The 55,737-nt window shown below is 65.1% G+C and carries 52 protein-coding genes and 4 pseudogenes (2 of these 56 cut by a window edge); 34 read left to right on the forward strand and 22 right to left on the reverse strand.

Annotated features, from left to right (window positions below; translation table 11 throughout):
* The 3 genes from ACVWW1_RS22290 to ACVWW1_RS22300 form a co-directional block, all read left to right on the forward strand.
* A protein-coding gene (locus tag ACVWW1_RS22290; RefSeq protein WP_456657441.1) for a cytochrome P450 crosses the window boundary here: on the forward strand, window positions 1–95 show its 3' end. The gene continues 1,177 nt to the left of window position 1, outside the view; the window shows 95 of its 1,272 coding nt (coding positions 1,178–1,272); the start codon falls outside the window, past its left edge; it ends in the stop codon at window positions 93–95.
* A gap of 177 nt (window positions 96–272) precedes the next feature.
* A complete protein-coding gene (locus ACVWW1_RS22295) occupies window positions 273–1,547 on the forward strand; it encodes a cytochrome P450 (RefSeq protein WP_456657442.1) in 1,275 nt (424 codons plus the stop codon).
* Between the two features lie 62 nt (window positions 1,548–1,609).
* Window positions 1,610–3,445, forward strand: coding sequence for a methyltransferase domain-containing protein (locus tag ACVWW1_RS22300; RefSeq protein ID WP_456657443.1), 1,836 nt, complete (start codon window positions 1,610–1,612; stop codon window positions 3,443–3,445).
* Between the two features lie 31 nt (window positions 3,446–3,476).
* On the opposite strand, the gene ACVWW1_RS22305 is transcribed toward ACVWW1_RS22300, so the two are convergent.
* The 5 genes from ACVWW1_RS22305 to ACVWW1_RS22325 all read right to left on the reverse strand — a co-directional run bounded on the left by ACVWW1_RS22305 (window position 3,477) and on the right by ACVWW1_RS22325 (window position 8,919).
* Window positions 3,477–4,148: a 3'-5' exonuclease gene (locus ACVWW1_RS22305; RefSeq protein WP_456657444.1), complete on the reverse strand. Its 672-nt coding sequence runs from the start codon at window positions 4,146–4,148 to the stop codon at window positions 3,477–3,479.
* Window positions 4,149–5,951: a putative nucleotidyltransferase substrate binding domain-containing protein gene (locus ACVWW1_RS22310; protein WP_456657445.1), complete on the reverse strand. Its 1,803-nt coding sequence runs from the start codon at window positions 5,949–5,951 to the stop codon at window positions 4,149–4,151. It abuts the gene before it with no gap.
* 82 nt (window positions 5,952–6,033) lie between these two features.
* Window positions 6,034–7,725 (reverse strand): cation acetate symporter, encoded by a 1,692-nt coding sequence (locus ACVWW1_RS22315; RefSeq protein WP_176529514.1) that lies wholly within the window; start codon window positions 7,723–7,725, stop codon window positions 6,034–6,036.
* A complete protein-coding gene (locus tag ACVWW1_RS22320; protein ID WP_176529513.1) occupies window positions 7,722–8,024 on the reverse strand; it encodes a DUF485 domain-containing protein in 303 nt (100 codons plus the stop codon). The genes ACVWW1_RS22315 and ACVWW1_RS22320 overlap by 4 nt, the downstream gene beginning before the upstream one ends.
* Window positions 8,025–8,409: 385 nt before the next feature.
* Window positions 8,410–8,919, reverse strand: a complete 510-nt coding sequence (locus ACVWW1_RS22325; protein WP_207832288.1) for a MarR family winged helix-turn-helix transcriptional regulator — start codon at window positions 8,917–8,919, stop codon at window positions 8,410–8,412.
* A 105-nt stretch (window positions 8,920–9,024) separates the two neighbouring features.
* Between ACVWW1_RS22325 and ACVWW1_RS22330 the strand changes: the two genes are divergently transcribed.
* The 4 genes from ACVWW1_RS22330 to ACVWW1_RS22345 all read left to right on the forward strand — a co-directional run bounded on the left by ACVWW1_RS22330 (window position 9,025) and on the right by ACVWW1_RS22345 (window position 12,086).
* Window positions 9,025–9,924, forward strand: coding sequence for an alpha/beta fold hydrolase (locus ACVWW1_RS22330; RefSeq protein ID WP_456657446.1), 900 nt, complete (start codon window positions 9,025–9,027; stop codon window positions 9,922–9,924).
* Window positions 9,925–9,989: 65 nt separating this feature from the next.
* On the forward strand, window positions 9,990–10,793 hold the full coding sequence (locus ACVWW1_RS22335) for an isocitrate lyase/PEP mutase family protein (protein ID WP_456657447.1): 804 nt from the start codon (window positions 9,990–9,992) through the stop codon (window positions 10,791–10,793).
* A gap of 142 nt (window positions 10,794–10,935) precedes the next feature.
* Window positions 10,936–11,493, forward strand: coding sequence for a phosphonopyruvate decarboxylase (locus tag ACVWW1_RS22340; RefSeq protein WP_456657448.1), 558 nt, complete (start codon window positions 10,936–10,938; stop codon window positions 11,491–11,493).
* Entirely contained in the window at window positions 11,493–12,086 is a 594-nt protein-coding gene (locus tag ACVWW1_RS22345; RefSeq protein ID WP_456657449.1) for a thiamine pyrophosphate-dependent enzyme, read from the forward strand. Before ACVWW1_RS22340 ends, ACVWW1_RS22345 begins: the two co-directional genes overlap by 1 nt.
* 13 nt (window positions 12,087–12,099) lie before the next feature.
* On the opposite strand, the gene ACVWW1_RS22350 is transcribed toward ACVWW1_RS22345, so the two are convergent.
* A complete protein-coding gene (locus ACVWW1_RS22350) occupies window positions 12,100–13,023 on the reverse strand; it encodes a LysR family transcriptional regulator (protein WP_092116489.1) in 924 nt (307 codons plus the stop codon).
* 152 nt (window positions 13,024–13,175) lie between these two features.
* Here ACVWW1_RS22350 and ACVWW1_RS22355 point away from each other — a divergent pair, with 152 nt between their 5' ends.
* From ACVWW1_RS22355 to hisC, 4 genes and pseudogenes are all read left to right on the forward strand, one after another.
* Window positions 13,176–14,345, forward strand: coding sequence for an acyl-CoA dehydrogenase family protein (locus ACVWW1_RS22355; protein WP_456657450.1), 1,170 nt, complete (start codon window positions 13,176–13,178; stop codon window positions 14,343–14,345).
* An 11-nt stretch (window positions 14,346–14,356) separates the two neighbouring features.
* Complete coding sequence (locus tag ACVWW1_RS22360; RefSeq protein WP_456657451.1) at window positions 14,357–15,457, forward strand: CaiB/BaiF CoA transferase family protein; 1,101 nt, start codon at window positions 14,357–14,359, stop codon at window positions 15,455–15,457.
* Window positions 15,458–15,484: 27 nt separating this feature from the next.
* On the forward strand, window positions 15,485–16,339 hold the full coding sequence (locus tag ACVWW1_RS22365) for an FAS1-like dehydratase domain-containing protein (RefSeq protein ID WP_456657452.1): 855 nt from the start codon (window positions 15,485–15,487) through the stop codon (window positions 16,337–16,339).
* Between the two features lie 103 nt (window positions 16,340–16,442).
* Window positions 16,443–17,497 (forward strand): annotated as a pseudogene (hisC, locus tag ACVWW1_RS22370) (histidinol-phosphate transaminase).
* A 29-nt stretch (window positions 17,498–17,526) separates the two neighbouring features.
* On the opposite strand, the gene ACVWW1_RS22375 reads toward hisC, so the two are convergent.
* Genes ACVWW1_RS22375 through ACVWW1_RS22390 form a run of 4 tightly spaced genes read right to left on the reverse strand, consistent with a single transcriptional unit; the run spans window position 17,527 to window position 20,543 of the window.
* A complete protein-coding gene (locus ACVWW1_RS22375; protein WP_456657453.1) occupies window positions 17,527–17,820 on the reverse strand; it encodes a putative quinol monooxygenase in 294 nt (97 codons plus the stop codon).
* A gap of 36 nt (window positions 17,821–17,856) precedes the next feature.
* Window positions 17,857–19,230: an epoxide hydrolase family protein gene (locus ACVWW1_RS22380; protein WP_456657454.1), complete on the reverse strand. Its 1,374-nt coding sequence runs from the start codon at window positions 19,228–19,230 to the stop codon at window positions 17,857–17,859.
* Window positions 19,227–19,877 (reverse strand): isochorismatase family cysteine hydrolase, encoded by a 651-nt coding sequence (locus tag ACVWW1_RS22385; protein WP_456657455.1) that lies wholly within the window; start codon window positions 19,875–19,877, stop codon window positions 19,227–19,229. Before ACVWW1_RS22385 ends, ACVWW1_RS22380 begins: the two co-directional genes overlap by 4 nt.
* Window positions 19,878–19,934: 57 nt before the next feature.
* A complete protein-coding gene (locus ACVWW1_RS22390; RefSeq protein ID WP_456657456.1) occupies window positions 19,935–20,543 on the reverse strand; it encodes a VOC family protein in 609 nt (202 codons plus the stop codon).
* 122 nt (window positions 20,544–20,665) lie between these two features.
* Here ACVWW1_RS22390 and ACVWW1_RS22395 point away from each other — a divergent pair, with 122 nt between their 5' ends.
* From ACVWW1_RS22395 to mdlC, 4 genes are all read left to right on the forward strand, one after another.
* Window positions 20,666–21,163 carry a winged helix-turn-helix transcriptional regulator gene (locus tag ACVWW1_RS22395; RefSeq protein WP_456660650.1) on the forward strand — a complete coding sequence of 166 codons (498 nt, stop codon included), beginning with the start codon at window positions 20,666–20,668 and terminating at the stop codon, window positions 21,161–21,163.
* 116 nt (window positions 21,164–21,279) lie between these two features.
* Window positions 21,280–21,663 carry a tautomerase family protein gene (locus ACVWW1_RS22400; RefSeq protein ID WP_456657457.1) on the forward strand — a complete coding sequence of 128 codons (384 nt, stop codon included), beginning with the start codon at window positions 21,280–21,282 and terminating at the stop codon, window positions 21,661–21,663.
* 133 nt (window positions 21,664–21,796) lie between these two features.
* Window positions 21,797–22,684 carry a BJP family subclass B3 metallo-beta-lactamase gene (blaBJP, locus tag ACVWW1_RS22405; RefSeq protein ID WP_456657458.1) on the forward strand — a complete coding sequence of 296 codons (888 nt, stop codon included), beginning with the start codon at window positions 21,797–21,799 and terminating at the stop codon, window positions 22,682–22,684.
* A gap of 280 nt (window positions 22,685–22,964) precedes the next feature.
* Window positions 22,965–24,593 (forward strand): benzoylformate decarboxylase, encoded by a 1,629-nt coding sequence (mdlC, locus tag ACVWW1_RS22410; protein WP_456657459.1) that lies wholly within the window; start codon window positions 22,965–22,967, stop codon window positions 24,591–24,593.
* 209 nt (window positions 24,594–24,802) lie between these two features.
* On the opposite strand, the gene ACVWW1_RS22415 is transcribed toward mdlC, so the two are convergent.
* Entirely contained in the window at window positions 24,803–26,338 is a 1,536-nt protein-coding gene (locus tag ACVWW1_RS22415; RefSeq protein ID WP_456657460.1) for a 4-hydroxyphenylacetate 3-hydroxylase family protein, read from the reverse strand.
* Between the two features lie 81 nt (window positions 26,339–26,419).
* On the opposite strand from ACVWW1_RS22415, the gene ACVWW1_RS22420 reads away from it, so the two are divergent.
* Entirely contained in the window at window positions 26,420–27,043 is a 624-nt protein-coding gene (locus tag ACVWW1_RS22420) for a TetR/AcrR family transcriptional regulator (RefSeq protein WP_456657461.1), read from the forward strand.
* 152 nt (window positions 27,044–27,195) lie between these two features.
* Here the strand turns inward: ACVWW1_RS22420 and ACVWW1_RS22425 are convergent, their stop codons facing one another.
* Window positions 27,196–27,990, reverse strand: coding sequence for an SDR family oxidoreductase (locus ACVWW1_RS22425; protein WP_456657462.1), 795 nt, complete (start codon window positions 27,988–27,990; stop codon window positions 27,196–27,198).
* Window positions 27,991–28,210: 220 nt separating this feature from the next.
* Window positions 28,211–28,903, reverse strand: coding sequence for a PAQR family membrane homeostasis protein TrhA (gene trhA / locus ACVWW1_RS22430; RefSeq protein WP_456657463.1), 693 nt, complete (start codon window positions 28,901–28,903; stop codon window positions 28,211–28,213).
* A gap of 180 nt (window positions 28,904–29,083) precedes the next feature.
* Between trhA and ACVWW1_RS22435 the strand changes: the two genes are divergently transcribed.
* Window positions 29,084–30,547 (forward strand): YcjX family protein, encoded by a 1,464-nt coding sequence (locus ACVWW1_RS22435; protein ID WP_456657464.1) that lies wholly within the window; start codon window positions 29,084–29,086, stop codon window positions 30,545–30,547.
* Window positions 30,544–31,575 carry a YcjF family protein gene (locus tag ACVWW1_RS22440; RefSeq protein WP_456657465.1) on the forward strand — a complete coding sequence of 344 codons (1,032 nt, stop codon included), beginning with the start codon at window positions 30,544–30,546 and terminating at the stop codon, window positions 31,573–31,575. The genes ACVWW1_RS22435 and ACVWW1_RS22440 overlap by 4 nt, the downstream gene beginning before the upstream one ends.
* 116 nt (window positions 31,576–31,691) lie before the next feature.
* Here the strand turns inward: ACVWW1_RS22440 and ACVWW1_RS22445 are convergent, their stop codons facing one another.
* Entirely contained in the window at window positions 31,692–33,209 is a 1,518-nt protein-coding gene (locus ACVWW1_RS22445) for a glycosyltransferase family 39 protein (RefSeq protein ID WP_456660651.1), read from the reverse strand.
* 217 nt (window positions 33,210–33,426) lie between these two features.
* On the opposite strand from ACVWW1_RS22445, the gene ACVWW1_RS22450 reads away from it, so the two are divergent.
* The 5 genes from ACVWW1_RS22450 (at window position 33,427) to ACVWW1_RS22470 (ending at window position 37,808) form a co-directional block, all read left to right on the forward strand.
* Window positions 33,427–35,172: an adenylate/guanylate cyclase domain-containing protein gene (locus tag ACVWW1_RS22450; RefSeq protein ID WP_456657466.1), complete on the forward strand. Its 1,746-nt coding sequence runs from the start codon at window positions 33,427–33,429 to the stop codon at window positions 35,170–35,172.
* 162 nt (window positions 35,173–35,334) lie between these two features.
* The gene (locus ACVWW1_RS22455) at window positions 35,335–35,562 is read left to right on the forward strand and encodes a hypothetical protein (protein ID WP_176529489.1); all 228 of its coding nucleotides are present in this window, start codon (window positions 35,335–35,337) and stop codon (window positions 35,560–35,562) included.
* Window positions 35,563–35,801: 239 nt separating this feature from the next.
* On the forward strand, window positions 35,802–37,001 hold the full coding sequence (sorA, locus tag ACVWW1_RS22460) for a SorA family sulfite dehydrogenase catalytic subunit (protein ID WP_456657467.1): 1,200 nt from the start codon (window positions 35,802–35,804) through the stop codon (window positions 36,999–37,001).
* Window positions 37,002–37,012: 11 nt separating this feature from the next.
* On the forward strand, window positions 37,013–37,324 hold the full coding sequence (gene sorB, locus ACVWW1_RS22465) for a SorB family sulfite dehydrogenase c-type cytochrome subunit (RefSeq protein WP_456657468.1): 312 nt from the start codon (window positions 37,013–37,015) through the stop codon (window positions 37,322–37,324).
* A 283-nt stretch (window positions 37,325–37,607) separates the two neighbouring features.
* Window positions 37,608–37,808 (forward strand): cold-shock protein, encoded by a 201-nt coding sequence (locus tag ACVWW1_RS22470; protein ID WP_163149424.1) that lies wholly within the window; start codon window positions 37,608–37,610, stop codon window positions 37,806–37,808.
* Between the two features lie 261 nt (window positions 37,809–38,069).
* Here the strand turns inward: ACVWW1_RS22470 and ACVWW1_RS22475 are convergent, their stop codons facing one another.
* Window positions 38,070–38,636, reverse strand: a complete 567-nt coding sequence (locus tag ACVWW1_RS22475) for a hypothetical protein (RefSeq protein WP_456660652.1) — start codon at window positions 38,634–38,636, stop codon at window positions 38,070–38,072.
* Window positions 38,637–38,824: 188 nt separating this feature from the next.
* A complete protein-coding gene (locus tag ACVWW1_RS22480; RefSeq protein ID WP_176529485.1) occupies window positions 38,825–39,289 on the reverse strand; it encodes an Lrp/AsnC ligand binding domain-containing protein in 465 nt (154 codons plus the stop codon).
* A 127-nt stretch (window positions 39,290–39,416) separates the two neighbouring features.
* On the opposite strand from ACVWW1_RS22480, the gene putA reads away from it, so the two are divergent.
* The 3 genes from putA to ACVWW1_RS22495 all read left to right on the forward strand — a co-directional run bounded on the left by putA (window position 39,417) and on the right by ACVWW1_RS22495 (window position 44,192).
* On the forward strand, window positions 39,417–42,428 hold the full coding sequence (putA, locus tag ACVWW1_RS22485; RefSeq protein ID WP_456657469.1) for a bifunctional proline dehydrogenase/L-glutamate gamma-semialdehyde dehydrogenase PutA: 3,012 nt from the start codon (window positions 39,417–39,419) through the stop codon (window positions 42,426–42,428).
* 302 nt (window positions 42,429–42,730) lie between these two features.
* Window positions 42,731–43,936 (forward strand): CaiB/BaiF CoA transferase family protein, encoded by a 1,206-nt coding sequence (locus tag ACVWW1_RS22490; RefSeq protein WP_456657470.1) that lies wholly within the window; start codon window positions 42,731–42,733, stop codon window positions 43,934–43,936.
* Window positions 43,937–43,997: 61 nt separating this feature from the next.
* Entirely contained in the window at window positions 43,998–44,192 is a 195-nt protein-coding gene (locus ACVWW1_RS22495) for a hypothetical protein (RefSeq protein WP_456657471.1), read from the forward strand.
* A gap of 61 nt (window positions 44,193–44,253) precedes the next feature.
* Here ACVWW1_RS22495 and ACVWW1_RS22500 read toward each other — a convergent pair whose 3' ends face one another.
* From ACVWW1_RS22500 to ACVWW1_RS22510, 3 genes and pseudogenes are all read right to left on the reverse strand, one after another.
* Window positions 44,254–44,418: a hypothetical protein gene (locus tag ACVWW1_RS22500; protein WP_456657472.1), complete on the reverse strand. Its 165-nt coding sequence runs from the start codon at window positions 44,416–44,418 to the stop codon at window positions 44,254–44,256.
* Between the two features lie 101 nt (window positions 44,419–44,519).
* A pseudogene (locus tag ACVWW1_RS22505) lies at window positions 44,520–46,068 on the reverse strand (hypothetical protein).
* A gap of 90 nt (window positions 46,069–46,158) precedes the next feature.
* Window positions 46,159–47,232, reverse strand: coding sequence for a hypothetical protein (locus ACVWW1_RS22510; protein ID WP_456657473.1), 1,074 nt, complete (start codon window positions 47,230–47,232; stop codon window positions 46,159–46,161).
* Between the two features lie 204 nt (window positions 47,233–47,436).
* Here ACVWW1_RS22510 and ACVWW1_RS22515 point away from each other — a divergent pair, with 204 nt between their 5' ends.
* From ACVWW1_RS22515 to ACVWW1_RS22535, 5 genes and pseudogenes are all read left to right on the forward strand, one after another.
* Window positions 47,437–47,811 carry a Crp/Fnr family transcriptional regulator gene (locus ACVWW1_RS22515; RefSeq protein WP_456657474.1) on the forward strand — a complete coding sequence of 125 codons (375 nt, stop codon included), beginning with the start codon at window positions 47,437–47,439 and terminating at the stop codon, window positions 47,809–47,811.
* Window positions 47,812–47,955: 144 nt separating this feature from the next.
* Window positions 47,956–48,348 (forward strand): annotated as a pseudogene (locus ACVWW1_RS22520) (MBL fold metallo-hydrolase); the annotation flags it as partial.
* A gap of 13 nt (window positions 48,349–48,361) precedes the next feature.
* The gene (locus ACVWW1_RS22525; protein WP_456660844.1) at window positions 48,362–48,619 is read left to right on the forward strand and encodes a hypothetical protein; all 258 of its coding nucleotides are present in this window, start codon (window positions 48,362–48,364) and stop codon (window positions 48,617–48,619) included.
* A 123-nt stretch (window positions 48,620–48,742) separates the two neighbouring features.
* Complete coding sequence (locus ACVWW1_RS22530) at window positions 48,743–49,816, forward strand: MFS transporter (RefSeq protein ID WP_456657475.1); 1,074 nt, start codon at window positions 48,743–48,745, stop codon at window positions 49,814–49,816.
* A gap of 74 nt (window positions 49,817–49,890) precedes the next feature.
* Complete coding sequence (locus ACVWW1_RS22535) at window positions 49,891–50,505, forward strand: glutathione S-transferase family protein (RefSeq protein WP_456657476.1); 615 nt, start codon at window positions 49,891–49,893, stop codon at window positions 50,503–50,505.
* 205 nt (window positions 50,506–50,710) lie between these two features.
* On the opposite strand, the pseudogene ACVWW1_RS22540 reads toward ACVWW1_RS22535, so the two are convergent.
* The 3 genes and pseudogenes from ACVWW1_RS22540 to ACVWW1_RS22550 all read right to left on the reverse strand — a co-directional run bounded on the left by ACVWW1_RS22540 (window position 50,711) and on the right by ACVWW1_RS22550 (window position 52,735).
* Window positions 50,711–51,209, reverse strand: a pseudogene (locus tag ACVWW1_RS22540) (TPM domain-containing protein).
* Between the two features lie 4 nt (window positions 51,210–51,213).
* A complete protein-coding gene (locus ACVWW1_RS22545) occupies window positions 51,214–52,098 on the reverse strand; it encodes a TPM domain-containing protein (protein WP_456657477.1) in 885 nt (294 codons plus the stop codon).
* Between the two features lie 22 nt (window positions 52,099–52,120).
* Window positions 52,121–52,735 (reverse strand): LemA family protein, encoded by a 615-nt coding sequence (locus ACVWW1_RS22550; RefSeq protein WP_173638325.1) that lies wholly within the window; start codon window positions 52,733–52,735, stop codon window positions 52,121–52,123.
* 159 nt (window positions 52,736–52,894) lie between these two features.
* Between ACVWW1_RS22550 and ACVWW1_RS22555 the strand changes: the two genes are divergently transcribed.
* The 3 genes in view from ACVWW1_RS22555 to ACVWW1_RS22565 are tightly spaced (at most 14 nt apart) and all read left to right on the forward strand, a layout consistent with a single transcriptional unit that may run on beyond the window.
* A complete protein-coding gene (locus tag ACVWW1_RS22555) occupies window positions 52,895–53,752 on the forward strand; it encodes an enoyl-CoA hydratase (RefSeq protein ID WP_456657478.1) in 858 nt (285 codons plus the stop codon).
* Window positions 53,753–53,757: 5 nt separating this feature from the next.
* Window positions 53,758–54,903, forward strand: coding sequence for an acyl-CoA dehydrogenase family protein (locus tag ACVWW1_RS22560; protein WP_456657479.1), 1,146 nt, complete (start codon window positions 53,758–53,760; stop codon window positions 54,901–54,903).
* A gap of 14 nt (window positions 54,904–54,917) precedes the next feature.
* Window positions 54,918–55,737 carry the 5' portion of an acyl-CoA dehydrogenase family protein gene (locus ACVWW1_RS22565; RefSeq protein ID WP_456657480.1) on the forward strand. Its footprint extends 377 nt past the window's final position, so the window shows 820 of its 1,197 coding nt (coding positions 1–820); the start codon lies at window positions 54,918–54,920; the stop codon falls past the right edge of the window.

A 55,737-nucleotide genomic window follows, 5' to 3' on the forward strand; every position in this document is an offset into this window, starting at 1 on the left:
GCTTCGACACGATCGAGGTGGTGGAGGAGCCGCAGCGGGTGTATTCCAGCTTCATCAAGGGCTACGAGACGCTGCCCGTGCGCATTGCCGCCTGACGCGTGACGATTTAACTCCCTCTTCCGCTTGCGGGGGAGGGTTGGGGTCGGGGTGTCGCCGCAAGTGACACTCTTCGCATGGAGAAAGCCCCCACCCGGATCGCATCTTCGATGCGATCCGACCTCCCCCGCAAGCGGGAGAGGTGGAAGTCAGAAAATTCACTGGAGCTAGCTGAGATGAACGTCCAGACCGCCATCCGTGCCGACCGGGCCGAGCTGCTGCGCCAGGCGCGCGAGGAAGCCTATGCGACGCCCCTCAGGGATTTTCACCCCGGCGCGCCAAAACTATTCCAGAACGACACGTTGTGGCCGTGGTTCGAGCGGCTGCGCAAGGAAGAGCCGGTGCACTATTGCACCAATGCGCCGATCGAGCCCTATTGGTCGGTCGTGAAGTACAACGACATCATGCATGTCGACACCAGCCACGGCATCTTCTCCTCCGACTCCACGCTCGGCGGCATCTCGATCCGCGACGTGCCGCCCGGCTATGACTATCCGAGCTTCATCGCGATGGACCAGCCCAAGCACGCCCATCAGCGCAAGACCGTGTCGCCGATGTTCACGCCAACGCATCTCGACGAGCTGGCGAAGCTGATCCGCCAGCGTTCGGCGAGCGTGCTCGACAATCTGCCGCGCAACGAGACCTTCAATTTCGTCGAACGCGTCTCGATCGAACTGACCACCCAGATGCTGGCGACGCTGTTCGACTTCCCCTGGGAAGAGCGACGCAAGCTGACGCGCTGGTCCGACGTCTCGACCGCGCTGCCGAAGAGCGGCATCGTCGATTCGCCGGAACAGCGGCGGCAGGAAATGGACGAGTGCTACGCCTATTTCTCAAAGCTGTGGAATGAGCGCGTCAACGCCCCGCCGAGGAACGACCTGCTGTCGATGATGGCGCACAGCGACGCCACCCGGCACATGGACCCCGACAATCTGATGGGCAACATCATCCTGCTCATCGTCGGCGGCAACGACACCACGCGCAACACCATGAGCGGCTCGGTGCTGGCGCTGCATGAGCATCCCGACCAGTTCAGGAAGCTGAAGGAGAACCCCGCGCTGATCGACACCATGGTGCCGGAGGTGATCCGCTGGCAGACGCCGCTCGCGCATATGCGGCGCACCGCCCTGCAGGACACCGAAATCGGCGGCAAGACGATCAGGAAGGGCGACCGCGTCGTGATGTGGTACGTCTCCGGCAACCGCGACGACGAGGTGATCGACCGCCCCGACGAGTTCATCATCGATCGCCCCCGGCCGCGCATCCATCTGTCGTTCGGCTTCGGCATCCACCGCTGCGTCGGCATGCGGCTTGCCGAGCTGCAGCTCAAGATCGTCTGGCAGGAGATGCTGAAGCGCTTCGACCGCATCGAGGTGGTCGGCGAACCGAAGCGGGTCTATTCCAGCTTCGTGCGCGGCATCGAGAACCTGCCGGTGCGGATCCCGGGCTGAGCCTCGAGCCGTTGCGGCGCGCTGTCCGGCAGCATCTTGCAGTTTGGGCCAGTTGACGGAACATGAACCGAAAAGAACGGCGTGCGGCCGGTAAGCGACGGGACGAGTCCGCCGGAAACGCACCCGCTTTCGGCTCCGCAGGCATCGGCATCGCCGATCTCGCCGCCGAGGCCAGCCGCTTCTACGGCATGCGCCGCTTCAACGAAGCGCAGGAGATCTGCCGGCAAATTCTCGCGCGCGAACCTGGCCATGTGCAGAGCCTAAATCTGCTCGGCCTGATGGCGCAGGCCGTGGGTGATCACCGATCAGCCGTGAAGACGTTCGCGAAGGCGATTGCCTCCGACGCGGTCAACGCCGCCTGCCACTACAACGCCGGCAATTCGTACCAGGCACTGGGCAATCGCGCCAAGGCCGCCGCGCATTTCAGCAAGGCGCTCGCGCTCGGCATGGATGCGAAGGCCGTCGGCTTCATCATGCAGAGCCCAACCGTCACCGCCTATATCGGGCGGATTGCCGGCAAATGGCCGCTGCCGGTCACGAGCGCCGAATTGTTCGGCACTGACAGCGTCGCCCGGCTTGCTCGCGACCTGTTCCTGTGCGCCGCGATGGAAGCGACGACGCTGGCAAGCATGCAACTCGAGATGCTGCTCGGCTATGCACGGGCCGCGCTGCTGCGGCGCGCGAGCGATCAGGACGCAGCAGACGACGAGATCGTCGGCTTTGCCTGCGCGCTCGCCCGGCAATGCTTCATCAACGAATATGCCTACGGACAAAGCCAGGCGGAAGGCGAACTCGCCGGCGCATTGCGCGATCGATTGCTGCAAGACCTCGCATCGGCGGCCGCGATCGCACCGATCACGCTGGCGGTGGTGGCGGCCTATTTTCCGCTTCATGCCCTGCCTGGGACGGACGCGCTGCTGCGGCGGGACTGGCCCAAGGCCGTAGCCGGCCTGTTAAAGGTACAGCTTCGCGAGCCGCGCGAGGAAATGGCAGAGCGCAGCGCCATTGCGACGCTCACCCCGATCAAGAACGACGTATCCGTCGAAGTGATGCGCCAATACGAGGAAAATCCCTACCCGCGCTGGACCATCAACCCGCTGACGGCATTCGCGGCCGATCGAGCGCGGGGACGAACCGTCGCGACCGCAGAACAGCAAGCCAAGCTGGACATCCTGATCGCGGGTTGCGGCACCGGCTCGCACGCGATCCAGATCGCGCAGGTCTATCCGAATGCCCGCGTGCTCGCGGTCGACATCAGCATGGCCAGCCTCGCCTATGCACGCCGCAAGACGCGGGAGCTGGGCTTGCACAACATCGAATATGCGCAGGCGGATATCCTGGAATTGGGCGCGATCGGTCGCACCTTCGACAGCATCGAGTCGGTCGGCGTGCTGCACCATCTGGCCGAGCCTTTTGCCGGCTGGCGCGTACTGGTCTCGCTGCTGCGGCCGGGCGGCACGATGCGCATCGGCCTGTACAGCGATCTGGCCCGCCGCGTCATCGTGGAGGCCCGCGCCCGCATCGCCGCGCGCAATTATCGCACCACCGCCGACGACATCAGACGGTGCCGCCAGGACATTTTTCGCGAAGCCGAACAATGGAAGCCGCTGATCGGCGCCAAGGATTTCTACAGCATGAGCGGCTGCCGCGATCTGCTGTTCAATGTCATGGAACATCGCCTGACGATTCCCGAGATCGCGGCATTCCTGAACGAGCACGGCCTGTCGTTCGGGGGGTTCGAGCCATTTGACGACCCGGCGGTGCTCGACCAATTCCGCAAACAGTTTCCGGGCACGGCCGACGAGACCAACCTGGAGCAGTGGCACCGCTTCGAGGTCGAGCACCCCGAGACGTTCTGGGACATGTACGTCTTCACGGTCGGCAAGAACGTGCGCTGAATCGTTTCGGCTCGACCGGACCAGGGCTCGATCATGCCCCGGTCGGATTGAAAACGGGGCTGGTGCGCTGCCGCGCGATCCGCACACCACGCTGGGCAAGGTCGCGCAACTGGACGAACATCATCGCCGTCATCAATGCGTCGTCGAACGCATCGTGCTGACTGAGCGAAGGAATGCAGAGGTCCTTGAGGATTGCCGAGAACGAGAGATCAATCGACGTGTTCGGTGGCGCGTCGGCGTATTTGCGCTCGTAGTAGAGCCGCGAGACTTCTATCCGCTCGTTCGGCAGTTCGATGCCCACCAGCGGAAGGATGTACTTGTCCAGCATGGCGACGTCGAAGTCGACGTAATAGCCAATCAGGGGACGCGAACCGATGAAGCGCAGAAAACTCGGCAGCACCTTCCACACGATTGGCGCAGCCTCGACGTCGGACTGACGCAAACGGTGGATCTTGATCGCCTCCGTCCTCATCTTGCTGTCGGGGTGCACGACTGCTCCGAAATGCTCGCTGGTCAGGATCCGATTGCCCCGGATCTTGATGGCGGCAATGGTGACAACGTCGTCTGTCCGCACGTTGAGCCCGGTCGTCTCGCAGTCAATGACGACGAGGTCGTCGTCCGGAGGACGATCGAACATGAAGCGGTACGACTGATCGCTCAGGGTCGCCCGATGGAGCAATCGCTTGATCGCACGCGGAAGCATTCAGAATATCGCCAGCTTGAAGTGGTGACGAATAATTTCACGAAACTGTTTCACCACCTGAAGCGCGTCGCGCAGCAGATGGCGTTCCATGCTGGACAAATGCGCCGGTCTCACCAGAGTGCCCGACGTGCCGGCAGACGCGGCCAGCTGTTCGTCGAGCCGAAGCATCAGCATGAATCGGAAGGCCTGCTTCAGGTCGCGTCCAAATTCGGTACGCAATATGCCCAGGTCGCACAGCCGGGATATCCGCCTGTCGGTGGAGGTCTCGTGCAGACCCTGCTCGAGCGCGAGGCTGCGAACGCCGTGGACGATGGGAAAGATGCCGCCTTTCTTGAGGTCGAGCGCGTCCCCGGTGCCCTCCGACGTGATCAGGTTGTTGAACAGGCCGATGGGCGTTGCGAAAGCATCGATCGCGCGCGCGAAATGGGCCAGAAAGGCCTGCTCGCCCCGCACCAGCTCGATCAGCTCCGCTTTGGCGCGGTCCAGCAGCTGCACATCGCCGGCGATCGCTTGCGCGTCATAGATAATGGCCACATTCATGTGCGCAGTCTCGTCGGGCAGCGCGATCCAGCGGCGGAAATCCGCAAGGTAGTCAGCAAGCGGCTTGGACCATGCCGGATTGCTTACCATGACGTTGCCGGGACAGGGCGGAAAACCGAAACCCTGCAGCGCACCGGAGAACGCGCTCCGGAACGATTGAAGAGTCTCGACGTCGACAGGCGCGGACAGGATGAGGCCGTTGTCCTGATCGGTGCGCATGGTCTGCTCGCCGCGCCCCTCGCTGCCCATCACGATCAGGCAGCCGCCACTGCGTATGCCGGCCGGCGCAACCATTTCAAACAATCGGGACAGCAGGCGTCTGTTGAGGTCGGAGACGATCTCGGCGATCACTTCCACCTTGACGCCTTGTCGCCGCAGGACCCGTGTCTGAGCTTCGATCTCGCGTGCCGCGATGGCCAGATCCTGCTGGCTCGAAGCTCGGTCGATCCGGCCGGCGGTAACCTGGGCGCTTCCTGCCAGAAATCCCAGCAGGTCGATCTCCTCCAGAATGCCGACGAACCGTTCGCCGTCCTTCACCGCAAGCCGCCGCTTGTTGTGTTTCGTCATGAGCAGGAGCGCCGAGGACACGAAATCGGTGCGTTGGACCGACACGATGTCGAAGTTCGCGAGCAGACCAATCGGCATCTCGATGGACTCGCGTCGCAGCACCACCGCCTTCGACAGGCTCATGCCCGTGATGATGCCGACCCGCTCACCGTCGCGAACAAACAGGGCATTGCTGTCGATCCGGCGCATCTGGCGACCGGCCATCTCGATCGTATCCTCTGCAACCAGAAACGCCGGAGGGTGCAGGAAAAGCTCGGCTACCTTGGCGTACATCAGCGAACCGAAACGTTTCGCCTCCTCGTCATTGGCGAGTTCGTCCAGCTTCTGCGAGATCTCACGGTAGAAGAACGCGGCAAAGCGCGGGTTCGCCTTGATCAGGTCGAGCGCAACCTTCCTGGGAATGGTGTAACAAAGCGTCTCATCGCGTGCCAGAAACGCATGCCCGATCGTGTCGTGGACGAGTGCGCGGCTGTCGAAAGTGTCCTTGTTGCCGAGCAGGGCCACCAACCCGGATTCGTCGCGCTCCTCGACCGTGCCCTTGATGATGACGTGGAGCGCATCCGCGGGCGCGCCCTTGCCGAGGATCACGTCGCCGGGGCGGAAATATGCCACATCCAGCGAAGCCCGCAGCGTCTCGGCCTCGCCCGGCGTCAAGCGATCGAACGGTGCATTGCTGATGTCGAACGCCTTGGGCATGTCGGTTTTGATGGCCAGTTGAGCGAGGTACCGGCTGGGTCGTGAACCCAGCCGGGACCGAAGGGGCTATCCTGAAGGCCTCTTAGTGCGTCGTGGCAGAGGCCGCGCCGATACCGGTCTGGCTCCTGACGAATTGCGCATCGAAGCCGTCGCGGTCGATCGCCGCCCGCTTGCTGCGATCCAGGATCGAAAACAACCAGATCCCGGCGAAGGCGATCGCCATCGAGAACAGGGCGGGATTATCCAGCTTGATCGGCGCCGAACCCTTGGCGTAGCCCAGGGTCGCCTCCCACACCGCCGGCGATAGAACGACACCGACCACAGCGCTGATGAGACCGAGGAAGCCGCCGATCAGCGCGCCCCGCGTCGTCAGCCCCTTCCAGAAGATCGACATCACCAGCACCGGGAAATTGCAGGACGCGGCGATGGCGAACGCAAGACCGACCATGAATGCGACGTTCTGGTTCTCGAACACGATGCCCAGGAAGATCGCGAGCACGCCCAGCACCAGTGTCGCAATTTTCGAGACCCGGATCTCGTCCTGCTCGTTGGCGGCTCCGCGCTTGATCACCATGCCGTAGAGGTCGTGACTGATGGATGATGCACCGGCCAGCGCCAGACCGGACACCACAGCCAGGATGGTGGCAAAGGCGACCGCCGAGATGAAGCCGAGAAACAGGTTGCCGCCCACCGCGTTCGCGAGATGGATAGCCGCCATGTTCGAGCCGCCCTTGATGGCCGCGATGCCGCTCTTGGTCTTCTCCAGGATGGAGGCGTCCAGGAACGTCGCATCGGTGGACACCAGCGTGATCGCGCCAAAGCCGATGATGAAGGTCAGAACGTAGAAATAGCCGATGAAGCCCGTGGCATAGAACACCGACTTGCGGGCAGCCTGGGCGTCCTTCACCGTGAAGAAGCGCATCAGGATGTGCGGCAGGCCGGCTGTTCCGAACATCAGCGCGAGGCCGAGCGAGATCGCCGACAATGGATTGGAGATCAGACTGCCGGGCTCCATGATTGCGATCTTCTTGGGATGCACCTCGGTCGCCTTGGCGAACAGCGCTTCCGGGCTGAACCCGAATTTGTAGAGAACGGCTCCGGCCATGAACGTCGCACCCGCAAGCAGCAACACGGCCTTGATGATCTGCACCCAGGTTGTTGCTTTCATTCCCCCGAAGGTCACGTAGATCATCATCAGACCGCCGACCAGGACGACCGCGATCCAGTAGTCGAGACCGAACAGCAACTGGATCAGCTTGCCGGCTCCGACCATCTGGGCGATCAAATAGAACGCAACGGTGACCAGCGAGCCGCACGCCGCCAGGATGCGGATGTCGGTCTGTCCAAGTCGGAACGACGTGACGTCGGCGAAGGTGAACTTGCCGAGATTGCGCAGCTGCTCGGCAATCAGGAAGGTCACGATCGGCCAGCCCACGAGCCAGCCCACCGAATAGATCAAGCCATCATAACCGGAGGTGTAGACGAGGCCCGAGATGCCGAGGAAGGAGGCCGCCGACATATAGTCACCGGCGATCGCCAGCCCGTTCTGGAAACCGGTGATTCCACCACCAGCCGAGTAGAAGTCCGCAGCCGATGCGGTCCGTTTTGCGGCCCAATAGGTGATGACGAGCGTCAGCATGACGAAGCCTACGAACATGCCGATCGCCGACCAGTTGATCGCCTGCTTTGAGCCGCCATCAATGGTACCAGCGGCAAGTGCGAACGTCGGCATGCCGACGAGGAGAAGCGTCAGGAGCCAGGAGACCTTTTTCATGGGCGGTTCTCCTCGACAATCTTGCGAACTAGGACGTCGTAGCTGGAATTCGCCTGGCGCACGTAGATGCCCGTCAGTACAAAGGCGAGCACGATGACGGACAAGCCGATGGGAATGCCGATCGTCATCACGCCGCTGCCCAGTGGCGTGCCCAGAAACTTGGGAGCGTAGGCCACCAGCAGGATGAATCCGAAATAGACGACAAGCATGATCAGCGACAACCTCCAACCCAGCGACGACCGTCGACGCACGAGTTCCTGGTAGTTCGGATCGCGTTCAATCCTTGCGAGATTAATCACATCAATGATCCCTTGGGGTTCTTCCGGTTGAGACGTCCCCCTTGTATGGCGAGGGTTCAGCTAGTCTGTATTGCGTCGATCGACCGGCTCTATGATCCAGATCAAAAATGCGACCCGCGATAGACATCGTGCAGGTCAGGCGGCCACGGGGACAACGGCCACGACTTGCCGGCGAAGCCGGCTATCCCTCGCTTTTCCCGCTCAAGTGGTCTGAAGCAGCGTCCTGGCGAGGCGCTTTCCGGCGGTCCATGGAAGCGCGCGTCAACATCATGGCCGAATTTGCCGGCACCCCGCGCTGGAGATTTTCACGCGTGCGCCGGCCTCCAAGCCGGGCGGCTTGGCCGTAGCCCTTGCCAGTTGCCCGCGCCAGCAAGGCACCGCCGGACTAGCGAAGGTGCTGGCCCTTGTTTGTCGGCAACGGGCAATTGGTGCAGACGCGGTCATCGCACATCCGGCAGATCGTGAAGCGATCCATCTCGGACGTGTCCTGCCTAGCCAGCAGCTCCCGGATCAATGTTCCAAGCTGTTTCCGCTCAGACGACGACAGCACATCGAGCAATGACGTCACGGCCGAAATCCGCGACGCCAGCAGTTCGTTCCGGGACGCGGCGCCGGTCGCCGTCAGGTGCAAGGCGACCTCGCGGCCGTCCTTGCCAGGACGGCGTTCGACAAGCCGATCCGAGACCAGACGATCCACCAGCCGGACCGTTCCGGAATGCGACAGGCCGAGGATCCGCCTCAGCTTGTCGTTGGTCATGCCCTGGCCATAGCCGATGACGATGAGGGCCGCGGGTGTCTCGCCGCCGCGGCCGACGACCTCGCGCGCGCCCTGCTCGATACGGTCCATGACGGCGAGCGACAGCGCGCCCAGCAGATTGGCGATTCCGTTTTCCATGCGGGGATAATATGTGCGCTGCGCACAAAAAACAACTTGACCAGATATGTGCGCTACGCACATATTTGCCGGGAGAGCACCAACGACGGAAAAATGGAGAGAGCGATGACGATCCGAAGCACCGCATTGGCAACGCCTGACGCCGCCGGCAGCGAACCCACGCTAAAATACGTGCAGGCCAACGGCGTGCGATTTGCCTATCTCGAACAGGGCAGCGGACCACTTGTCATGTTCATGCACGGCTTTCCCGACAACGCCTGGTCGTATCGCAAGCAGCTGCAGGTGTTCGCTGATGCCGGGTATCGCGCGGTCGCGCCGTTCCTGCGGGGCTATGCGCCAACCGAGATTCCGGCCGACGGCATCTTCGATCCGATCGCGCTGGGCCAGGATCTCGAAGCGCTGATCGCGGCGCTGAGCGACGACGGACAGGCGCGCGTCGTCGGCATGGATTGGGGCGGCACGTCGACGTTCCAGGTGCTGGCCACGGCGCCGGCGGCGATCAAGGCCGCGGTTGTCATGAACACCGCGCACCCGATCACAATTGCGAGCCTCAGGAGCGATCCCGATGCCGTTCGATCGGTCTTCCATGTCTATTTCTTTACGGTGCCTGGCGCTCACGCGGCGGTCAACATCGAGGGACTTCCCTTCGTCGACTACCTTTGGAAGTTGTGGTCGCCAACCCTGGAGAACGACGCGCATCTCCGCTCGGTCAAGGAGACGCTCAGCTCTCCCGGCACCATGAAGGCGGCGCTGAAATACTACAATGGCCTGGTCGATGCGGGCGTTGCGGGGCGCCTGCCGATCAACGACATGCATACGCCGACGCTGACGATTTATGGCGGCAACGATCCGACAGCGCGGTATTCGATGAAGGAAGAGCCGCTCTTCAAGGGGCCACATCAGCGCGTTGTCCTGCCCGATGTCGGGCACTTCCCGCACCTCGAGCGTGAGGCCGAGGTCACCGGTCTGATCATGGACTGGTTCAAGACCCACGCCGCCGGCTGAACAGGCACGCCGCAACCAGCGGCCACGGCAGTCTTTCGAATTCTCTCCAACCAGGAGTGCGCGCAATGGACGCCACGACACAGCAGCAATACGCCGAAGCATTTCATGCTCTTCACAGGACGGGCGATCCTCTCATCCTGTTCAATGCCTGGGATGTCGCGACCGCCAAGGCGATCGCGAAGACCTCGCCGGCTATCGCGACAAGCAGCGGCGCGGTGGCGTCCGCGCTCGGCTTTGCCGACGGCGAAAATGCCCCGCTCGACATCGTGGAAGGCCTGGTCTCGCGAATGACCGCTTCGGTCTCTGTTCCAGTATCGATCGATCTGGAGGCCGGATATGGCGACACGGCGGACGCCGCCGCGCATTCGGCGGCGAGGATCCTGAAGGCCGGCGCGATCGGCATCAATATCGAGGACGGGCTTTTGGGCGGCAAGCGGCAGCTCGCCAATCCCGAGCAGCATGCCGCCAAGATCAGGGCGGTGCGCGACACCGCGCAACAGCTCGGCATTCACCTCTTCATCAATGCGCGAACCGATCCGTTTCTGCTGAAGTTCGGCTCGCCGGAGCAATGCCTGAATGAAGCGGCACGCCGCGCGAAGCTCTATGCCGATGCCGGCGCCGACGGAATTTTTGTACCGGGGCTCACCGACCTCGCGCTGATCGAGCGGCTCGTTCAACTGACGCCGCTGCCGGTCAACATCATGGTGACGCGGGGCGTTCCTGAAATCCCGGAGCTTGCCCGCGCCGGCGTGCGCCGGGTCAGCCTTGGGCCATGGCCGATGATGGCGGCGATGCGCGTCATCGGAGAGGCCGCCGCCGCGGTCGTCGCGAGCAAGCAATACGGCACGTTTCTGCAGCCGAACGCCTGAGTTCGAGGGTCCCGGCCGCGCTGACGGAGGTATACAAATCCGGTATAGCTGCGCGAGCCAGATGCGAAGGGGATTAAGTCTGCTCGCGCGGTAAAGGGCTTCGGTGAGGACGCGCCACTGCGCGCCCCTAGCCGAGGCCACGATGGACCAGATTGCCGTTCACCAGGACAGCGCGACCAGCCGGGACTGGCCGGTTGCGATCTACCGCACGCTGAAGAACTTTGGCGTGGCGCAAGTGTCCTACGTTCCCGATGCCGGACACTCGAAGCTGATCAAGCTGTCGCACGCCGATGCCGACATCAAGACCACGGTGCTGACGACCGAGGAGGAAGGCGTGGCATTGTCTGCCGGCGCCTGGCTCGGCGGCGACCGCGCAGTGCTGTTGATGCAATCGAGCGGCGTCGGCAATTGCGTCAACATGCTGTCGCTGATGGCGAGCTGCCGCTTTCCGCTGCTCACGCTGGTGACGATGCGCGGCGAATGGGCCGAGTTCAATCCCTGGCAGATCCCGATGGGCCGTGCGACACCGCAGGCCTTCGAGATCATGGGCACCACCGTGCTGCGGCTGGAGAACCCCGATGACGCCGAGGAAGTGATCTCGGCCGCCGCCTCGCTCGCCTATGACGGCGACCAGCAGGTCGCGGTGCTGATCTCGCAGCGGATGATCGGCCGCAAGAAGTGGACCAGGGAGACGCATTGATGTCAGCGCCAACAGGTACTCTCGACCGCCGCGCCGCCGTGAAGGCGTTGCTCGCTGAGCGCGGCGACCTGCTCGTGATCTCCGGTCTGGGCTCCTCATCCTATGACGTGTTCGACGCCGGCGAGCACGCGAGCAATTTCTATCTCTGGGGCGCGATGGGCGGCGCCGCGATGGTCGGGCTCGGCCTTGCGCTGGCGCAGCCGAAGCGCCCGGTGCTGGTCGTCACCGGCGACGGCGAGCAGCTTATGGGGATCGGCAGCCTCTTGACTATCGCCACCAAGCAGCCCGGCAATCTCTCGATCGCGGTGCTCGACAACGGCCATTTCGGCGAGACCGGGATGCAGCTCAGCCATTCCGGCTTAGGGGCGAGGCTCGAGGTGATCGCGAGCGGCGCGGGCATCGGCAATGTCTCCGACATCGCCGACATGGCCGGCATCGAGCGCTTCCGCGCGAGCCTGCGCGATCTCGCTGGCGGTCCGCGGCTGGCGCGCATCCGCATCGCGGCCGGCGAAGTCGAGCGCGCGCTGCCGCCGCGCGACGGCACCTATCTGAAGAACCGTTTCCGCGGCCATCTCGGCTTCCAGGTGAAGTGATGCGAAGCCGCGCTCAGGCGAGCTGGATATCCCAGAGCCCCTCGGCGCGGCACGCGGCGACCTCGTCGCGCAGCAATTTTGCGATCAGCGTGATGGCGTTGGAGCCGGGATGCTCGACCGGCGAGGCCAGGGTCAGCTCGCGCCGTGGCGCGGGCCGCGCGATCGGCGCGGTCTCGAGCCGGCCGTCGGCAACCTCGCCGCGCACCGAGGACGGCGGCAGCATGGTGTATCCGAGCCCCTCCTCGACCAGGCTCGTCAGCACGCGGAACGAATCCGCCTCGAGCTTGACGTCGAGCGTGACCTTCTTCTTCGCCGCCGCATGCTCGATCATGGCGCGGAGCCCGTGCGAATGACTTGGCAGCACCAGGCGCTGGCGCAGCAGCCAGCCGATATCGACCTGCTTCTTCTGCTTCAGCCCGCTGCCGCGCGGGCCAACCGCGACGATCGAGTCGCGGCCGAGGCTCTGCACCGCCAGGTGCAGATCGACCGACGGGCCGTAGATCACCGCAAGGTCCATCTCGCCGCGATGCAGCCACTCGATCAGATGGCCGCTGTAGCTTTCGACGATGCAGAGCGAGATGCCGGGGTAGCGTTCCACCGTGCGCCGCGCCAGCCGCGCCGAAATCACGCAGCTCACCGTCGGCACCAGCCCGAGCACGACGCGCCCGGACGGCGCACCGCCCGCGGACTGGATGTCGTCGCGGATCTGGTCGATCTGCCGCACGATACCGCCGGTCCGCGCCAGCAGCAGCCGGCCGGCATCAGTCAGCACCATGCCGCGGCCGTTGCGCGTGAACAATTCGGTGCGCAGCTCGTGCTCCAGCAGCTTGATCTGTCGGCTCAGCGCCGGCTGCGCGACCCGCAGGGTATCGGATGCCTTGCTCAGACTCCCGAGTTCCGCGACGCACGCAAAGGTCCTAAGCTGGCGGAAATCCATACTTGCCAATCCTGGAAGGCAGGTTCATACGCTATAACAAAACAGCATAGGGAGTTTACCGGGACCCCACAACAGCGGGCGTTTTCCTCACGCGAACCGGTTTCCGCTTCGCCCGAAAACGCTCTGGCGCAACCTCTCGGCAAAGCGAAATCATGACCGCACACGATCAGCACACCGACGACCATACAGACATCCGCGACGCCGTCGCAAAACTCTGCGCGCAGTTTCCCGGCGAATACTGGCGCAAGCTCGACCGCCAGATGGCCTATCCGAAGGAGTTCGTGGATGCGCTGACGGAGGCCGGCTATCTCTCGGTGCTGATCCCCGAGGAATATGGCGGCGCGGGCCTGAAGCTGTCTGCCGCGGCGGCGATCCTGGAAGAGATCCAGCGCGCCGGCTGCAACGGCGGCGGCTGCCATGCCCAAATGTACACGATGGGCACCGTGCTGCGGCACGGCAACGACGCGCAGAAGGCGAAGTATCTGCCGAAGGTCGCGACCGGCGAATTGCGGCTGCAGGCGTTCGGCGTTACCGAGCCGACCAGCGGCACCGATACCTCTTCGCTGAAGACCTTCGCACGCCGCGAGGGCGACCACTACGTCGTCAACGGCCAGAAGATCTGGACCAGCCGCGCCGAATATTCCGACCTGATGGTGCTGCTGGCGCGCACCACGCCGAAGGAGCAGTCCAAGAAGCGCACCGACGGGCTCTCGGTGTTCATCGTCGACATGCGCGAGGTGAAGGGCAAGGGCCTCGAAATTCGCCCGATCCGCACCATGATGAACCACGCCACCACCGAAGTGTTCTTCACCGACATGAAGGTGCCGGCGGAGAACCTGATCGGCGAGGAAGGCAAGGGATTCCGCTACATCCTCTCCGGCATGAATGCCGAGCGCATCCTGATCGCCGCCGAATGCGTCGGCGATGCCAAGTGGTTCATCCAGAAGGCGACCAACTACGCCAAGGAGCGCAGCGTGTTCGGCCGGCCGATCGGCCAGAACCAGGGCATCCAGTTCCCGATCGCGAAAGCCTACGCCTCGATGCGCGCGGCCGAATTGATGGTGAAGGAAGCCACCCGCAAATATGAAGCCGGCCTCGACTGCGGCGCGGAAGCCAACATGGCCAAGATGCTGGCGGCGGATGCCTCCTGGGAAGCGGCCAATGCCTGCGTGCAGACCCATGGCGGTTTCGGCTTCGCCGAGGAATACGACGTCGAGCGCAAATTCCGCGAGACCCGGCTCTACCAGGTGGCGCCGATCTCGACCAATTTGATCCTGTCCTTCGTCGCCGAGCATGTGCTCGGCATGCCCCGCTCCTACTGAGTTCTCAGATCATGCTGCCGCTTGAGGGATTGACCGTCATTGCCGTCGAACAGGCGGTCGCTGCGCCGTTCTGCTCGTCACGCCTGGCCGATGCCGGCGCTCATGTCATCAAGATCGAGCGGCCCGAGGGCGATTTCGCCCGCGGCTACGACGCCGCGGCGAAGGGCCAGAGCAGCTATTTCGTCTGGCTCAACCGCGGCAAGGATTCGGCCGTGGTCGATCTCGCCACCAAGGAAGGCCGCGCGCAGTTGGAAGAGCTGATCGCGGGCGCCGACGTGCTGTTGCAGAATTTGAAGCCGGGCTCGATGGACAAGCTCGGCTTCTCACGCGAGCGGCTGCGCAAGGACTACCCGAAACTGATCATGTGCACGATCACCGGCTATGGCGACACCGGTCCGTACGCCGACCGCAAGGCCTATGACCTCCTGATCCAGGCCGAGAGCGGCCTCGCCTCGATCACTGGCGGCCCCGAAGGCGCCTCGCGCGTCGGCATGTCGATCGTCGATGTCGCCACCGGCGCCACCGCGCATGCGTCGATCCTCGAAGCGCTGATCGGGCGCGGCCGCACCGGCCAGGGTGCCGATATCCGCATTTCGATGTTCGACGTGATGGCCGACTGGCTCACCGTGCCGCTGCTCAATGCCGAGGACGGCAAGTCGCCGAAGCGGATCGGCCTCGCCCATCCCTCGATCGCGCCCTACGGCGTGTTCCGCTCGAAGGACGGCAAGGAGATCCTGATCTCGATCCAGAGCGAGCGCGAGTGGAAGACGCTGTGCGCCAAGGTGCTGGGCCAGCCCGGCCTGCCCGACGATCCGCGCTTTGCCAACATGGTCGAGCGCGTGCGCAACCGCGCGGCTACCGACCAGATCGTCGGCGACAGTTTCGGCAAGCTGACGCGCGAGGACTTGCTGGCGAAGCTCGCCGAGGCCGACATCGCCTTCGCCGAGGTCAACAGCATGGATGACCTCGCCAAACATCCGCATCTGCGCCGTATCGAGGTCGACACGCCGAACGGCCGTGTCAGCTATCCGGCACCGGCCGCGATTGTGGTCGGCGAGGACAGGCACTACGGCAAGGTGCCTGCGATCGGCGAGCGCATCAAACGATCCTGAGACCCCTCCTGCCCGGGCAACACAGTCATGACCGATAAACTCGACCTCGATCGCCTCCGCCAGTGGATCGGCCGCTCCCAGCAGGCCTCCGACGTCGTCACCAAATATCTCGTGATGGGACTGCGTGCGACGCTTTTCCAGGAGATCGGCGAGCCGAAAGCCGGCGACGCCGCGCCGTGGACCACGCATTGGTGCCTGGCGCAGCCGGTATTTCCGATGTCGCAGCTTGGCCCCGACGGCCACCCGACCCGCGGCGGCTTCCTGCCGCCGGTGCCGCTGCCGCGCCGGATGTGGGCCGGCGGCGAACTCGAATTCTTCGACGCGTTGCGCATCGGCGATGACGCCAAACGCACCTCGCGCATCGCCGACGTCACGGTGAAATCGGGCTCGACCGGCACGCTGTGCTTCGTCTCGGTCCATCACGAGGTGACGACCTCGCGCGGGCTTGCGGTCCGCGAGCGGCAAGACATCGTCTATCGCGAGATGACGAGCACACAAGCCGCAGCGCCCGCCAAGGCGCCGCCGCCTCCCCCGACTGCGCAGCATCGCGAGAGCCACGTCTCCGATCCGGTGCTGCTGTTTCGTTATTCGGCGCTGACCTTCAACGGCCACCGCATCCACTACGATCGCGACTACGTCACCAAGGTCGAGGGCTATCCGGGCTTGATCTTCCACGGCCCGCTGCAAGCCTCCTTCATTGTCGAACTCGCCGCCAAGCTGCGCGGCGGCAAGCCGCCGAAGAAGCTCACCTATCGCGGCGTGCAGCCGCTGTTCGAGGGCAGCGAGTTCTCGATCAACGCCAACGACAAGGACGGCGGCATGGAGCTGTGGACCGCCAATGCCGAGGGCCAGCCGACCATGAAGGGCACGGCGACCTGGTAGGTCGCGAGCGCGACACACATCAGAATGCTTGAGAATAAAGAGGTACTTTCATCAGCGCCTCGTATTCCGTATTGTGATCGCATTCATCCCTGGATCGCAGATCATGAGTCGCTTCTGGAGTTCGGTCGTCCACAACCTGTCGCCCTACGTGCCCGGCGAGCAGCCCAAGATCGACGGCCTCATCAAGCTCAATACCAACGAGAATCCCTACCCGCCGTCGCCGCGCGCGATCGCGGCGATCACAGCGGCCACGGATCGCCTGCGGCTCTATCCGGATCCGCGCGCAACCGCGCTGCGCGAGGCGATCGCGACGCGCTATGGCGTCACGTCCGACGAGGTGTTCGTCGGCAACGGCTCGGACGAGGTGCTGGCTCATGCCTTTCCGGCACTGCTGAAGCACGATGCGCCGCTGCTGTTTCCCGACATCACCTACAGCTTCTATCCGGTGTATTGCCGGCTCTATGGCGTCGGCTACGAGACGGTCCCGCTCGATGCCGCGATGCGGATACAGCTTGCAGACTACCGGCGGCCGGGCAGCGCCATCCTGCTGTGCAATCCCAACGCACCGACCGGCATCGCGTTGCCGCGCGCCGCGATCGAGGCGCTGGTCACTGAGCATCCCGACCGGCTGGTGGTGGTCGACGAGGCCTATGTCGATTTCGGCGCCGAGAGCGCCGTGCCGCTGGTCGCGCGCCACGACAATCTGCTGGTGATCCAGACCCTGTCGAAGTCGCGCGCGCTGGCGGGATTGCGCGTCGGCTTCGCCATCGGCCAGCGTCCGCTGATCGAGGCGCTGGAGCGCGTCAAGGACAGCTTCAACTCCTATCCGCTGGATTGCTTCGCGATCGCGGGTGCCGTCGCCTCGATCGAGGACGACGCATGGTTTGAGGAGACCCGGCAACGCATCATCCGGAGCCGCGAGGCGCTCGCCCGCGGCCTCACCGAGCTCGGCTTCGAAGTGCTGCCGTCGCATGCAAATTTCGTGTTCGCCCGCCACGGTGGCGTCATCGCGGCGCGGATCTCGCCGGGAAACTGCGCGAGCGCGGCGTGCTGGTGCGGCATTTCCAGAAGCCGCGGATCGAGGATTTCCTGCGCATCACGGTCGGCACGGACGATGAATGCGGCCGCCTGATCGACCTGCTGCGTCAGATGGTCTGATCCCGCAGCTGCGACGGCGACGACAATGTCTACTCGGCGGGCGTGCACCAGGTCCCGGCAACCTTGACGCCCAGTGCCGCGGTCTCCTCGCGAAACTGTGCGATCGATCGCGCATTGCGATGTGCCGCGAACGCGGCGTCGTCCTGATAGACCTCGTAGAGCAGCAGCTTCGAAGCATCCTCGCGAGGCACAAGAACATCGAACTGCAACGTGCCCGGCTCATCCCTCAACGAACGGGCACGGTGCGCCATCAACAGCGGCAGCACCTCATCCCGCTTACCCGGCGCGACCTCGACGGTGGCGATGATTGCAAGCTTTGGCATGATGGATACTCCTTTCGGTTGTATTGAACATTCAGATCAGCTGCGCAGCGGTCGGAACGCGTCCCGAACCTCTCTGCTGAAGATGTCGGGCTGCTCCCACGCCGCGAAATGGCCGCCGGCCTCGGCCTGATGGAAGTAGATCAGCTTGTGATAGGCCTTTTCCGCCCAGCTTCGGGGCGCCACGAAGCTCTCGCCGGGAAACGCGGTGACGGCGGCCGGGATCGCGACATTGGCGGGCAGATAAAGGTTGGTCTTGTTCTCCCAGTACAGGCGCCCCGAAGAGACCGCCGTGTTGGTCAGCCAGTAGAGCGTGATGTTGTCGAGCACGTCGTCGCGGGTCAGTGCGCCGGCGGAATGTCCATTGACTGCGCGCCCGAGCACGGCTGATTGCATCGCGGAGGCCGGCTGGGCATAGCCGTCGCCGTGATCGAGCAGCCATGCGGCGAGGCCCGCCGGCGAATCCGCAAAGGCCGCAAGCGTCTGCGGGCGCGTGCCCATAATCAGCGCATAGGCGCGCCGTTTCATGTGAACTGACTGAAGCTTGATCTGGTCGAAGGCGTGCTGCTCTTCTGCTGACAGATTGTCCGGCGCGGGACCACCCGAAACGACCGCGTTGAGGACCTCGGGCGGAACGACGCCAGGGAGATTGACGTGAATGCCGAGCAACTCCGGCGCACCAAGCTTGGCCATTTCATTGGAGACCGGCGAACCCCAGTCGCCGCCCTGCGCCACGAACTTGGCGTAGCCGAGCCGCGTCATCAATTGAACCCAGGCCCGCGCGATGCGCTGGGGATCCCAGCCGACCGTGGTCGGTTTGCCGGAGAATCCGTAGCCCGGCATCGATGGAATCACGAGATGGAACGCGTCCGACGCGCTGCCGCCGTGCGCGGTCGGATCGGTCAGGGGATCGATGATCTTCATCTGCTCGATGACCGAACCCGGCCAGCCATGCGTGACGATCAGCGGCAGCGCATTGTCATGATTCGAGCGAACGTGAATGAAGTGAATGTCCAGCCCGTCGATTTCGGTGACGAACTGCGGCAGGGCGTTGAGCCGCGCCTCCACCTTCCGCCAGTCGTAGTCGGTCTGCCAGTAGCGGACGAGATCGCGCAGCATCGCCTGCGGAACGCCTTGAGAGTCGTCGTTGACGGTCTCCTTGTCGGACCATCGGGTCGCGGCCAGACGGCGGCGAAGGTCGACAAGGTCTTCTTCGGGAATGTTGATGCGGAATGGCCGGATCGCATCGCTGCTGGCCGCCGCGGCGGGATGCGCGGGAAACAGGCTGGCAGCACCGGCAGCGATCAGGCCCAGCGCCGCGCCCGTCAGCAGCCTGCGCCGGTCCTGGTCGATGGCGTCCTGGTTCAATTGGCCTGTCGCGATTGCAGCTGGTGTCTTCGATGTTGTGGTCATTTGACTGTCTCCTTGGAAAGAGAGGCCGCCGGCAACGCCGCGATCACCTCGGCGGTTGCCAGGATGGAATGGGCGTAGGTCGGGCCATTCAACTCGTGGGCGGCGTGCATCATGTCGTGCGAGAAGGCGGCGGTGGCGTCGCGCACCAGCGTCACGTGGTAGCCGAGCTCCATCGCGAAGCGGGCGGTCGACTCGATACAGGTGTTGGCGAGCAGCCCGACCACGATCACATGCGTGACACCCTTCTGCTTCAGCAGGAAATCGAGATTGGTGTTGGCGAACCCGCTCTGCCCCCAATGCTCCTGGGCGATCAGATCGCCGGGCTTGGGCGCAAAGTCCGGATGCCAATCCCCGCCCCATTCGCCGCGCGCAAAGCTGTGGCGCTGCATGATCAAGCGCTGGGTCGGATTGGGATGATCCCAATCCTCGTAATCGCCCGGCTCCCAGCGGCGGTGCGGGACGATCACCACCTGGATGGCGGCGGCCCGGACCGCGCCGTCGAGCTGGCGCAGATTGTCGAGCAGCCCGACCTCGTCGGCGACCGGCTTGATGCGTGGAAAGACCATGCCGCCCTCGGACAGGAAATCATTGTAGGGATCGACGAGAAGCAGCGCGGTTCGCTCGCGTGGATAGGTGATCTGGGACATCGATCGCTCCTTGGCCATCAGGCGCCCGGTTGGATTTGCTTCAATGACGCGCTCCGTTCACTCGGGCAGCGGCTTGCCGGCCTGCTCGCTGACGATGTAGTCGGCGTACCAATCGGGCCAGTTCGCATCGTGCCCGCCGGTCCGCTTCTCGTGCTCGCCATGGGCTGCTGCCGCGCGGCGCAGCGCGGCGGCGAGATCGGCCGATGAGGAGAAATTCGTGCTGTTGCCGTCGACCCGCCCGGGCAGGCGTTGCGTCACCTGCTGCAGCAGCCAGGCGTTTCCGTCGGGATCGTTGAACGTGGCGAGCGCCCCGTAGCTCGGCCGGTCCGGGTCCGGCCCCTTGATGCGGCCTTCCGCGCCGCGGTGAAACACCTCGCTGACATCGGCGCCGCGCGCGATCAGCTCGGCGCGCGCCGCTTCGATGTCGTTCACGATCAGGAAGCGCGGCAGCGCGGATCCCGAGCCGAGATGGATCGAGGTCGGCGAACCCGGCGGCGTCAGTTGCACGGCGCGCGAACCGTCGGGCCTGACGAAGTCGGCATCTAGCCGCCAGCCCAGGTCCTGATAGAAGCGCTTGGCGCGGTCGACGTCGGACACCGGAATGACGACGACCTCGAGCTTCAGATCAACTTTGGCCGCTGCCGGTCCCCTGTTGTCGGTGGTCATGGCTCGCTCCTTGATGCTGAGGAACAGGGCCGCGAACGGCCCATTGCATTTGCGATGATGCCAGGCCATATTACTATGAAAATCATAGTAACAAGCCTGCTGAAGAAAACGTGATGACCAAAATGAAGGACAACGCGGCTGACCAAACGCTGTGCCCTGTCGCTCGCGCCGAAACCGTTGTGGGCGACCGCTGGACAGTACTTGTTCTGCGCGAACTGTTCGCGCGGAATCATCGCTTCGAGGAGATCCAGGCGCAGTCCGGCGGCACGCCGCAGATGATCACGGCACGGCTGAAAAAGCTGGAAGCGCACGGTCTGGTGACGCGGCGCGTCTACAACAAGCACCCGGTGCGCCACGAATATCACCTCACCGAGAAGGGCGAAGCGTTTTTTCCGGTGCTGATGGCGCTGCGCGCCTGGGGCGAGACCTGGTGCAAGTCACCGCGGGAAGGCCGCGCAATGAACTACACCCATCTCGTCTGCGGCAAGCCGGCCGGGCTCGGTCCGGTCTGCGAGTCCTGCGGCGAGCCGGTGCGCCGCGCCGACATGGTGGGCGAGCGGACGCCCAAGTACCAAAGAGAGCGCGATGCGCGATGGGAGGCCTTCAAGGCGAGCCGCTGAGCCCCTTTGGCGCCGCCGCCGACGAAGCGGACAACGCAATTGCTGTCACACTGCTGAACCATTTCCATCACGCGGGTCTCTCATGGCCGAGCCCCGCATAACAAACGGAGACCACCATGCCATTCGTTCGTATCGACCTGAAGCGCGGCAAGTCCGCCGAGTATCGCAAGACCCTGGGCGAGATCATCTACAAGGCGATGCGCGAGGTGATCAACGTGCCCGAGAATGACAAGTTTCAGGTCATCACCGAGCACGATCGCGGCGACCTGAATTATGCCGACAGCTATCTGGGCAACACCTACAGCGACGATCTCATCTTCATCCAGATCACGCTGAATGCCGGGCGTACGGTCGAGATGAAGAAGGCGTTCTACAAGCGGATCGTGGACGATTTCCAGAGCCAGCTGCAGGGACGTCCGGACGATATCTTCATCAACCTGGTCGAGGTCGCCAAGGAGAACTGGTCGTTCGGCAACGGCATCGCACAATACGCGAGCTGAACGCGGAACAGGCATGCATGCGCCGGACACGCGGTGGCATGTCCGGCTGCTTGCTGTCCGTATCTTGCGATCGGCCTTGCCGGCACGCATAGTGCGGCTCCGTGCACAAACAACAACAAATCGGGAGGCAACCATGAGGACGATCGCAGCCGCGCTGTGCGCGCTCGCGCTGATCGCAACCGGGGCGCAAGCGCAGACGCTCAAGGATTTCATGGCTGTTGTCATGAAGAAATGGACCGCACCGTTCGAACCGTTCCAGCTGGTCGACAATATCTACTACGTGGGCACTGACGGGATCGCGGTCTATATCATCAAGACGTCGCAAGGGCTGATCCTGATGGACACGGCGATGCAGCAGTCGACCGGCATGATCAAGGACAACATCGCCAAGCTCGGCTTCAAGGAAGGCGACATCAAGATCATCCTCAACACCCACGCCCATCTCGATCACACCGGCGGCTTTGCCGAGATCAAGAAAGAGACCGGCGCGCAGCTGATCGCGGGCGAGCGCGACAAGCCGCTGCTCGAGGGCGGCTATTATCCGGGCGACGAGAACAACGCCGATCTTGCCTTTGCGCCGGTCAAGGTCGACCGCACCGTCAAGGAAGGCGACAAGGTGACGCTCGGCGACGTGACGCTGACCGCGCACACCACACCCGGCCATTCACCCGGCTGCACCAGCTGGGAGATGACGGTGAAAGACGGCAACCAGCAGCGCAACGTGCTGTTCTTCTGCAGCGGAACGGTGGCGCTGAACCGGCTGGTCGGCCGCCCAACCTACCCCGGCATCGTCGACGACTACCGCTCGACCTTCGCCAAGGTCAAGGCGATGAAGGTCGACGTGCTGCTCGGGCCGCATCCGGAGGTCTACGACATGCAGGCCAAGCGCGCGGAGATGAAGGACGGCGCGCCGAACCCGTTCGTCAAACCGGGCGAAAACGCCACCTATGTGGCGGGGCTGGAGCAGGATTTCGACAAGCAGCTCGCCAAGCAGACCGCTGCGCTGCAGAAGGCCAATTAGCAGCCACTGCGAAATGTCGTCCCGTCATCCTGAGGAGCCGCGAAGCGGCGTCTCGAAGGATCGACGGCCCGGCCGGTGGCCGTCGATCCTTCGAGACGCGCGCAAAAGCGCGCTCCTCAGGATGACGGGATAGGCGCCCGCGCAAATTTCAGCCGTTGCCGTGGCAACTATGGGGGCAGCGGCTTGACATCGCCAGGCAATCCATCGAGAGGTGGATTGCTTTTCCGCTTTTGCTCCAGGCAATGACGGAACGTAACAAGACAGCAATGGGAACCGCCCGATGTCGTCCCGCAAACCCGCCGCCAGCAAGGGCAAGACCGTCACCGTCAAGGACGCCACCTTCGGCCTCCTGCGCGCGTGGGGCATCAAGAAGGTATTCGGCAATCCCGGCTCGACCGAGCTGCCGTTCCTGAGCGACTGGCCCGACGACATCGACTACGTGCTCGGCCTACAGGAGGCCTCCGTGGTCGGCATGGCCGACGGCTACGCACTGGCGACGCGCAATGCCGGTTTCGTCAATTTGCATTCGGCGGCCGGCGTCGGCAACGCGCTCGGCAACATCTACAACGCCTATCGCAACCAGACCCCGCTCGTGATCACCGCCGGCCAGCAGGCGCGCTCCATCATGCCGCTGCAGGCGTTCCTCTATGCCGAGCGCGCCTCCGAATTCCCGCGGCCTTACGTGAAATTCGCGGTCGAGCCGGCGCGCGCCGAGGACGTGCCGGCCGCGATCGCACGCGCCTATTATGTCGCGATGCAGCCGCCCTGCGGGCCGACCTTCGTCTCGGTGCCGATCGACGACTGGGCGCATGCAACGCAGCCGCTCGAGGCGCGTCAGGTCAGCCGCGAGGTTGGCCCCGATGCGGCCGCGATGCAGGCGCTGGTGGCCGCGCTCGGCGAGGCCAAGCGCCCCGCCCTCGTCGTCGGCCCCGCCGTCGATCGCGCCGAGGCTGTCGGCCTCATGGTTGACGTCGCCGAGAAGACGAAGGCTGCGGTCTGGGCCAGCCCGTTCTCGGCGCGCTGCTCGTTCCCCGAGCGGCACCCGCAATTTGCCGGCTTCCTGCATGCCGCACCGGGCCAGCTCTCCGATGCCTTGCGCGATCACGATCTTGTCGTCGTGGTCGGCGCGCCGGTCTTCACCTTCCATGTCGAGGGCCATGCCGCGATCTTCGACGGCACGACCACGATCTTCCAGATCACCGACGATCCCGATGCCGCCGCGATGACGCCGACCGGCCACAGCATCGTCGCCACCATGAAGCCAGCGCTGACGGCGCTGCTCGAGATGCTGCCCGAAACCAGGCGCACCGCATCGCAGGGCCGCGTCCTGCCGCCGGCGCCCGCGGCCGGCGATCCGATCCCTGCCGAATACGCGCTGCATGCACTCTCGGCCGCAATGGGACCGCACGATGCGCTGGTCGAGGAAGTGCCGTCGCATCGCCCGCTGATGCAGAAGGCAATGCCGATGCGCGGCCAGGACAGTTTCTACACCATGGCGAGCGGCGGCCTCGGCTACAGTCTGCCGGCCGCGGTCGGCATGGCGATCGGCCGCAGCACAGGGCGCACGGTTTGCCTGATCGGCGACGGCTCGGCGATGTATTCGATCCAGGCGCTGTGGACCGCCGCGCAGCGCAAGCTGCCGCTGACGGTCGTTGTGATGAACAATTCCGGCTACGGCGCGATGCGTTCGTTCAGCCAGGTGATGCAGGTGCGCAACGTGCCGGGCCTCGACCTGCCCGGCATCGATTTCGTCAAGCTCGCCGAAGGCATGGGCTGCGATGCGGTGCGGGTGACGAAATCGGCCGAGCTTCCGGGCGCCTACCAGCACGCCCTCTCGCATCCGGGCGCCAGCCTGATCGAGGTGATGGTCGATTCCGCGGTGCCGTTGCTCTACGCGCAGAAGGCATGAGCGTAGCGGCGACCGCCCAGAGCAAAGCACGATGGAGCATGACTAGTCGATCTTGCGGCAGACTGCCTGCACCTTTCCCGCTTGCGGGGGAGGTCGCATCGCATTGAAAATGCGATGCGGGTGGGGGCTCCTTCCACGGTGTGGCTCGCGGAGAGAGCCCCCACCCCAGCCCTCCCCCGCAAGCGGGAGAGGGAGCCTGACGGGGATGCTCACCTCACGAGATCAGGCACCCGCTCCGATGGCGCCGGCACCTCGCAGCCGGTGGCGCAGCAGCGGCCGGGCTGCTTCGACACCCGCTGCCCCTCGTCGACAAGGCCGCGGCCGAGCAAATTCTCGACCAGCTCGGCCTTGTCCATCACCGGATAGTTGCGCCAGATCTCGCGCTTCATCGCCTCCGGCGAACCGCCGCCGTGCAGTGAGATCACGGAGTACCAGCCGGCTTCGTGCGACACCGTGAGGTCCTCGATCAGCCGCGCCACCTCGGCGCGCTGCTCGGCCGGAATATCGGGCCGCCCGCCCATGACAGCGGCGAGCGAGGCACGCGTCTCCGGATTGTGGTCCTCGTCGGGACCCGGCAGCGCGACGATCAGCCCGCCGGAGACGTAATGCGCGACGCGGTGCATGTCGTAGATCTTGGTCGCCAGCAGCAGCTTGCCGATGTTGGAGAATACCGCATCCGGCATCACCGAGCCGGCCGGATCCTTCGTGCAGTAGACCGAGGACGCGACGCCGCAGGCATAGAAGCTCTCGGTGATGGTGATCAACTCGACCATCGCATCGCGGATATGCGCGTGCTTCTCGGCATCGAGCCCGTTGGCCTCGATCATCAGGGCGCCGGCGCCGATCAACAGATCGCCGAAGCCGGCACGCGCGCCGATGCAGGAATGGCGGTGATGCGTGGCGTAGGACGTGGTGAGGAAGCCGCCCTCCTCGGTCTCGCCGGCGAGGAAGACGCGGTCATGCGGCACGAACACGTCGTCGAACATCACGACGCCGACCGACTGGCCATACTTCGCCGAGAATTTCGCCGATGCATCGCCGGGCCGGCCCGCCGGGCGCGCGACGATGGTGACGCCGGGCGCATCGACGGGCACGGCGCAACAGACCGCAAAATCCTTGTCATCGGGCACATGGGTCCGGCACGGCATGACCAGGAATTCGTGCATGTAGGGCGCGCCGGTCACGATCGCCTTGGTGCCGCGGATCACGATGCCGTCGGGACGGCGCTCCTTGATGTGAACATAGACGTCCGGATTGGCTTGCAGGCCCGGGCGCTTGGAGCGATCGCCCTTCGCATCGGTCATGGCGATGCCGAGCGTCAGGTCCTGGTCCTGCACCTCGTGCAGATAATTGAGGAAGCGCTGGCTGTAGTCCGTGCCGTGGCGATCGTCGGTCAGCTTCGTCGCCTGATAGAGGCCGTTCAGTGCATCATGGGCGAGGTAGCGCTGGGCGCAGCCCGACGTCCTGCACACCAGCCGCACCGCCTCGAGCTTGTAGAGCAGGTCCTGCGAGCTCTCATTGATGTGGAGCATCCGGTTGACGGTCTTGCCCGAAGTGCCCTGCCGCGCCGTCATGATCGGCGCGTGCTCGGCGCGATGCGCGAAATCGTAGGTCACGCCGACACCCGCCACGCCCGGCGCCAGCAACGGCTCGTCGGCGACGCTCGCCACGGCCTCGCCGTTCACAAACACCCGCGGCTTGTAGCGGCGCAGGGATTCCCGGTAGTCCGCGGCCGTCATCAGCATGGCGCTTCTCCCTTGCTCATTTATTCTAACACCGTTAAATTATCTGATGCTGTTAGAATTGAGTCAAGAACGGATTCGCCGATGCAGATGCGCGAGAGCAGGAAGGAAGCGGTCAGCCGCCACAAGCGGGAGCTGATCCTCGATGCGGCGCGTAGCGTGTTCGTCGAGGAAGGCCTCGAGGGCGCGAGCCTGCGGGCGATCGCGACGCGGGCCGGCTACACCCCGGCGGCGCTGTATTTCCATTTCGATTCAAAGGAAGCGATCTATGCCGAGGTGCTGCGACAATCGCTGGCCTCGCTCGGCGATGCCGTCAGCGCGGCGGTCGCCACGACGCGCGGCGCCAAACAGAGGCTGCACGCCGCCGGCATGGGCTTCTTCCGCTATTATGCGGACCATCCGCGCGACCTCGATCTGGGCTTCTACCTGTTCCGCGGCGGCATGAAGCCCGCCGGGCTCGGCCATGATCGCGACCACGAACTGAACGCCGCGCTGGAAGCCGCGCTGCATCTGCCGATCGCCGAAGCCGCCGAGGCGCTCGGCGCGTCCAGGCAGAAGGCGAACACCGTGATGGTGGATTGCTTCGCGCACGCCACCGGCCTGCTGCTGTTGCTGCACACCGGCCGCATCAGGATGTTCGGTGCCTCCGCTCCCGATTTGATGGACGCCTATCTGCGCGACAAGATCGCGCAGCTCGGCAAGGTGTGAGGATGGCACCGGCGCAAGTTTCGTAGCCCGGATGAAGCGGAGCGAAATCCGGGATTTGTGCGCGCACGCTCGACCCGGATTACGCTGCGCTGCATCCGGGCTACGTATCTCGAGATTCCGGGTTCGCTTCGCGCCCCCGAAATGACCTTCGGTCACTTCCCGTGCGCTTCCCGCATCTTGGCCTGGATCTTGGCCATGCCGCCGATCCAGCGGTCGTAGTTCTCGGTCTTCTTGCGCATGTAGCCCAGCACCTGCGGGTGCGGCAGGATCAGGAAGGTCTCCTGCTCGATGCCCTTGAGCGCATCCTGCGCGACCTGCGCGGCGGAGAGATCGCCGTCGCCGGATTGCGGCCCCCTCGGGATCGAGCGCAGCATCTTGGTATCGACGCCCTGCGGGCAGAGGATCGAGACCTTGATGTTGTCGGCGCGGTGCGAGATCGCGAGGTTTTCCGCAAAGCCGACCGCGGCGTGCTTGGTGGTCGAATAGGCCGGGCTGCCGACCTGCGACAGCAGGCCCGCGGCCGAGATCGTGTTGAGGAAGTAGCCGCCGCCGCGAGCCTTCATGCGCGGCACCAGATGCCGTGCGGCATAGACATGCGCCATCACATGGATCGCCCAGCTCCGCGACCACGGCTCGTCCGAGGTGCCGCCGGCATTTTTCGACAGCGGATCGAAGCCGCCGCCGATGCCGGCGTTGGAGCAGAACAGCGCGATCGGACCGAACATGCGCTCGGTCTCGTCGATCACGTGCAGGATGTTCTTCTCCTGCCCGACATCGCACTTGAACGCGGCGCCGCCGACCGAGGCCGCGACCTGCTCGGCCGCCGCATGGTCGAGGTCGACTACCACGACCTTGGACGCACCCGCGGCGTGGAACGCCTCGCACAACGCCTTGCCGATGCCATTGCCACCGCCGGTGACCACCACGACTTTACCTGCCACCTGCATGGCTATCCTCCCGATTTCTTTGCTTGAGCGCTGTCACGTTGCTCACCCATCTATCTATCCCGTCATCCTGAGGAGCGCGGAGCGCGTCTCGAAGGATGCACGGCCCGGCTGGTGGCGTCGACCCTTCGAGACGCGCGTGCCGCGCTCCTCAGGGTGACGGGAGAGAGCAGGACGGGCCTACGGGCTTATGATAGCCCATCCGCCGCGGATGGCGAGAACTTCAGCTCGCCAGCACGACGTCGAACACCGCCGTATAATGGCAGGCGGCCCCGAGCAGCACGAAGCCGTGCCAGATCGCGTTCTGGAAGCGCAGCCGCCGCCAGGAGTGGAAGATCACCCCGAAGCTGTAGAGAATGCCGCCCGCCAGCACGAAGCCGAGCGCCTTCGCCGGCAACGCCTTCACGACGGCGTCGTGGAGCATGATGCCGCTCCAGCCCATCGCAAGATAAAGCCCGACCGCGAGCCGGTCGAAGCGGCCGGGATAGGCGAGCTTCAGCCAGATGCCGACGATCGCGACACACCACACGCCGATCAGCAGCGCGATGGCGAAAATGCTGTCCTTCAGTTCCACGATGAACGGCGTGTAGGTCGCGGCGATCAACAAATAGATCGCGGAGTGATCGAAGCGCCGGAGGATCCATTTGGCGCGCGAGACCGGCCAGAGATTATAGGTCGCCGACAACGTCAGCATCGCGAGCAGGCCCGCGACATAGACCGAGACCACCGCAATATCGAACGGACCGGCATAGACCGCGGTCAGCACGATCAGCGCGGTGGCGGCAACCAGCCCGAAACAGACGCCGACGAGATGAACGACGCCGTCGGCGATCAGTTCGGCGCGGTCGTAGTTCCACAGCGCGGCGCCGGCCGCGTGGATCGAGGTCGAGATTTGCTTCAGGCGAAAGACCGTCATGCAGGCTTTCCGGTGTGCCGATTTGACCATGGGGTGGCGTGACGCGCTCAATCCCCCTGCAATCCCTCGCCCGCAAAGGCGCCGGAAATGTGAAGCTTGATTTTGGCCCGATAATCGCCACCTTGCGGGTGATCGCCCGCCTCTTTGGCTCCTCCTGCCGGGTCTTTTCGTTAACCCTCCATGCCCCCCCGCTTCTCTGATATCGTCGAGGAAGCGCGTCTGTCGGCGCGGGCACTGCTCGACTATAGCGAGGGCCTTTTCAAGCCGACGGTGCGGCTCGGCGTCACCGGCTTGTCGCGGGCCGGCAAGACCGTGTTCATCACGGCGCTGGTGCATGGCCTGACCCGTGGCGGCCGCTTCCCGGTGTTCGAGGCCTATACCTCGGGGCGGATCGCGCGCGCCTATCTCGCCCCGCAGCCCGACGATGCGGTGCCGCGCTTTGCCTATGAGAACCATGTCCGCACCCTGATCGAGGAGCGGAGCTGGCCGAACTCGACCACCGACATCTCCGAGCTCCGGCTCGTGATCGAGTATCAGCGGCAAAATGGCGCGGACCGCACGCTGACCCTCGACATCGTCGACTATCCCGGCGAGTGGCTGCTCGACCTGCCGCTGCTGAACAAGAGCTACGAGCAATGGTCGGCGGAGAGCCTGGCGCTGTCGCGCGAGCCGTTGCGTGCAAAGCTCGCGGCGCCCTGGCACGCCCATCTCGCCACGCTGAAGCCCGAGGCCAAGGAGGACGAGCAGGCCGCCCGCGCCGAAGCAAGACTGTTCACCGATTATCTGCGCGCCTGCCGCGACGAACGCTTCGCGATGAGCTTGCTGCCGCCCGGTCGCTTCCTGATGCCGGGCAATCTCGCCGATACGCCGGCGCTGACCTTTGCGCCGCTCGACGTGCCCGTGGACGGCAGCGCGCCCGACGGCTCGCTATGGGCGATGATGCGGCGGCGTTACGAGGCCTACAAGGACGTCGTGGTGCGGCCGTTCTTCCGCGACCACTTCGCGCGGCTCGATCGCCAGATCGTGCTCGCCGATGCGCTTGCCGCATTCAATGCCGGCCCCGAGGCGCTGCACGATCTCGAGGCGGCGCTCGCCGGCATCCTCGACTGCTTCCGGATCGGCCGCGGCACGATCCTGAGCGCGCTGTTCCGGCCGCGCATCGACCGCATCCTGTTCGCGGCGACCAAGGCCGACCATCTGCACCACCAGAGCCACGACCGGCTGGAAGCCGTGCTGCGGCGGATCGTGGCCAGGGCCACCGAGCGCGCCGAATATGCCGGCGCTGCCATCGACGTGGTGGCGCTCGCCGCGGTGCGCGCCACGCGCGAAGCGCAGGTCGCACGCGGCCGCGACCGGCTACCATCGATCCTCGGCACGCCGGCACCGGGCGAGGTCGCCAATGGCGGGACGCTGGATGGCGAAACTGAAGTTGCGACCTTTCCGGGCGACCTGCCCGACAATCCGGAGGAGCTGTTCAACGGCGGATTCCGCGGCCTCTCGAGCGCCGGCGCCGAGGCCGCCGATTATCGTTTCCTGCGCTTCCGGCCGCCGAAGCTGGAACGAGGCGGCGATGCGGAGCCGGCGCTGCCTCACATCCGCCTTGACCGCGCCCTCCAGTTCCTGATCGGAGACAAACTGCAATGAACGAGAAGACGCCCCCGCGGCGGCCGGCGACGTTCAAGCTCGACGATCCCGGCGTGGTCGTGATGGATCCCGACGACAACAGCCGCCTCAGCCGCGGCACGATCCAGATCGTCCCCGAAGCCGAGCCCGCGCAGCTCCCGGTGCCGGTCGATACGCCGCTGCTGCCGGCGCGCCGCGGCTTCCGCTCGGGCACGCTGTTCTGGAGCGCGGTTGCGGGCCTTGTGGTGCTCGGCACCGGGCTTGGCGTGATCAACCTGGTCGAGGATCTGTTCGCGCGCAACGAAGGCCTCGGCGTCCTCGGGCTCGGGCTCGCCGTCATCGCCACGGTGGCGCTGGCCGTCGTGACCACGCGCGAGCTGGTCGGCCTGGCGCGGCTGGCGACCATCGAGAAGCTGCATCTGCGCGCGGCTGAGGTGCTGATCAGCGACGACCGCACCGCGAGCCGGGCTGTTGTCGCCGACCTGCTCAAACTCGCACACCAGACCCCGCAGCTCGCCCGCGCCCGCAGCGCATTGCAGAGCCACACCGACGACATCATCGACGGCGCCGACATGATCCGCCTCGCCGAGCGCGAACTGATGGCGCCGCTCGACGAGGAGGCGCGGCGGCTGGTGTCGACGGCCGCGCAGCGCGTCTCGGTCGTCACCGCGGTCAGCCCGCGCGCGATGATCGACGTGCTGTTCGTGTTCGTGGCGAGCTTGCGGATGATCCGGCAGCTGGCGCGGCTCTATGGCGGCCGGCCCGGCGCGCTCGGCATGATCCGCCTGCTGCGCCATGTCATTGCGCATCTCGCGATCACCGGCGGCATGGCCGCGAGCGACAGCCTGATCCAGCAGATGCTCGGCCACGGCATCGCGGCCAAACTGTCACAACGCCTCGGCGAAGGCATGCTCAACGGCCTGTTGACCGCCCGCCTCGGCCTCGCCGCGATCGACGTCACCCGCCCGCTCCCCTTCAACGCCCTGCCGCGTCCGGCACTGACCGATCTGGCGAAGGACCTGATCCGCAAGCGCGAGGAAGAGGAATAGCAGTCTTCGCCTCGCCCCGCTTGCGGGTAGAGGCCGGAATTTTCGCGAAGCGCAAATTCCGGGTGAGGGGGAGTATCCGCGGGTCCAACTCTCACCGTCCTCGCGGAGACTCCCCCTCATCCCGACCTTCTCCCCGCACGCGGGGAGAAGGAGAAGGCCAGCACCCGCCAGCGGAAGAACGTGGTGTCCGGCGGCGGCGACAGATCGGGTGTCCAGCCGCTGATCTTCTCCAGCGCATAGGTGTCCATCACCATGCCGCGCCAGCTGCGCGTCACGCGCTCCAGCGACTGGCGCACCGCTGATGTCTCGCTCCATAGCGGCAGGTTGTTCTCGGGCTCGCGCCCGACATAGATGCCGACGTGATCCCTGATCAAGCTGATGCCGGGATCGGCAAAGCCCTGGAAGCGGCCGCGCTCATTGACCTCGATCACCGGCACCCGCCCGCGCAGCATCCAGCGCAGCATCGCATAGGTGCGATAATCCGTGGTCGCGACCCAGGTCGCGCCGGTCGCCTGCACCTGCGCCAGGGTATGCGCGGCCACCACATCATAGCCCGCCTCGGTGCCGATCGGATCGGTGCGGCCGATCAGATTCCACGGCGCGAACATGTAGTAGAGGAAGACGCAGACGACGAAGACGATGCCCGATGTGATCGCAGTCCGCGCCCAGGAGACGGTCGATTTGATGAGCCCGAGCGACCAGCCCTCGAACGGCATCCGCGTAACGTTGATGGCGACCGCCGCAAAGCCCGCCGGCCACAGGAACATCGGCCAGGTGTCGCCGACCCGCAAGGTCAGCGACTTCCAGAGGAAATAGACGAACGGCACCAGCACCGCGGTTGCAAGCAGGATCGCGACCGGCTCGCGCCCGACATAGCCGCGCCATGCCGTCAGCACTGTCCCGAACAGCGTTACCGGCAGCAGCACGAAGCCGACGAGGCCGAACTGCATGCCGATGAACTCGCCGAGCGTACGGAACGTGAGATCGCGCTCGGCGGTGGCACGCACCGCCTGGAAGCGGAACGAGGCCCAGTCGTGCTCCGCATTCCAGATCAGCACAGGCGAGAACACGACGATCGCGATCAGCGCGGCGAGGTAGGGATACGGGCTGCGCAGCCAGCGCCAGCGCCAGTCCGGCACCAGCGCAAAGGCGAGCACCGCCGGCGCGAACATGATCGCGGTGAATTTCGACAGCAGCGACAGCCCGGCGAACAGCCCTGCGGCGAGCCACCAGCGCCCGTCATTGCTTTGCGCGAGCCGCACCAGCGACCACAACATTGCAACCGAAAACGGGATCAGCGCCGTGTCGGGCGCGACCTTGGCCATTAACAACCCGTAATACAGCGCGGCCTCCGGCAGCAGCAGCGCCAGCATCACGGCACGGACATTGTTTGACGTCACGCGGCGGACGATGTCGGCGAGCAGGAGCTGGGTGGCCAGCATCGCCACGATGCCACCGAGGCGGACGCCGAGATTGGTGTCGCCGAGGATCGCTGTGCCAAAACGGATGAACCAGGCGACCATCGGGGGATGGTCGAGGAAGGACAGCACGTTCTCCTTCGACCAGGTCCAGTAATAGGCCTCGTCGGTGCGCAGATCGAGCGCATGGGCATAGACCAGCCGCATCGCGGTCATGGCGACGATCACGGCGATGACGCCACGCCAATCCGGCGCGCGCGAACGGGCCGGCTTAACGCTGATGTTATCGGCTCCGGATTGGGCTCGGGCTATCGTCACGGCGCTTTTTGTTCGACTCTTAACGGAGTGTCAACGTGCCGCACGGCCCGCTACCGCGGCCCGTCCGGACCCGCGGTGGTGTTCAGCGCGGGAATTAAGCACTAGAATTGCCGATATGAATCACATGGCCTCCCCCTCGCGCGAGCATTTGCAGGACATGGCCCGCGGCGTCGGCCAGCGGCAGGTTCGCCTGGTCACGGGGGCGATCATGTTCGCCTATCTGATCAGCCATTTCCTCAACCACGCGCTCGGCAATATCTCGACCGAGGCGATGGCGATCGGGGTGCACTACCACACCAAATTCTGGCAGTTCCTGCCGGTCGCGATCGTGTTCTATGGCGCCTGCCTGGTACATACCGGGCTCGGGATCTGGGCGCTGTATCAGCGCCGCGAGTTCCACTGGAAGGCGATCGAGCCGCTGCAGCTCACGCTTGGCCTCAGCATCCCGATGCTGATCGTCGCGCACGTCGTCGGTGTGCGGCTCGGCAAGACCCTGTACGGACACGAGAAGCTCTACCCGCAGGAGCTGTACACGTTCTTCATCGCCTCGCCGAACCGGCTGTGGCTGATGCTGGCGGTACTGCTGATCGCCTGGGTGCATGGCTGCATCGGCCTGTATTTCTGGCTGCGGCTGCGTGCGTTCTTTACGCGCGCCGCGCCGTTCCTGCTCGCCGCAGCCGTGCTGATCCCGACGCTGGCGATACTCGGCATCTATCAGGCCGGCCGCGCCACCATCGCCGACTACCAGGATTCCGACTGGCGGCGCGAGGAGCTCTCGGTGCAGAAGCTCGGGACGGCGGCCCAAGGGACCACGCTCGAGAAGATCACGGATGACCTGACGTCCGGCTATCTCGCCCTGCTCGGCCTCGTGCTGCTGGCGCGGGGCGCGCGTGCCCTGCTTGAGCGCCGCGGCGGCATGATCGCGCTGTCCTATGGCAACGGCCGCACGCTGCGCGTGCCGAAGGGATTGAGCGTGCTGGAAGCGAGCCTGCGCTACAACGTGCCGCATGCGAGCGTCTGCGGCGGCCGTGCGCGCTGCTCGACCTGCCGCATCCGCATCATCGGCGATCACGCCGCCCTCCCCGAGCCTTCCCCGCGCGAAGCCTTCGTGCTGCACCGGGTCGGCACCGACGATCCGTCGATCCGGCTGGCCTGCCAGTTGCGGCCGACCACCGACCTGGCCTTCTTTCAGCTGTTCCTGCCGCACACGATGTCGGCCAATGCGCACGCCTCCAATCCGACGCGGGTCGGCCAGGAGCGTTATCTCGTCAGCATGTTCGTCGACATGCGCGGCTCGACGCAGCTTGCCGAGAAGCGGCTGCCGTTCGACACCGTGTTCATCGTCAACCGCTTCCTCGGCGCGGTGTCGCAGGCGGTGCTGGAAGCCGGCGGGCGGCCCAACCAGTTCATCGGCGACGGCATGCTGGCGCTGTTCGGGCTCACCACCGACCGGCAGGTGGCCTGCCGCCAGGCGCTGCGCGCGGCGGCGCTGATCGCAGCCAATATCGACGAGCTGAACCAGTTCCTGAGCCACGATTTGCGCGAGCCGATCCGCTTCGGCATCGGCATCCATGGCGGCGAGGTGATCGTGGGCGATATCGGCTATCGCGACCACATGGTGTTCACCGCGCTCGGCGACGCCGTCAACGTCGCGGCACGGCTGCAGGACATGACGAAGGCGCTGGCCTGCGAGGCGATCATCTCCGACGAGGTGCGCGTCACCGCCGGCCTTGCCGACGATGCCCTGCCGGCGCAGGAGGTCGCGATCCGCGGCCGCAACGAGCCGATGACCGTGCGCACCGTCGAGGCGACGCGCGGCCTGTCCACGCTGGTCGATGACCGGCACGCCGTCGCGGCCTGACCGGTTCATCTCCCACTTCACCGAATGTGACCTGCCGCACATCCGAAGCTGCGTTGAGCGGAGATGCTCGAACGTGCCCGGTGCCGGATGCGACTGACTGGCGATGGGTAACACTGCAACCGCGCCGCGACAGAGTTCAACGCGCATCTGAAGGAGACGACCATGCTTCGCAAAGTCACGCTTGCTCTCGCGACTGCCGCAACGCTTGCTGCCGCCGCGCTGGCGCCGACCTCGGCTTCGGCCAAGCCGTTCTTCTGGCATCCGTATCACCATCACTTCTGGGGTGGCCCGGGCATCTCCGTCGGCTTCGTCGATTCCGGCTGCTACGTCACCCGCCTGGTGATGACGCCCTATGGCTATCGCTATCGCACCGTGAACGTCTGCTACTGATCCAGCCTTCTTGATGGAAATGCCCCGGTCGCCGCATGCGACCGGGGCTTTTCGTTGTTGCGACGCAACGCCAAAGCACGATGAGATTTAGGGTGGATGGACGCTGCGAAAGCTCAATTGACTTGCAGTTGTCAGGTGCGACATTTGTCGCCGCGCGCACTCCATGATGCGAACGCGCGCAAGGCAAGGTGAGTCTGGTGATGACCAGCTCACGACAGAACAGCTTCGGAGGAAGCGGAATGCTCGATCGACGAGACTTGATGAAGCGCGCCGGATTGGCCGCTTTGGTGACGGGGTTGGGATCAAGGGGCGCATTCGCCCTCGACACCGTGACGCTGCCTTTCGGCAATGGCGAACGGCCGCTGGTGCGCTACCCGCAGAAGCGCCCGATGATCGGCCTGACCGCCCGGCCGCCGCAGCTGGAAACGCCCTTTGCGGTCTTCAACGACGGCCCGCTCACGCCGAACAACGCGTTCTTCGTCCGCTACCACCTCGCCGGCATCCCCTACGATCTCGATCCGGATAAGTTCACGCTCGAGATCAAGGGCAAGGTCGACAAGCCGCTGAAGCTCTCGCTGAAGGAGATCCGGAAGCTGAAGGCTGTCGAGCTCGTCGCCGTCAACCAGTGCTCCGGCAACAGCCGCGGCTTCTTCAATCCGCGCGTCGCCGGCGGTCAGCTCGGCAACGGCGCGATGGGCTGCGCACGCTGGCACGGCGTGCCGCTGAAGACCGTGCTCGACATGGCCGACGTGCAGGCCGGCGCCAAGCAGGTCACCTTCAATGGCATGGACGGTCCGGTGATGGATACGACGCCTGACTTCGTGAAGGCGCTCGACATCGACCATGCGCGCGACGGCGAGGTGATGCTGGCCTGGGGCATGAACGGCGAGGACCTGCCATTCCTCAACGGCTTCCCGCTCCGCCTCGTGGTGCCCGGCTATTACGGCACCTATTGGGTGAAGCACCTCAACGAGATCACCGTGATCGACAACGTCTTCGAGGGCTTCTGGATGAAGTCGGCCTACCGGATTCCGGACACGCCGAACAATGCGGTCGAGCCCGGCACCGCACCAAAGGCGACGATCCCGATCAACCGCTTCACGGTGCGCTCGTTCATCACCAGCGTTGCCGACGGCGCCAAGCTGAAGGCCGGCCGCACCACGCTGCGCGGCATCGCCTTCGACGGCGGCAAGGGCATCAAGGAGGTCGCAGTCTCGATCGACGGCGGCAAGAGCTGGACGCCGGCCAAGCTCGGCAAGGATCTCGGCAAATACGCCTTCCGCGAATGGAAGCTGAAGGTGGCGCTCCCGGCGGGCCCCTCGGACCTGAAGGTGCGCGCCACCAGCAATGCCGGCGACACCCAGCCGATGGATCCGCTGTGGAATCCCGCCGGCTATCTGCGCAACGTCGTCGAAACCGTGCGCGTCACCGCGGCGTGAGGAGAAGCATCATGACCAGCAAGCTGCTTGCCTCCCTCGCCGCGATCGCCGCACTGTCGATCGGGGCTACGATGGCCGCGCCCGTGAACTACACGCTTCCCGAGGAGGCCGCGGCCTTCAAGCCGGGTCCCAACCTCGACGTGGTGCAGAACAACTGCACCGCCTGCCACTCGGCCGACTACATCAAGACCCAGCCGCAGGGCGAGAAGTTCAAGAAGGACTTCTGGCAGGCCGAGGTAACCAAGATGATCAAGGTCTACGGCGCGCCGATCGACCAGGCCGACGTCGGCAAGATCGTCGAGTATCTTTCCGCGACCTATTGAGACCGCGGCCTGTCCATTGCCCGCGCGCCGGCCGGACGCCCGCGCGCGGGGCTATTGATCCATTCGGTTCAGTGGAACCGATCTTTTTTGCAGCGCATCAATTGACCACGAAACAGGCAATCCGGCTCCAAAACCCTGCAAAGCAGGTTGTTTCCGGGCAAAAACACACCGTGGTTTGATCTACCCAGCTTTTTTCAAACTGCTATCCTGTGCGGTACGGACAAGCCGGTTTGTGCGGGGACCGACTGGTCTGTTTTCGATTGATTCCGCGGAGACGACTGGAATGCCCAAAGGTACAGTGAAGTGGTTCAACCCGACCAAGGGTTACGGATTCATCCAGCCCGCATCGGGCGGCAAGGACATTTTCGTGCATATTTCAGCAGTTCAGAAGGCCGGTCTTCAGAGCCTCAACGAAGGCCAGTCTGTTGAATACGAAGAAATTGCCAATCGCGGCAAGACATCAGCCGAGAACCTCAAGGTCTAGCGCACCGCGCCAGATCCAGCGGCGCACTCTCGGACAAAACGATCCGGGAGTGAGGGCCGATCCAACATCACACGACGTGACGTTCGGCGGGGCGGGCACGGCGCCCGCGCGCCACGGCGTTAAACCCTTTTTGGCCACCATCAAGCGCGGGCCGCTATTGGCCATTTGACCGTCACATCCGGGCATCGCCCTATTGCTGTGGCCCGTCGCGCGTGAGCGTCACAGACAATCGCGGGCATGCATGCAGAAACGGTCAGCCGTTCAATCTTCCGTCACCCATTTGGCGACGGTCATGACGTCAGGCGGTTGCAGATAGCCGCGAGGCCAGAGATCGACGGCCCATTCCACCTTGGTCGCGCGTTCGAGCAGAACGGCGGTGTTGTGCGGCGTTTGTCCCAGCGAAAATCCGCGATAGTGGGGATCCCCGACGTCGTGAAACTTGAACAGGTTCCACGACTGCATCACCAGCATCAGACTGGTCGTGTTGCGGGTGGTGTCCCAGCAATCGTAATTGTGCTTGTCGTCGTTGGCGCGGAAGTCCGCTTTCGCCACGCGCTTGTCGGTGCCGAGGATCGGCCCCATCCGGCGGTCGAACCAGATCACGGCCTTTTGCACGGCGGCGCGTTCGGCGGCGGCGTTGGCGCGGCCCGTGGCCATGATCCTGGTCAGGGCCGCCCGGTCGGCCGCACTGAAGTCGAGCATCTCGCGGCGCCGGCAGACGAAGCCGTAGCACACCGTCATCGTCGAGGCCGACGGTGGATAGATCGAGACCGATGTATAGAGCTGCATGATGCCGGAGCTGAACTCGGCCGCGCGGGACGGCGTCATCGCGGACAGGGACAAGATGGCCGCGCATAACGCGCCGGCAACCCCGGTTCGCTTCGCACCTATCGGCTGATTGGCATCGTCCATGTCGCGGCCCCCACAACTGAGGGGAGAATTATCGCGGGTGCGTCGCGATGCCAAGACATCCTGCGTACATCCTGCGCATGGCTGTGGATCAGATCCGGAGCCTGTCAGCCGACCGGCAGCGGCGCGTCGCGCTTGACTTCCTCCATCACCGCGTAGGTTCGCGTCTCGCGCACGCCCGGCAGCGCCAGCAGGGTCTCGCCGAGAAACCTGCGATAGGCGGTCATGTTGGCGACGCGCGCCTTGACCAGATAGTCGAACCCGCCGGCCACCATGTGACACTCCAGCACTTCCGGCGCGGTCTGGACGGCCCTGGCGAACTTCTCGAATACGTCGGGGGTGGTCTTGTCGAGCAGCACCTCGACAAACACCAGGAGGCCGAGCCCGAGCCGGTGCGGATTGAGCCGCGCGCCATAGCCTTCGACGAAACCATCGCGCTGCAGCCGCTTCAGCCGCTCGCCGACCGAGGTCGGCGACAGGCCGATCCGCTCAGCCAGCTCCACATTGGCAATCCGGCCATCCCCTTGCAGGATCGAGAGGATTTTGCGGTCGATCTTATCTATGTCTGTCATATCTACGGCAATACTCTAGTTGGTCCTGATTTCCTAAGGCAAATCTGCTAATTTGTCTATCGAACTACGGTCCACGGGCGCGTAGGTATTCCCGTGCAACCCTCGAGGAACCGCCCAAGGAATCGTCATGCTCGACCCATCCCCGCTCCCGCCGCCGTTCAGCGCGCCCTACGCCCCCGACGACGCCGCCATCGCCGGCCGCCTGCGCCAGGATGCCAGGCTCAGCGCGGAGGCTGAGGCCCGGATCGATCGCAGCGCGACGCACCTGATCGAGGCGATCAGGGCCAACGACGATCCGCTCGGCGGGGTCGAGGACATGCTGCGCGAGTTCGCACTCTCGACCAAGGAGGGGCTGGCGCTGATGGTGCTGGCGGAGGCGCTGCTGCGGGTGCCCGACGCGCGCACCGCCGACCAGTTCATCGAGGACAGACTCGGCCAGGGCGACTTCGTCAACCACGAGACCAGGTCGAGCGCGTTCCTGGTCAACGCCTCGGCCTGGGCGCTCGGCATGTCGGCGCGCGTGATCCATCCCGGCGAAACACCGCAAGGAACGATAGGCCGGCTGACGAAGCGGCTCGGTGCCCCCGCGGTGCGTGCCGCGACGCGGCAGGCGATGCGGCTGATGGGCAGTCATTTCGTGCTCGGCGAGACCATCGAGGCGGCGCTGTCGCGCGCGCAATCACACACGGCGCGCGGCTCGCGCTATTCCTTCGACATGCTTGGCGAGGGCGCCCGCACCGCCGACGATGCCCATCGCTATTTCGAATCCTACGCCCGCGCGATCGACGCGATCGGCAAGGCGGCCGGCGATCAGGCCCTGCCCGACCGGCCCGGCATCTCCGTCAAACTCTCCGCGCTGCATCCGCGCTTCGAGGCGGTCAGCCACGCGCGGGTGATGACCGAGCTGGTGCCGCAGCTCATCGATCTTGCGCGCCGTGCCAAGGCGTTCGACCTCAACTTCACCGTCGACGCCGAGGAAGCCGACCGGCTGGAGCTGTCGCTCGACGTCATCGCGGCTGCGTTCGCCGACCCGTCGCTCGCCGACTGGAGCGGCTTTGGGCTCGCGATCCAGGCCTATCAGAAGCGCGCTGCCGACGTCATCGACTATGTCGACGCGCTGACGCGCGCACTCGACCGCAGGATGATGGTACGCTTGGTCAAGGGCGCCTATTGGGACACCGAGATCAAGCGCGCGCAGGAGCGCGGCCTTGGCGGCTATCCGGTGTTCACCCGCAAGGCGATGACCGATCTGAATTACGTCGCCTGCGCGCGCAAGCTGCTGGCGCTGCGGCCCCGGCTGTTCCCGCAATTCGCCACCCACAACGCGCTGACGGTCGCGACCATCCTCGAACTGTCAGACGATCCCGCGAGCTTCGAATTCCAGCGGCTGCACGGCATGGGCGACGCGCTGTACGCGCAGCTCGGCGACGACAGGCCGGAGATCGCCCACCGCACCTATGCGCCGGTCGGCAGCCACCGCGACCTGCTCGCCTATCTGGTGCGCCGGCTGCTCGAGAACGGCGCCAACTCGTCCTTCGTGGCGCTGGCCGCGGATAATCGCGTATCCATCGTGGACCTGCTGCGCCGCCCGGCCGAGATCATCGGCGCCGACACCAACGCTGCTCACTCCGGAATTCCATTGCCGGCCGATCTCTACAGGCCGCAGCGCGAGAATTCGCACGGCATCGAGTTCGGCGAGCGAAAGGCGCTCGACGCGCTGACGTCTTCGATTGCCGTAGAACCCAAGGTCGCGTCCGGCATGGTTGCGACATCGACGGTCGAGCAGGCGAATGCCGCGGTCGTCGCCGCGCGCGGTGGCTTCAAGGCGTGGGACGGCACGCCGGCCACCCGACGTGCGGCGATCCTCGACAAGGCCGCGGACCTGCTCGAGCAGCGCCGCGCGCACTTCCTCGCCTTGCTGCAGAGCGAAGGCGGCAAGACGCTCGACGACGCGCTCTCGGAGGTGCGTGAGGCGATCGACTTCTGCCGCTACTATGCGGCGCTGGGCCGGAAGCTGTTCGGGCAAGGCGAGGCGATGCCCGGGCCGACCGGCGAGAGCAACGTGCTGGAGTTGCGCGGCCGCGGCGCATTCGTCGCGATCTCGCCGTGGAATTTCCCGCTCGCGATCTTCCTCGGCCAGGTGACGGCGGCGCTGATGGCCGGCAATGCGGTGATCGCAAAGCCCGCCGAGCAGACGCCACGCATCGCGGCTGAGGCCGTCGCGCTGCTGCACGAAGCGGGCGTGCCGGCATCGGCCCTGCATCTGGTCCAGGGCGATGGCACGGTCGGCGCCGCGCTGGTCGGACATCCCGCCATCGCCGGCGTGGTCTTCACCGGCTCGACGGAGGTGGCGCGATCGATCAACCGCACGCTTGCGGCCAAGGATGGCCCGATCGTGCCGCTGATCGCCGAAACCGGCGGCATCAATGCGATGATCGTCGACGCCACCGCGCTCCCCGAGCAGGTCGCCGACGACGTCGTCACCTCGGCGTTCCGCTCCGCCGGCCAGCGCTGCTCGGCGCTGCGGCTCCTGTTCGTGCAGGACGACGTCGCCGACCGCATGATCGAGATGATCGCGGGCGCCGCGCACGAATTGAAGATCGGCGATCCCTCGCAGCCATCGACGCATATCGGACCTGTGATCGATGCAGAGGCCAAGCAGCGGCTCGATGCGCATATCGCACGGATGAAGAAGGAGGCGCGGGTGCATCTTGCCGGCGATGCCCCGGCTGGCAATTTCGTCGCGCCGCATATCTTCGAACTGTCGGCCGCAAGCCAGCTGCGTGAGGAGGTGTTCGGCCCGATCCTGCATGTCGTGCGTTACCGCGCCGAGCGGCTCGGCGAGGTACTTTCTGCGATCGAGGCAACTGGATTTGGGCTGACGCTCGGCATCCATTCCCGCATCGACGACACGATCGAGCACGTGATCGACCGTCTCCAGGTCGGCAACATCTATGTCAACCGCAACATGATCGGCGCGGTCGTCGGCGTGCAGCCGTTCGGCGGCAGCGGCCTCTCCGGCACTGGCCCCAAGGCCGGCGGCCCGCACTACCTCACGCGCTTCGCAACCGAGCAGACGGTGACGACCAACACCGCCGCCGCCGGCGGCAATGCAGCGCTGATGGCGGGAGTGGAGTGAGAGCATGCACCCTCCCCTGAAGGGGGAGGGTCGACTCGCATTGAGCGAAGCGAAATGTGAGTCGGGGTGGGGTGATCTCTCCGCATGGGCACCATGCGAGTGGAAAGACCGTCACCCCACCCCGCCGCTCATTTCATTCGCGTCGACCCTCCCCCTCCAGGGGAGGGCAAAAGGGAGGGTAAGAAAGTGCCGTTGCATCGTGTCCCCGAGATGGGTCAAATGGCGGTCCGATCGGGATCATCGCACACGATAATTCCAGCTACCGGAAAAACACCAACAAGCGCCACGGGAGCGACGGCACGATGGAAAAAGGCATTTTTGACGGGCTCAAGGTCCTGGACTGCGCGAGCTTCATCGCGGCGCCCGCGGCCGCCACCGTGCTGTCCGACTTCGGCGCCGACGTCATCAAGATCGAGCCGCCGGGCGCCGGCGATCCCTACCGCAATCTGCCCAACCTGCCCGGCTACCCCGCGAGCGAGCACAATTTCGCGTGGATGCTCGAGGCCCGCAACAAGAAGAGCCTTGCGCTCGACCTCACCAAACCGGACGCGCAGCAGGTGCTCTACAAGCTCGTCGCCGAGGCCGACGTGTTCATCACCAACATGCCGCCGCAGGTGCGCCAGAAGCTCGGCATCACCTACGATCACCTTGCCCATCTCAACGACCGGCTGATCTACGCCTCCTTCACCGGCTATGGCGAGAAGGGCGAAGAGGCCAACAAGCCCGGCTTCGACTCCAACGCCTATTGGGCCCGCTCCGGCCTGATGGATCTGGTGCGCGCCGACGAGGACACCACGCCGGCCCGCTCGGTGGCCGGCATGGGCGACCACCCCTGCGCGATGGCGTTCTACGGCGCGATCGTCACCGCGCTGTTCCAGCGCGAGAAGACCGGCAAGGGCTCGCATGTCTCGACCAATTTGATGGCCAACGGCGTCTGGGCCAACGGCGTGCTGGCGCAGGCCAAGCTCGCCGGCGCCAAGTTCAAGAAGCGCAAGCCGCGCGAAGAGGCGCTGAACGCCGTCACCAATCACTACAAGTGCAAGGACGGCCGCTGGCTGATCCTGTCGCTGCTCAACGAGGACCGGCAGTGGCCGACGCTGGCGCGCTGCATGGGCCGTGAGGACCTCGTCGCCGATGTTCGCTTTGCCACCAAGGCGGACCGCCATGCGCGCTCGATCGAGCTGATCAAGATCTTCGACGAGGTGTTCGCCGGCAAGGATCTCGCCGAATGGCGCAAGATCCTCGACGGCAACGGCCTCGTATTCGGCGTCGTCGGCATCCTCGACGACATCCCGAACGACAAGCAGATGATCGAGAACGAGGTGCTGGTGCGCTTCGAGAACGACACCATGCTGACCGTCAACAGCCCGATCTTCATCGACGGCGCCAAGAAGGTGCAGCCGCGCAAGCCGCCCGAGGTCGGCGAGCATTCCGACCAGATCCTGCGCCAGGCCGGCTACGACGAGGCCACGATCCAGAAGCTGCGCGCGTCCGGCGCGGTGGCGTAGCCGGAGCTGACGCTGCTCCTTCTCGCTCGTCCCGCTCTAGCACGTCGGCAACAACGCCTTCATGATCGGGGCGCGGCCCACCGTGTCGGATTTCTCGATGATGGCCTATCTGCATTATCCGGGCAGCGAGGCCGGCTACGATTTCGCGACCAGCCATCCCAATATCAGCGCCTGGCTCGGCCGCATCGCCGCCCTGCCCGGCTGGAAGTCGGCCTATGACCTGTTGCCCGGTCCGCACCTAAAGCACTACGCTTAAGTTTTGACGCGTTTCGTTCACGCGAACCAGTACCCACTTCGCTTGAAAACGCTATGGCGGATCAGCGCTTCAGCCAGGACCAGACCAGGGCCACGGCAATAGTGCCGACGATGACCGCGAGCCCGATCGCCCAGCTGCTGACGCGGACGGCGCTCACCGCCTGACGCTCGGCCTCGTTGGCAGCGATCTCGCGGTTGCGCTGCTTGTCCTGCTCGGGAGCACTCATCGGGCCGATCTCCGCTCAAGGGCTGGGCTGTTCAGGTCGTGGTCGCGAACCGCAATGTAGCATCAAACAATGACGCGCAGCCGCTTCGGTTCCGACTGGAATTACCGGCCCTTCACGAAGCACATGCCCATCCGTGAGGTCTTCCCCGCGACCTGGCAGGCGAGGCCTTCGGCGCAGGTCCAGCCGCGAAAGCTGCGGTCGGTCTCGGCCGGCCTGGCGCCCGGCAGATAGCAATGCGCGCCCCAGCCGTCGCTGTATTCGGTGCCGGCAAGCTCGGCGCCGGCGCGTAGTTGCGGCCGGTTGGAGAAGCCGCGCGAGAAGTCCGGCGCCTTGCCGTCGCGGAAGCTTGCGAGAATATCGCGGCGCCGAGGTTGGTCGCCGAAGAAATGCGGCGAGGCCGGCACCACGGTGGAGTTCGACGGTTTTTGCCGCCATCCAGTCGACGCCGGGGAAATGGAAGCCGCCAATGCCGCGGGTCTGGTGGCAGCCCGCGCAGGTGACATCGTTGAGGCGCCGCTCGAAGCCGGCCAGCGACTGGATGTTTTGCAGCTTCGTTCCGTCGGCCGCGGCCTTCTGCAACGCGCCGACGACGTCACCTTCCGAGAACACCGCATTGCCGGCCGCCCCCTCGCCCTGCACCAACCCGTACTCGGGCTCCAGGTCGCTGACGTCAAAGCCGGTCGGGGTCGGCGCAACCGCGCCGCTTGCGAGGAATTTGTCGGGGATCAGCAAGGTGCCGCGATCGAGCTCGGCAAAATGCTTGGGATCGAGCAGCCATGTCTTGAAGTCACGCTTCAGCGCCTCGTCGGCGATAACGCGATCGCGATCGATCTGGTTCTCCAGCGGCGCCTCGACAAAGCGTTTCGCCCCGTCGTCATAGTCGAACACTTTCAGGAGATAGTCGGTGCGGAAGTCGCGCACCGCCGATTTCGGCGCGTGCGCGATCTGCAGATTGGTCTCGATCCGATCGATATTCCGCGCATCGATCAGATCGAGCGGACCGTCCTTGCCGAACAGTTTGTCTATCGCCGGCGGTGCGCTGCCGGTCGCGAGCCAGCGCCGCGCGATCTCGCGGCAGGTCAGCAACGCGTCGTTGCCATTGCCCTTCGCCTTCAGCACCAGGTTCAGCGTCATCGGCAGCCGCTGCGACACCGCGTTCTCGCCGATCAGCGGCACGTCGGTGCGGGTCAGCCGGTAGATCAGCCGGATCTCGCCGCAATCTTTCGGCGCCACATAGGCGCGGTCCATGCGATTGACGATGCCTGCGAGCACGAAGCGAACGTCAGCGGATTCAAACAGCGCGCGATCGAACAGCTGGAACGCAAAGCTGTCGCCGACGCCGATGCTCTCGTTCGGCAGGCTTACTCTGTGCTTCGCGACATAGCCATTGAACTCGCGATCGAGCGCCTCGCGCACCGGCACCATCGCAGGCAACCCGAACAGATCGCGGTTCGACAGCGGCGTGTCGGCGGAACGCTCCGGCGCGAGCATCCGGCCGAGACTGAGGCGGCCATGATCGAACTCGCGCAGGATCGCGGGATCGATCACCGCCGTGCCGCGCTCGAGCGCGCGATCCTCCGCGGCACGCGCAGGCACGGCGCCACCGAACAGAACGGACATCATCAGGAGGCATTTCAGCGCGCGGCTCATGCCTCACTAACACCGCACCGCAAACCCTATTCAAGAAAAAAGGCGCTTCACATCGCGGTGAAGCGCCTTGCGGTTGTCGTGTTTGGCCGATCAGCGGGAGACGATCAGGCCCTTGCTGGTGACGACGACCCAACGGCCGTCCTGCTTGCGGATCGCGTCGACGCGGCCGAGACCCGGGACGGGATCACCGGCATAAACCTCGTAGATGCCGCCGCGGCCCTCGATCAGCGCGCCGCCATTGCCGACATCGCGCAGCGCCCAGCCGTCGACCACCGGCATGCGGCCGACCTCGGGCCTGGGGGCCGCCGGTGCTGCCGCGGCAGCCGCCGGGGTGACCGAGCCCGTGACCTCGCGGGCGGGCGTCGCAGCGGCGACGGTCGTCTGCGGGGCGCGGAGCTTGTCGACGGTCTCGCTGAGCTTGTTGAGCTTGGCCAGCGGCTCGGCCTGGGCCTTCTCGACCTTCTCGATCCGGTCGCTGGCCTTGCTGAACTGGGCCTGGCCGGCCTTGGCGGTCTGCTCCACGCTGGCCTTCAGCGCGGCGATTTCGGATTCGATCCGGGCAAAGGAGGCATCGGCCGCTTCCTTGGCAACGGCGTCCTTTGCAGCGTCCTTGGCAGCCACATCCCTGACGGAGGCAGCGGCGGGGGCGGCGAGATGGCCAAGCCCGGCGGTCGCGAGCGCGCCACCGATGGCTCCTGCCACGGTCGCCAGCGCTATCACAGCGGCCATCGCCCCGAACCGGCGCGTGCCTGCCGGCTTGCCTGCTGCCTTGGCCGTCCTTGCCTGCTCGGCGCCCGGCTTGGAGGCGGTCGCTTCGTGGTCCCAGGTCCGGTCACCGGGCGCCATGATCATCAGCTTGCCCGGGAAACGCGGCTCTTCACGCTCGCCGGTCTCGACCTTGGGCACGTCCATGTTGATCGGCTCGATCTTCGCGTCGATCTTGGCCTCGATGATGGGATCGAGCCGGGACGGCTCGACCTTAGGGGATTCGGCCTTCGGCGCGTCCATCCTGGGCGCGTCGGCCCTTGGCGACGTCTCTTCCTGCTCGGGCGCAAGCCTGGGAGCCTCGACACCGGCCGCGGCCATCACGGGCTCGCTCTTCGCCGCCGTCTCGGCGCCGGCTTGACTGCTGACCGGCTCGCTCTGCTGCTCACTCACGTTCAAAGTCTCCAGACTAGGTTGACAATTCGGTAACTTTTATTGCTTGCGAAATGGTTACCCCGCTCCGCCATTACCTAAATTTTAGGGAGTTTTCCGGGCCGGATTTGGGCGATGTTGCCATGCGGCAATCTGCGTCAGCTCCGTTTGCGCGCGGCGTTTTCCCGATTAACATACCTCCGTCTTCCAGCCAGAAGGCAGGAGAGCACCATGACGATCGAGAAGTGCATCAATGAATTTGATGTTGATGACGTCATTTTTGAGGAAGGCTCGACCGGCCGCGAGCTGTTTGTCGTGCTCGACGGCACCGTCGACATCGCCAAGATCGATGGCGGACACAAGACGGTCATCGTCAGCCTCGGCAAGGGCGAGTTCTTCGGCGAGATGGCCGTGATCGACGGCTCGGCGCGCTCCGCAACCGCGATCGCCTCCGCGCCCGCGACGCGGGTGATGCGAATCAACCACGCCCGGTTCGTCTATCTGGTCAGCCAGCAGCCGGCGTTCGCGCTGATGGTGATGGATGCGCTCTCGAAACGCCTGCGCGCGTCCAACGCCGTCACTTACCGAGCGGCGGCCGCCCCATGAGCGAGCGCAAACCGAGCCCATTCAAGACGCTGTTCGAGGGCCGACGTCGCAACGCTGATCCACGCGGCCGACGACGTCTACCAGATCCGCTTCAAGAACCGTGCGGCGAACGCCTATCTCGTGCGCGGCAGCAAGCGGACCATCATGATCGACGTCGGGCTGTCGACCAACTATCCGTCGCTGGTCGCCTGCCTGAACCATCTCGGCATCACGCCCGAGATGATCGACATGGTGGTGCTGAGCCACGAGCATCTCGATCATATCGGCGCGGCCTATCATTTCCACGGCAGCGCCTACATCGCCGCGCACCGGCTCGCCGCCAACAAGATCATGCTGCGCGACGACTTCTCGATGCTGCGCAAGATGTTCAACGAACCGAACGTGCCGATCGACATCGACATCTGGCTCGAGGAAGGCAATCTGATCGACCTCGGCAATTTCCGCCTCAACGTGATGTACACGCCGGGCCATACCTCGGCCTGCATCTCGCTGTTCGATCAGGACAAGGGGTTATTGTTCGCCGCCGACACGCTGATGCGCCGGCGGCGTGATGGGTGGCGTGTTCGGCTCCGGCTCGATCGCCGATTACATCCAGTCGCTGGAGCGGCTGAAGGGCCTCAATTCGAAGATCCTGCTGTCGGGGCATGGCCGGCTGTCCGACACGCCGCAGGACGACGTGCGGATCGCGCTGCAACGCTCGCATGCCCTGCTCGAGGACACCGCGCAATTGTTCGACGCGCTCGATGCACGCTCGAATTTCGAGCCGATCATGCAGTCGGTGCGCGACCTCAACAAGCTCGACGATTGACGCCCGGACCAGCCAAGGGGCTCGTTGTGGCCCGCCGTGACTTTGCATTAGGATCGGCCCGCAACGATAGAAATCATGGGCTCCGCGATGCAAGCCGTTGCCGACAGCGGGGAGACGAAACGAATGCAGGCTGACACGATGGCGCAGATGCGCCGCCGGGTGGTGATCTCCTCCACGATCGGCAATGCGCTGGAATGGTTCGACTTCACCGTTTTTGGCCTGTTTGCCGGCATCCTGAGCAAACTGTTCTTTCCGGCGGACAATCCGCATTCCTCGCTGCTGCTGACCTTCGCGACATTCGGGATCGCCTTTGCAGCCCGGCCGTTGGGTGGCCTGGTGTTCGGGCTCTATTCCGACAAGCACGGCCGCAAGAAGGCGCTGGTCGTGATGATATCGCTGATGGCTGTCGGCACCGGCCTGCTCGGCCTGCTGCCGACCTATGGCGCGATCGGAATCGCGGCACCGCTGTTGCTGCTGGTCGAGCGGCTGATCCAGGGCTTTTCCGCCGGCGGCGAGTTCGGCAGCGCCAGCGCGATGCTGATCGAGTTCGCGCCGCCCGGCCGGCGCGGCTTCTACGGCTCGTTCCAGATGGTGTCGCAATCGCTGGCGTTCGGCCTCGGTGCCGCGATGGCGATCGGTCTCAATCTCGGCCTGTCGCCCGACGCCTTCGCGAGCTGGGGTTGGCGCGTGCCGTTCATCCTCGGCATTCTGATCGGGCCGACCGGATGGTATCTGCGCCGCAGGTGCGACGAGTCGCCCGAATTCCAGGCGTATCTCGCCGAGAAGGCCGCGACGGCGCGGCCGAGCAGGCAGACCACGCTCGGCCAGTTGTTCTCCGAACATCCGCGTGAGTTGATTGCCTCGTTCTGCCTGATCGCGGCCGGTACGGCGATCAACTATGTCAATGCGATCTTTCTGCCGACCTACGCGGTCGCCGAGCTGAAGCTGCCGATCCTGAATGCACAGCTGGGCCTGCTCGTCGTCAGCGTCATCAACGCGGCGGTGGCGGTGGCCTGCGGCGCCCTCTCCGACCACGGCAGTAGGTCTCGTGGGTCTGGCGGTCTATCGCGGGCGGCCGTCCGTGCCGGAAATCGCGCCTCAACCGGCGCAATGACGTCCGTCGGCAGACGACAAGCAGACCATGCGGTCGGTACGCGACCGGTACGACGACTGACGCGTGCGCGACCGCACATGTGACGCTTCATTTGACAAATCCGCGCATGGCCTGTTCAACAACGGCAACAACAACGTTGAAGAACAGGGAGCGAACCATGAAGCTTTACGACTCGATCGGACCCAATCCGCGCATCGTGCGCATGTTCATGGCGGAGAAGGGCATCGAGATCCCCAAGGAGACCGTCGACCTGCGCAAGGGCGAGAACCGCGAGGAAGCGCATCTGAAGCGCAATCCGCACGGCCAGATGCCGGCGCTCGAGCTTGACTGCGGCAACTATCTGTCGGAGATCACGGCGATCTGCGAGTATCTCGAGGAGAAGCACCCCTCGCCCGCCATGATCGGCACGACGCCGGAAGAGCGCGCGGAGTGCCGGATGTGGACGCGCCGCGTCGATCTCAACATCGCCGAGCCGCTCGCCAATGGCTACCGCTTCGGCGAGGCGCTGAAGTTCTTCGAGAAGCGCATTCCGGTCGCGCCCGAGGCCTCGCCCGGGCTGAAGATGATCGCCGCCAACCGCATCAAATGGCTTGATAACCAGATGGCCGACGGCCGCGACTACATCTGCGGCAAGCGCTTCACCCTCGCCGACATGCTGCTTTATTGCTGGCTCGATTTCGGTAACCAGGTCGGCCAGCCGCTGGACCAGTCGAACGGCAACATCGTGGCCTGGTTCAATCGCGTCGGCGCGCGGCCTTCGGTGAAGGCGTAGGGGTCTTCTTATTCTTATCCTCCCCTGGAGGGGGAGGATCGGTTTGCATGAAGCGCAGCGCAATGCGAACCGAGGTGGGGTGATCTCTCCACTCCGGCAGCGTTCACGCGGAGAGACCTTCACCCCACCTCGCCGCTCATTGCATTCGCGTCGATCCTCCCCCTCCAGGGGAGGATGAAGAGCACCGGACCAAATCGTTGGTCGCTCAAATCACCACGGGCTTGTCCGGCAGCTCGTTCGGGCCGCCCTCGGCGTGCGGAAAAAACTTCGCCAGCTCCCGCGACACCGCCTCGATCCCCTTGATCACGCCCTGCTCGAACCGGCCGGCCCGAAAGTCCGTTTCCATTCGCGCGGCAGATCGCTTCCCAGCCGGCGTGGCCGACCTTGGCGTCGATGCCACGATCGGCGACGATCTCGACGTCGCGGTCGGCGAGCAAGAGATAAATCAGGACACCGTTGTTGTGATGAGTGTCCCAGATCCGCAGATGCGCGAACACGTCGAGCGCCCGCTCCCGCGCCGGCTGGTCGCGGAACAGCGGCACGCCGTCGAGCGCGCCCTCGACGACGAAGCGGATCTGGCCGGAATGGGTTGCCTCCCCCGCCTTGATCGCCTTCTCGATCGCGTCGAGCACGCGCGGCGGAAACTCCCGCCGCACACGCCAGCGATGCTCGAGCAGATGCTTGCCGATGCGCTTGATGCCCATATGCCTACCAGCTCCCCGAGGCGCCGCCGCCGCCAAAGCTGCCGCCTCCGCCGCTGAAGCCGCCGCTGCTGCCCGAACTCGAGCCGCTGCTCCAGCCGCCGCCACCGGACCAGCCCCCGCCGCGCCGGTATGGTCCCGAGCCGGCCGCCGGACCGCCAAAATTCAATCCACCGAAGATCAGCGCCGCAATCGCAGCGAACAGCCCGACCACCAGGGCGGTGGCGAGCGAGCCGGCCACCATCCAGGTGAAGACGCCGACGATGCCGCCGGTCGCCGCGGAGCCCAGCAGCCGCCCCAGCATCGCGCGCAGCACGCTCGCCGCGATGATGACGACAAAGATCGTCACCGGATTGGCGAGATCGACGAGATTGGGGCCCTGCCAATGCTCGGGCTCCGGCGCCGGCAGCTGCTCGCCATTGATCAGGCGGATCATGCGGTCGACGCCGGCCGAAATGCCGCCGGCGAAATCGCCGGCCTTGAATTTCGGCGTGATGTCCTCGTCGATGATGCGGTGGGTGACGACGTCGCTCAGCACGCCTTCGAGGCCGTAGCCGACCTCGATGCGCAAATGCCGGTCGTTCTTGGCGACCACCAGCAGCGCGCCGTCATCGACCTTCTTGCGCCCGATCTTCCAGGCCGCAGCAACGCGAATCGAGAACTGCTCGATCGTTTCCTCAGCCGTAGTCGGCACGATCAGGACCGCGATCTGGCTGCCCTTGCGGGTCTCCAGATCCTTCAGCCTGTCGTTCAGCGACGCAACGTCACTCGCCGACAGCGTCCCGGTCTGATCGACGATGCGGCCGGTAAGCTGAGGCACCGCGACCTCGGCCCACGCCGGGCACACGAAGCCCAGCAGGAAGGCCAGCAGGAAGACGCGTGCGGCTGTCATCGCGTTGCTGGGCACGCCGGCGCTATTTCGACGGCGCGGGCGACGGCGCCGGATTGAAATCGACCTTCGGCGCGGTCGAAATCTCCTTCTCGTTGTCGACCGTGAAGTTGGGCTTCTCCTTGTAGCCGAACGCCATCGCAGTCAGATTGTTCGGGAAGGTCCGGATGCCGACGTTATAGTCCTGCACCGCCTTGATGTAGCGGTTGCGTGCCACGGTGATGCGGTTCTCGGTGCCCTCGAGCTGCGCCATCAGGTCGCGGAACAGTGCATCCGATTTCAGCTGCGGGTAGTTCTCCGTCACGACCAGGAGCCGCGACAGCGCGCTGGTGAGTTCACCCTGCGCCTGCGTGAACTTCTGGAACGCGGCCGGATCGTTGAGCACTTCGGGCGTCGCCTGGATGCTGCCGACCTTGGCGCGCGCGTTGGTGACGCCGAGCAGCACGTCCTTCTCCTGCTGCGCAAAGCCCTTCACCGAATTGACGAGGTTCGGCACCAGATCGGCGCGCCGCTGGTATTGGTTCACCACCTCCGACCAGCTCGACTTGACCGTCTCGTCATTGGTCTGGATCGCGTTGTAGCCGCAGTTGGTCAGGCTCAATGTCGCCAGCGCTGCCAGCACGGTCCAAAGCTTGCGCATGAAGTTGTTCCTCCCGGTGGATTCTCAATCAGAGTAACAGATTTTCGCCCGACAATCCCGCGTGGCGGGATTCGCGGCCGGTTTTGCCGATGATGCCCCTTGCCTATCCCTCCCCTGCGCCGTTCATCATGCCAAGAAAATCGATCCTGGGAGGATCCATTGGCGTCTGAACAATTCGAGACGATTGTTGTCGAGCGGCCGGATCCTGCGATTGCGCGGATCGTGATGAACCGCCCCGAGGCCCGCAACGCCCAGAACCTGCAGATGACCTACGACCTCAATGCCGCCTTCGACCAGGCGGTGCAGGACGACGCGGTCAAGGTCATCATCCTTGCCGGCAACGGCCCGCATTTCTCGGCCGGTCACGATCTCAGGCCGGGGGCCAAGAATCAGGCGGGCGTCGATTTCCCGCCAGTCGGAAATTGGGGCGGCTTTGCCGAACCCAATGCACACGGCCGCTTCGCGCGCGAGCAGGAGATCTACCTGCAGATCACAAGGCGCTGGCGCAATCTCGCCAAGCCCACGATCGCCGAGGTGCATGGCAAGTGCATCGCCGGCGGGCTGATGCTGGCCTGGGCCTGCGATCTGATCGTCGCGAGCAGTGACGCCGAGTTCTGCGATCCCGTGGTGACGATGGGCGTTTGCGGCGTCGAGTGGTTCGTGCATCCCTGGGAGCTCGGCCCACGCAAGGCCAAGGAGATGCTGTTCACCGCCGACGTCTGGAGCGCCGACGAGGCGCATCGCCTCGGCATGGTCAATCACGTGGTGCCGCGCGGCGACCTCTCCTCCTTTACGCTGGCGCTGGCGCGGCGGATCGCAGCAAAACCCGCGTTCGCGTTGAAGCTGTCCAAAGAGGCGGTGAACCGCTCGATCGACATCATGGGGCAGCCCGCGGCGATCGATCAGGCCTTCGCGCTGCATCAGCTCTGCCACGCCCACAATCTGCAGGAATTCGGAATGGTGGTGGACCCCGCAGGTCTGCATCCCTCCGTCAAGAAAAACGCCAACGTGAAGTAGACCAGATGGACCTGACCCTCAGCGACGAGCAGCGCCTGCTGCGCGAAAGTGCCGACCGCTTCGTGGCGGAAACCTTCACATCCGACCAGCGCAAGAGGGTGGCGAACGATCCGCTGGGCTATTCGCCCGCGATCTGGAAACAGTTCGCCGAGCTCGGCTGGCTGGCGCTGCCGATCGCCGAAGCCCATGGCGGCCTCGGCGGCGGCGCAATCGAGATCGGGCTCTTGATGGAGGCATTCGGCCGCGGACTGGTGTCCGAGCCGTTCCTCTCCACCGTCGTGATTGGCGCTGCGCTGGTCGCCGAATGCGGCACCGAGGCGCAACGGCAAGCGATCCTGCCCAAGGTCGCCGAGGGCGCGCTCACGCTCGCCTTCGCGCATTCGGAGCGCGCCGCGCGGTTCGATCTCGGCCATGTCGACACGACGGCGACCCGGACCGCCGACGGCTGGCGGCTGAACGGCCACAAGATCGCGGTGCTGGATGGCGCTGCCGCCGGCGAGATCATCGTCTCCGCCCGCGTCGCCAACGCCAACGGCGCATCCGGCAAGCTTTGCCTGCTCCTGGTGCCGGCTGGTGCGCCCGGCCTTGCCCTGCGCGACTACGCGCGGCTCGGTGGCGGGCGCGGCTGCAACCTCGATCTCAGGGATCTGCAACTGCCTGCCGACGCGCTGCTCGGCGACGGCCAGGATGCGCTGCCCGCGATCGAGACCGTGGTCGACCGCGCGATGGCCGCACTCGGCGCCGAGGCGGTCGGCATCATGCAGACACTGCTCGACACCACGCTCGAATACACCAAGATTCGAAAACAGTTCGGGCGGCCGCTGTCGGCCAACCAGGTGATCCGCCACCGCCTCGCCGACGTCGCGATGCAGGTCGACGAAGCGCGGTCAATGGCGCTGCGCGCTGCGCTGATGGCCAATGCCGAGCCTGTGGCCCGCGGCCGCGCGGCGTCCGGCGCCAAGGCGAAGATCGGCAAATGCGCGCGCTTCGTCGCCGAGCAGGCAGTCCAGTTGCACGGCGCCATGGGCGTCACCGAGGAGCTCGACATCGGCGCCTATTTCAAGCGGCTGCTCGCCTTCGACACGTTGTTCGGCGGCAGCGCCCATCATTATCGCCGCCACGCCGCCCTGAGCGGCCGCGCCCACGCGTAAACGGAGAGCGCACCATGGATCTCACCTTCAGTGCCGAGGAACGCGCCTTCGAAAAGGAAGTCCGCGACTTCATTGCCGAGAGCCTGACGCCGGAAATGAAGCGCGCCACGGCGCTGACGCCGTCGGTGTTCTCCGACCCCGACATCGGCATGGCCTGGCAGCGCGCGCTGCACAAGAAGGGCTGGGGCGCGCCGGGCTGGCCGGTGGACCATGGCGGGCCGGACTGGACGCCGGCGCAGCGCTGGATCTTCGAGGCCGAATGCGCGCGGGCCGGCGTGCCGAATGTCAACGTGATGGGCGTGAAGATGGTCGGCCCCGTCATCATCGGCTTCGGCTCGCCCGAGCAGAAGAACTTTTACCTGCCGCGAATCCTCTCGGGTGAAGACTACTGGTGCCAGGGTTATTCCGAGCCGGGTTCGGGCTCCGATCTTTCGTCGCTGAAGACCCGCGCGGTGCGCGATGGCGACGACTACATCATCAACGGCACCAAGATCTGGACCACGCATGCGCATCACGCCAACCGCATGTTCGCACTCGTGCGCACCAATGAGGGCGAGCGGCAGCAGGACGGCATCAGCTTCATCCTGATCGACATGAAGACGCCGGGCATCACCACGCGCCCGATCCTGACCATCGGCGGCGACCACGAGGTCAACCAGGTGTTCTTCGACGACGTCCGCGTGCCCGTCGCCAACCGGGTCGGCGAGGAAGGCAAGGGCTGGACCTACGGCAAATACCTGCTCGAATTCGAGCGCGGCTCCGGCATCGCCTCCGCCAAGCTGCGCGAGGCGCTGAAGACGATCTCCGATCTCGCCGATTCCGAGGTGACCGGCC

It is taken from the genome of Bradyrhizobium sp. JR3.5, assembly GCF_054057015.1.

Excerpts from the sequence above, each read along its gene's own strand:
- ACVWW1_RS22305 (WP_456657444.1), bottom strand. The coding sequence starts at position 4,148 with ATGCTTCCGCGTGCGATCAAGCGATTGCTCCATCGGGCGACCCTGAGC.
- ACVWW1_RS22445 (WP_456660651.1), bottom strand. The coding sequence starts at position 33,209 with ATGACCGCGATGCGGCTGGTCTATGCCCATGCGCTCGATCTGCGCACC.
- ACVWW1_RS22385 (WP_456657455.1), bottom strand. The coding sequence starts at position 19,877 with ATGTCCCAGATCACCTATCCACGCGAGCGAACCGCGCTGCTTCTCGTC.
- ACVWW1_RS22500 (WP_456657472.1), bottom strand. The coding sequence starts at position 44,418 with ATGAGTGCTCCCGAGCAGGACAAGCAGCGCAACCGCGAGATCGCTGCC.
- ACVWW1_RS22450 (WP_456657466.1), top strand. The coding sequence starts at position 33,427 with ATGAATCACATGGCCTCCCCCTCGCGCGAGCATTTGCAGGACATGGCC.
- ACVWW1_RS22420 (WP_456657461.1), top strand. The coding sequence starts at position 26,420 with ATGCAGATGCGCGAGAGCAGGAAGGAAGCGGTCAGCCGCCACAAGCGG.
- ACVWW1_RS22515 (WP_456657474.1), top strand. The coding sequence starts at position 47,437 with ATGACGATCGAGAAGTGCATCAATGAATTTGATGTTGATGACGTCATT.
- ACVWW1_RS22400 (WP_456657457.1), top strand. The coding sequence starts at position 21,280 with ATGCCATTCGTTCGTATCGACCTGAAGCGCGGCAAGTCCGCCGAGTAT.
- sorA (WP_456657467.1), top strand. The coding sequence starts at position 35,802 with ATGCTCGATCGACGAGACTTGATGAAGCGCGCCGGATTGGCCGCTTTG.
- mdlC (WP_456657459.1), top strand. The coding sequence starts at position 22,965 with ATGTCGTCCCGCAAACCCGCCGCCAGCAAGGGCAAGACCGTCACCGTC.
- ACVWW1_RS22330 (WP_456657446.1), top strand. The coding sequence starts at position 9,025 with ATGACGATCCGAAGCACCGCATTGGCAACGCCTGACGCCGCCGGCAGC.
- ACVWW1_RS22360 (WP_456657451.1), top strand. The coding sequence starts at position 14,357 with ATGCTGCCGCTTGAGGGATTGACCGTCATTGCCGTCGAACAGGCGGTC.
- ACVWW1_RS22335 (WP_456657447.1), top strand. The coding sequence starts at position 9,990 with ATGGACGCCACGACACAGCAGCAATACGCCGAAGCATTTCATGCTCTT.
- ACVWW1_RS22475 (WP_456660652.1), bottom strand. The coding sequence starts at position 38,636 with ATGACGCCGTCCCGCGCGGCCGAGTTCAGCTCCGGCATCATGCAGCTC.
- putA (WP_456657469.1), top strand. The coding sequence starts at position 39,417 with ATGCTCGACCCATCCCCGCTCCCGCCGCCGTTCAGCGCGCCCTACGCC.
- ACVWW1_RS22440 (WP_456657465.1), top strand. The coding sequence starts at position 30,544 with ATGAACGAGAAGACGCCCCCGCGGCGGCCGGCGACGTTCAAGCTCGAC.
- trhA (WP_456657463.1), bottom strand. The coding sequence starts at position 28,903 with ATGACGGTCTTTCGCCTGAAGCAAATCTCGACCTCGATCCACGCGGCC.
- ACVWW1_RS22455 (WP_176529489.1), top strand. The coding sequence starts at position 35,335 with ATGCTTCGCAAAGTCACGCTTGCTCTCGCGACTGCCGCAACGCTTGCT.
- ACVWW1_RS22380 (WP_456657454.1), bottom strand. The coding sequence starts at position 19,230 with ATGACCACAACATCGAAGACACCAGCTGCAATCGCGACAGGCCAATTG.
- sorB (WP_456657468.1), top strand. The coding sequence starts at position 37,013 with ATGACCAGCAAGCTGCTTGCCTCCCTCGCCGCGATCGCCGCACTGTCG.
- ACVWW1_RS22495 (WP_456657471.1), top strand. The coding sequence starts at position 43,998 with ATGATCGGGGCGCGGCCCACCGTGTCGGATTTCTCGATGATGGCCTAT.
- ACVWW1_RS22375 (WP_456657453.1), bottom strand. The coding sequence starts at position 17,820 with ATGCCAAAGCTTGCAATCATCGCCACCGTCGAGGTCGCGCCGGGTAAG.
- ACVWW1_RS22340 (WP_456657448.1), top strand. The coding sequence starts at position 10,936 with ATGGACCAGATTGCCGTTCACCAGGACAGCGCGACCAGCCGGGACTGG.
- ACVWW1_RS22300 (WP_456657443.1), top strand. The coding sequence starts at position 1,610 with ATGAACCGAAAAGAACGGCGTGCGGCCGGTAAGCGACGGGACGAGTCC.
- ACVWW1_RS22435 (WP_456657464.1), top strand. The coding sequence starts at position 29,084 with ATGCCCCCCCGCTTCTCTGATATCGTCGAGGAAGCGCGTCTGTCGGCG.
- ACVWW1_RS22545 (WP_456657477.1), bottom strand. The coding sequence starts at position 52,098 with ATGACAGCCGCACGCGTCTTCCTGCTGGCCTTCCTGCTGGGCTTCGTG.
- ACVWW1_RS22390 (WP_456657456.1), bottom strand. The coding sequence starts at position 20,543 with ATGACCACCGACAACAGGGGACCGGCAGCGGCCAAAGTTGATCTGAAG.
- ACVWW1_RS22315 (WP_176529514.1), bottom strand. The coding sequence starts at position 7,725 with ATGAAAAAGGTCTCCTGGCTCCTGACGCTTCTCCTCGTCGGCATGCCG.
- ACVWW1_RS22365 (WP_456657452.1), top strand. The coding sequence starts at position 15,485 with ATGACCGATAAACTCGACCTCGATCGCCTCCGCCAGTGGATCGGCCGC.
- blaBJP (WP_456657458.1), top strand. The coding sequence starts at position 21,797 with ATGAGGACGATCGCAGCCGCGCTGTGCGCGCTCGCGCTGATCGCAACC.
- ACVWW1_RS22295 (WP_456657442.1), top strand. The coding sequence starts at position 273 with ATGAACGTCCAGACCGCCATCCGTGCCGACCGGGCCGAGCTGCTGCGC.
- ACVWW1_RS22415 (WP_456657460.1), bottom strand. The coding sequence starts at position 26,338 with ATGCTGATGACGGCCGCGGACTACCGGGAATCCCTGCGCCGCTACAAG.
- ACVWW1_RS22550 (WP_173638325.1), bottom strand. The coding sequence starts at position 52,735 with ATGCGCAAGCTTTGGACCGTGCTGGCAGCGCTGGCGACATTGAGCCTG.
- ACVWW1_RS22525 (WP_456660844.1), top strand. The coding sequence starts at position 48,362 with ATGGGTGGCGTGTTCGGCTCCGGCTCGATCGCCGATTACATCCAGTCG.
- ACVWW1_RS22345 (WP_456657449.1), top strand. The coding sequence starts at position 11,493 with ATGTCAGCGCCAACAGGTACTCTCGACCGCCGCGCCGCCGTGAAGGCG.
- ACVWW1_RS22350 (WP_092116489.1), bottom strand. The coding sequence starts at position 13,023 with ATGGATTTCCGCCAGCTTAGGACCTTTGCGTGCGTCGCGGAACTCGGG.
- ACVWW1_RS22530 (WP_456657475.1), top strand. The coding sequence starts at position 48,743 with ATGCAGGCTGACACGATGGCGCAGATGCGCCGCCGGGTGGTGATCTCC.
- ACVWW1_RS22480 (WP_176529485.1), bottom strand. The coding sequence starts at position 39,289 with ATGACAGACATAGATAAGATCGACCGCAAAATCCTCTCGATCCTGCAA.
- ACVWW1_RS22490 (WP_456657470.1), top strand. The coding sequence starts at position 42,731 with ATGGAAAAAGGCATTTTTGACGGGCTCAAGGTCCTGGACTGCGCGAGC.
- ACVWW1_RS22395 (WP_456660650.1), top strand. The coding sequence starts at position 20,666 with ATGAAGGACAACGCGGCTGACCAAACGCTGTGCCCTGTCGCTCGCGCC.
- ACVWW1_RS22470 (WP_163149424.1), top strand. The coding sequence starts at position 37,608 with ATGCCCAAAGGTACAGTGAAGTGGTTCAACCCGACCAAGGGTTACGGA.
- ACVWW1_RS22535 (WP_456657476.1), top strand. The coding sequence starts at position 49,891 with ATGAAGCTTTACGACTCGATCGGACCCAATCCGCGCATCGTGCGCATG.
- ACVWW1_RS22310 (WP_456657445.1), bottom strand. The coding sequence starts at position 5,951 with ATGCCCAAGGCGTTCGACATCAGCAATGCACCGTTCGATCGCTTGACG.
- ACVWW1_RS22560 (WP_456657479.1), top strand. The coding sequence starts at position 53,758 with ATGGACCTGACCCTCAGCGACGAGCAGCGCCTGCTGCGCGAAAGTGCC.
- ACVWW1_RS22425 (WP_456657462.1), bottom strand. The coding sequence starts at position 27,990 with ATGCAGGTGGCAGGTAAAGTCGTGGTGGTCACCGGCGGTGGCAATGGC.
- ACVWW1_RS22355 (WP_456657450.1), top strand. The coding sequence starts at position 13,176 with ATGACCGCACACGATCAGCACACCGACGACCATACAGACATCCGCGAC.
- ACVWW1_RS22325 (WP_207832288.1), bottom strand. The coding sequence starts at position 8,919 with ATGGAAAACGGAATCGCCAATCTGCTGGGCGCGCTGTCGCTCGCCGTC.